General features: G+C 39.0%; 54 protein-coding genes. 34 read left to right on the top strand and 20 right to left on the bottom strand.

Features of this window, described 5'->3' with window-relative positions; translation table 11 throughout:
• Positions 1-103 precede the first annotated feature (103 nt).
• Entirely contained in the window at positions 104-1,528 is a 1,425-nt protein-coding gene (locus AC04Q1_RS25130) for a sugar MFS transporter (protein ID WP_478367291.1), read from the top strand.
• 472 nt (positions 1,529-2,000) lie between these two features.
• Here AC04Q1_RS25130 and thrC read toward each other — a convergent pair whose 3' ends face one another.
• The 5 genes from thrC to thrA all read right to left on the bottom strand — a co-directional run bounded on the left by thrC (position 2,001) and on the right by thrA (position 7,972).
• Positions 2,001-3,308, bottom strand: coding sequence for a threonine synthase (gene thrC, locus AC04Q1_RS25125; RefSeq protein ID WP_478367290.1), 1,308 nt, complete (start codon positions 3,306-3,308; stop codon positions 2,001-2,003).
• Between the two features lie 87 nt (positions 3,309-3,395).
• Positions 3,396-4,376, bottom strand: coding sequence for a homoserine kinase (locus tag AC04Q1_RS25120; protein ID WP_478367289.1), 981 nt, complete (start codon positions 4,374-4,376; stop codon positions 3,396-3,398).
• Positions 4,377-4,423: 47 nt separating this feature from the next.
• Entirely contained in the window at positions 4,424-5,062 is a 639-nt protein-coding gene (locus AC04Q1_RS25115; RefSeq protein WP_478367288.1) for a LysE family translocator, read from the bottom strand.
• Entirely contained in the window at positions 5,062-5,460 is a 399-nt protein-coding gene (locus tag AC04Q1_RS25110; RefSeq protein WP_478367287.1) for a DinB family protein, read from the bottom strand. Before AC04Q1_RS25110 ends, AC04Q1_RS25115 begins: the two co-directional genes overlap by 1 nt.
• A 58-nt stretch (positions 5,461-5,518) precedes the next feature.
• Positions 5,519-7,972, bottom strand: a complete 2,454-nt coding sequence (gene thrA / locus AC04Q1_RS25105) for a bifunctional aspartate kinase/homoserine dehydrogenase I (RefSeq protein WP_478367286.1) — start codon at positions 7,970-7,972, stop codon at positions 5,519-5,521.
• A 959-nt stretch (positions 7,973-8,931) separates the two neighbouring features.
• On the opposite strand from thrA, the gene pckA reads away from it, so the two are divergent.
• The 27 genes from pckA (at position 8,932) to AC04Q1_RS24970 (ending at position 34,601) form a co-directional block, all read left to right on the top strand.
• Positions 8,932-10,527, top strand: coding sequence for a phosphoenolpyruvate carboxykinase (ATP) (pckA, locus tag AC04Q1_RS25100; RefSeq protein WP_478367285.1), 1,596 nt, complete (start codon positions 8,932-8,934; stop codon positions 10,525-10,527).
• A 298-nt stretch (positions 10,528-10,825) separates the two neighbouring features.
• Entirely contained in the window at positions 10,826-11,656 is an 831-nt protein-coding gene (locus AC04Q1_RS25095; RefSeq protein ID WP_316843207.1) for a MotA/TolQ/ExbB proton channel family protein, read from the top strand.
• 78 nt (positions 11,657-11,734) lie between these two features.
• Positions 11,735-12,349, top strand: a complete 615-nt coding sequence (locus AC04Q1_RS25090; protein ID WP_478367284.1) for a biopolymer transporter ExbD — start codon at positions 11,735-11,737, stop codon at positions 12,347-12,349.
• Between the two features lie 3 nt (positions 12,350-12,352).
• Complete coding sequence (locus tag AC04Q1_RS25085) at positions 12,353-12,859, top strand: ExbD/TolR family protein (protein WP_478367283.1); 507 nt, start codon at positions 12,353-12,355, stop codon at positions 12,857-12,859.
• An 18-nt stretch (positions 12,860-12,877) separates the two neighbouring features.
• On the top strand, positions 12,878-13,696 hold the full coding sequence (locus AC04Q1_RS25080; RefSeq protein WP_316843210.1) for an energy transducer TonB: 819 nt from the start codon (positions 12,878-12,880) through the stop codon (positions 13,694-13,696).
• Between the two features lie 237 nt (positions 13,697-13,933).
• Positions 13,934-14,836 carry a PstS family phosphate ABC transporter substrate-binding protein gene (locus AC04Q1_RS25075; RefSeq protein WP_478367282.1) on the top strand — a complete coding sequence of 301 codons (903 nt, stop codon included), beginning with the start codon at positions 13,934-13,936 and terminating at the stop codon, positions 14,834-14,836.
• 78 nt (positions 14,837-14,914) lie between these two features.
• Positions 14,915-16,636: a tetratricopeptide repeat protein gene (locus tag AC04Q1_RS25070; RefSeq protein WP_478367281.1), complete on the top strand. Its 1,722-nt coding sequence runs from the start codon at positions 14,915-14,917 to the stop codon at positions 16,634-16,636.
• A gap of 82 nt (positions 16,637-16,718) precedes the next feature.
• Positions 16,719-17,090 (top strand): NADH-quinone oxidoreductase subunit A, encoded by a 372-nt coding sequence (locus AC04Q1_RS25065; protein ID WP_478367280.1) that lies wholly within the window; start codon positions 16,719-16,721, stop codon positions 17,088-17,090.
• A gap of 230 nt (positions 17,091-17,320) precedes the next feature.
• A complete protein-coding gene (locus tag AC04Q1_RS25060) occupies positions 17,321-17,863 on the top strand; it encodes an NADH-quinone oxidoreductase subunit B (RefSeq protein ID WP_478367279.1) in 543 nt (180 codons plus the stop codon).
• Positions 17,863-18,363 (top strand): NADH-quinone oxidoreductase subunit C, encoded by a 501-nt coding sequence (locus AC04Q1_RS25055; RefSeq protein ID WP_316843214.1) that lies wholly within the window; start codon positions 17,863-17,865, stop codon positions 18,361-18,363. Before AC04Q1_RS25060 ends, AC04Q1_RS25055 begins: the two co-directional genes overlap by 1 nt.
• Before the next feature lie 3 nt (positions 18,364-18,366).
• On the top strand, positions 18,367-19,581 hold the full coding sequence (locus AC04Q1_RS25050) for an NADH-quinone oxidoreductase subunit D (protein ID WP_478367278.1): 1,215 nt from the start codon (positions 18,367-18,369) through the stop codon (positions 19,579-19,581).
• On the top strand, positions 19,574-20,089 hold the full coding sequence (locus AC04Q1_RS25045; protein ID WP_478367277.1) for an NADH-quinone oxidoreductase subunit NuoE family protein: 516 nt from the start codon (positions 19,574-19,576) through the stop codon (positions 20,087-20,089). Before AC04Q1_RS25050 ends, AC04Q1_RS25045 begins: the two co-directional genes overlap by 8 nt.
• A 72-nt stretch (positions 20,090-20,161) precedes the next feature.
• Positions 20,162-21,529 (top strand): NADH-quinone oxidoreductase subunit NuoF, encoded by a 1,368-nt coding sequence (nuoF, locus tag AC04Q1_RS25040; RefSeq protein WP_478367276.1) that lies wholly within the window; start codon positions 20,162-20,164, stop codon positions 21,527-21,529.
• A gap of 177 nt (positions 21,530-21,706) precedes the next feature.
• Positions 21,707-22,717: an NADH-quinone oxidoreductase subunit G gene (locus AC04Q1_RS25035; protein WP_025146330.1), complete on the top strand. Its 1,011-nt coding sequence runs from the start codon at positions 21,707-21,709 to the stop codon at positions 22,715-22,717.
• Positions 22,717-23,754 (top strand): NADH-quinone oxidoreductase subunit NuoH, encoded by a 1,038-nt coding sequence (nuoH, locus tag AC04Q1_RS25030; RefSeq protein ID WP_478367275.1) that lies wholly within the window; start codon positions 22,717-22,719, stop codon positions 23,752-23,754. Before AC04Q1_RS25035 ends, nuoH begins: the two co-directional genes overlap by 1 nt.
• Positions 23,755-23,756: 2 nt before the next feature.
• Positions 23,757-24,260, top strand: coding sequence for a NuoI/complex I 23 kDa subunit family protein (locus AC04Q1_RS25025; RefSeq protein ID WP_188416075.1), 504 nt, complete (start codon positions 23,757-23,759; stop codon positions 24,258-24,260).
• A gap of 123 nt (positions 24,261-24,383) precedes the next feature.
• Complete coding sequence (locus AC04Q1_RS25020) at positions 24,384-24,887, top strand: NADH-quinone oxidoreductase subunit J family protein (protein ID WP_478367274.1); 504 nt, start codon at positions 24,384-24,386, stop codon at positions 24,885-24,887.
• The gene (nuoK, locus tag AC04Q1_RS25015) at positions 24,887-25,216 is read left to right on the top strand and encodes an NADH-quinone oxidoreductase subunit NuoK (RefSeq protein WP_478367273.1); all 330 of its coding nucleotides are present in this window, start codon (positions 24,887-24,889) and stop codon (positions 25,214-25,216) included. The genes AC04Q1_RS25020 and nuoK overlap by 1 nt, the downstream gene beginning before the upstream one ends.
• Before the next feature lie 13 nt (positions 25,217-25,229).
• Positions 25,230-27,131 (top strand): NADH-quinone oxidoreductase subunit L, encoded by a 1,902-nt coding sequence (gene nuoL, locus AC04Q1_RS25010; RefSeq protein ID WP_478367272.1) that lies wholly within the window; start codon positions 25,230-25,232, stop codon positions 27,129-27,131.
• A 20-nt stretch (positions 27,132-27,151) separates the two neighbouring features.
• Positions 27,152-28,615: a complex I subunit 4 family protein gene (locus tag AC04Q1_RS25005; RefSeq protein ID WP_478367271.1), complete on the top strand. Its 1,464-nt coding sequence runs from the start codon at positions 27,152-27,154 to the stop codon at positions 28,613-28,615.
• A gap of 3 nt (positions 28,616-28,618) precedes the next feature.
• Entirely contained in the window at positions 28,619-29,992 is a 1,374-nt protein-coding gene (locus AC04Q1_RS25000) for an NADH-quinone oxidoreductase subunit N (RefSeq protein WP_478367270.1), read from the top strand.
• Positions 29,993-30,039: 47 nt separating this feature from the next.
• A complete protein-coding gene (locus tag AC04Q1_RS24995; protein ID WP_478367269.1) occupies positions 30,040-30,699 on the top strand; it encodes a DedA family protein in 660 nt (219 codons plus the stop codon).
• Between the two features lie 2 nt (positions 30,700-30,701).
• On the top strand, positions 30,702-31,253 hold the full coding sequence (locus tag AC04Q1_RS24990) for an inorganic diphosphatase (protein ID WP_055908779.1): 552 nt from the start codon (positions 30,702-30,704) through the stop codon (positions 31,251-31,253).
• On the top strand, positions 31,253-32,677 hold the full coding sequence (locus AC04Q1_RS24985; RefSeq protein WP_478367268.1) for a hemolysin family protein: 1,425 nt from the start codon (positions 31,253-31,255) through the stop codon (positions 32,675-32,677). Before AC04Q1_RS24990 ends, AC04Q1_RS24985 begins: the two co-directional genes overlap by 1 nt.
• An 8-nt stretch (positions 32,678-32,685) precedes the next feature.
• Positions 32,686-33,390: a 16S rRNA (uracil(1498)-N(3))-methyltransferase gene (locus AC04Q1_RS24980; RefSeq protein ID WP_478367267.1), complete on the top strand. Its 705-nt coding sequence runs from the start codon at positions 32,686-32,688 to the stop codon at positions 33,388-33,390.
• Between the two features lie 50 nt (positions 33,391-33,440).
• Positions 33,441-34,097, top strand: coding sequence for a DUF4159 domain-containing protein (locus AC04Q1_RS24975; RefSeq protein WP_478367266.1), 657 nt, complete (start codon positions 33,441-33,443; stop codon positions 34,095-34,097).
• Positions 34,098-34,100: 3 nt separating this feature from the next.
• Positions 34,101-34,601 carry an acyl-CoA carboxylase biotin carboxyl carrier protein subunit gene (locus AC04Q1_RS24970; protein ID WP_478367265.1) on the top strand — a complete coding sequence of 167 codons (501 nt, stop codon included), beginning with the start codon at positions 34,101-34,103 and terminating at the stop codon, positions 34,599-34,601.
• A gap of 90 nt (positions 34,602-34,691) precedes the next feature.
• Here the strand turns inward: AC04Q1_RS24970 and AC04Q1_RS24965 are convergent, their stop codons facing one another.
• Positions 34,692-36,380 (bottom strand): SUMF1/EgtB/PvdO family nonheme iron enzyme, encoded by a 1,689-nt coding sequence (locus AC04Q1_RS24965; protein WP_478367264.1) that lies wholly within the window; start codon positions 36,378-36,380, stop codon positions 34,692-34,694.
• Between the two features lie 659 nt (positions 36,381-37,039).
• On the opposite strand from AC04Q1_RS24965, the gene porV reads away from it, so the two are divergent.
• Both porV and ispF read left to right on the top strand, forming a co-directional pair.
• Positions 37,040-38,227, top strand: a complete 1,188-nt coding sequence (gene porV, locus AC04Q1_RS24960) for a type IX secretion system outer membrane channel protein PorV (protein ID WP_478367263.1) — start codon at positions 37,040-37,042, stop codon at positions 38,225-38,227.
• A gap of 21 nt (positions 38,228-38,248) precedes the next feature.
• Entirely contained in the window at positions 38,249-38,728 is a 480-nt protein-coding gene (gene ispF, locus AC04Q1_RS24955; protein WP_478367262.1) for a 2-C-methyl-D-erythritol 2,4-cyclodiphosphate synthase, read from the top strand.
• Positions 38,729-38,735: 7 nt separating this feature from the next.
• On the opposite strand, the gene AC04Q1_RS24950 is transcribed toward ispF, so the two are convergent.
• The 12 genes from AC04Q1_RS24950 to AC04Q1_RS24895 form a co-directional block, all read right to left on the bottom strand.
• Positions 38,736-39,194, bottom strand: coding sequence for a hypothetical protein (locus AC04Q1_RS24950; protein WP_478367261.1), 459 nt, complete (start codon positions 39,192-39,194; stop codon positions 38,736-38,738).
• Positions 39,195-39,321: 127 nt separating this feature from the next.
• Positions 39,322-42,726, bottom strand: coding sequence for a trifunctional glycoside hydrolase family 18/polysaccharide deacetylase/glycosyltransferase family 2 protein (locus tag AC04Q1_RS24945; RefSeq protein ID WP_478367260.1), 3,405 nt, complete (start codon positions 42,724-42,726; stop codon positions 39,322-39,324).
• A gap of 293 nt (positions 42,727-43,019) precedes the next feature.
• Complete coding sequence (locus AC04Q1_RS24940; RefSeq protein WP_478367259.1) at positions 43,020-43,889, bottom strand: pirin family protein; 870 nt, start codon at positions 43,887-43,889, stop codon at positions 43,020-43,022.
• A gap of 68 nt (positions 43,890-43,957) precedes the next feature.
• The gene (locus AC04Q1_RS24935; protein WP_478367258.1) at positions 43,958-44,488 is read right to left on the bottom strand and encodes a YceI family protein; all 531 of its coding nucleotides are present in this window, start codon (positions 44,486-44,488) and stop codon (positions 43,958-43,960) included.
• A gap of 182 nt (positions 44,489-44,670) precedes the next feature.
• The gene (locus tag AC04Q1_RS24930; RefSeq protein ID WP_478367257.1) at positions 44,671-45,258 is read right to left on the bottom strand and encodes a Crp/Fnr family transcriptional regulator; all 588 of its coding nucleotides are present in this window, start codon (positions 45,256-45,258) and stop codon (positions 44,671-44,673) included.
• Positions 45,259-45,270: 12 nt separating this feature from the next.
• On the bottom strand, positions 45,271-45,495 hold the full coding sequence (locus tag AC04Q1_RS24925) for a FeoB-associated Cys-rich membrane protein (RefSeq protein ID WP_478367256.1): 225 nt from the start codon (positions 45,493-45,495) through the stop codon (positions 45,271-45,273).
• A gap of 180 nt (positions 45,496-45,675) precedes the next feature.
• The gene (locus AC04Q1_RS24920; RefSeq protein WP_478367255.1) at positions 45,676-46,863 is read right to left on the bottom strand and encodes a hypothetical protein; all 1,188 of its coding nucleotides are present in this window, start codon (positions 46,861-46,863) and stop codon (positions 45,676-45,678) included.
• A gap of 15 nt (positions 46,864-46,878) precedes the next feature.
• Positions 46,879-47,565, bottom strand: a complete 687-nt coding sequence (locus tag AC04Q1_RS24915; RefSeq protein ID WP_478367254.1) for a hypothetical protein — start codon at positions 47,563-47,565, stop codon at positions 46,879-46,881.
• A gap of 8 nt (positions 47,566-47,573) precedes the next feature.
• The gene (locus AC04Q1_RS24910; protein WP_478367253.1) at positions 47,574-48,401 is read right to left on the bottom strand and encodes a type 1 glutamine amidotransferase; all 828 of its coding nucleotides are present in this window, start codon (positions 48,399-48,401) and stop codon (positions 47,574-47,576) included.
• A 7-nt stretch (positions 48,402-48,408) separates the two neighbouring features.
• A complete protein-coding gene (locus AC04Q1_RS24905) occupies positions 48,409-49,509 on the bottom strand; it encodes a carboxylate-amine ligase (RefSeq protein WP_138819678.1) in 1,101 nt (366 codons plus the stop codon).
• A 29-nt stretch (positions 49,510-49,538) separates the two neighbouring features.
• Complete coding sequence (locus tag AC04Q1_RS24900; RefSeq protein ID WP_478367252.1) at positions 49,539-50,594, bottom strand: ATP-grasp domain-containing protein; 1,056 nt, start codon at positions 50,592-50,594, stop codon at positions 49,539-49,541.
• 111 nt (positions 50,595-50,705) lie between these two features.
• Positions 50,706-51,413: an esterase family protein gene (locus tag AC04Q1_RS24895; protein ID WP_478367251.1), complete on the bottom strand. Its 708-nt coding sequence runs from the start codon at positions 51,411-51,413 to the stop codon at positions 50,706-50,708.
• A 180-nt stretch (positions 51,414-51,593) separates the two neighbouring features.
• On the opposite strand from AC04Q1_RS24895, the gene AC04Q1_RS24890 reads away from it, so the two are divergent.
• A complete protein-coding gene (locus AC04Q1_RS24890) occupies positions 51,594-52,406 on the top strand; it encodes an alpha/beta hydrolase (protein WP_478367250.1) in 813 nt (270 codons plus the stop codon).
• A gap of 279 nt (positions 52,407-52,685) precedes the next feature.
• On the opposite strand, the gene AC04Q1_RS24885 is transcribed toward AC04Q1_RS24890, so the two are convergent.
• Both AC04Q1_RS24885 and AC04Q1_RS24880 read right to left on the bottom strand, forming a co-directional pair.
• Positions 52,686-53,363 (bottom strand): TIGR02117 family protein, encoded by a 678-nt coding sequence (locus AC04Q1_RS24885; protein ID WP_478367249.1) that lies wholly within the window; start codon positions 53,361-53,363, stop codon positions 52,686-52,688.
• A gap of 164 nt (positions 53,364-53,527) precedes the next feature.
• A complete protein-coding gene (locus AC04Q1_RS24880) occupies positions 53,528-53,827 on the bottom strand; it encodes a DUF4180 domain-containing protein (RefSeq protein WP_478367248.1) in 300 nt (99 codons plus the stop codon).
• A 236-nt stretch (positions 53,828-54,063) separates the two neighbouring features.
• On the opposite strand from AC04Q1_RS24880, the gene AC04Q1_RS24875 reads away from it, so the two are divergent.
• The 3 genes from AC04Q1_RS24875 to typA all read left to right on the top strand — a co-directional run bounded on the left by AC04Q1_RS24875 (position 54,064) and on the right by typA (position 57,505).
• Positions 54,064-54,651: a Crp/Fnr family transcriptional regulator gene (locus AC04Q1_RS24875; RefSeq protein WP_478367247.1), complete on the top strand. Its 588-nt coding sequence runs from the start codon at positions 54,064-54,066 to the stop codon at positions 54,649-54,651.
• A 76-nt stretch (positions 54,652-54,727) separates the two neighbouring features.
• Positions 54,728-55,501 carry an alpha/beta hydrolase gene (locus AC04Q1_RS24870; RefSeq protein WP_478367246.1) on the top strand — a complete coding sequence of 258 codons (774 nt, stop codon included), beginning with the start codon at positions 54,728-54,730 and terminating at the stop codon, positions 55,499-55,501.
• Positions 55,502-55,699: 198 nt separating this feature from the next.
• Entirely contained in the window at positions 55,700-57,505 is a 1,806-nt protein-coding gene (gene typA / locus AC04Q1_RS24865; protein WP_478367245.1) for a translational GTPase TypA, read from the top strand.
• Positions 57,506-57,550: the final 45 nt, after the last annotated feature.

The following is a 57,550-nucleotide window of genomic DNA, read 5'->3' as shown; positions in this document are numbered from 1 at the left end:
ATATTAATTACTGAAAGTAAAAAAACGGTAACTAATCTGTGGTTAAAGCCAGCCAGTGCAATTATTGGACTAGCTTTAGCCCATTAAATAATAAAAAATATAAATGAATAACAAAATTGCCGCAAGCCAGTCTAGACCAAATTACGCCGTTCCCTTAGTTACCATTACCCTTTTATTTTTCATGTGGGGATTCATCACCTGTATGAACGATATTTTGATCCCATATTTGAAGCAGCTTTTTAAATTGAGCTTTTTTGAATCTATGCTGGTGCAATTTTGTTTCTTTGGCGCCTATTTCGTTGGCTCGCTGATTTACTTCTTAATTTCTTATACCAAAGGCGATCCGATTAATCAGGTTGGTTATAAAAAAGGAATTCTTTTTGGGATTGTATTGGCGGCTATCGGTTGTGCCTTGTTTTTCCCTGCGGCAACTTATTCGGTTTATCCGCTATTTTTAGCTGCATTGTTTGTACTTGGATTGGGTTTTACCGTTTTGCAGATTACCGCCAATGCCTATGTTTCCTTATTGGGGCCTGAAGACAGTGCCTCCAGCCGTTTAAATTTAACACAAGCTTTTAATGCTTTTGGAACCACCATTGCACCGATTTTAGGTGGTCATTTGATTTTCGAATTCTTTTCAGAAGCCGATGGGAGTTTTAGCGCATCAGCAACCCGTATTCCATATCTGATTTTTGCAGGAATATTACTTCTTGTAGGTTTGCTTATCTTTTATGTAAAACTACCTTCCTTTCAACCTGAAGAAGAAGAGCAGGTAAAAGGACTTGGGGTCTTAAAATTTCCGCATTTAACCCGGGGAATTATTGCCTTATTCTGTTATGTAGGCGCTGAGGTAGCCGTGGGTAGCTTTATTATCAGCTTTTTAAGGTTGCCAGAAATAACCGGATTGGATGAAGTGGTAAGTAAAAATTACTTGTCGCTTTATTGGGGAGGAGCAATGATCGGCCGTTTTGTGGGATCAATTTCCCTTAGTCATACGTTAAGTCAATCGAAAAAGATTATCTATATGTTAGGCACGGCCATATTGGTTTTCGCTTTAATTTATGGGATTGTTGATCTGACTTTTGCACAGATCAGCTTCTTCCTCATATTTATCGCATTAAATTTCCTTGGATTTTTGGTCGGCAAATCGGCACCAGCCAGAACGCTGGCCATTTTCTCGGCCATTAATGTGTTGTTGTTAATCTCAGCAATGGTGAATAAAGGCGAACTGGCGATGTACAGCGTTTTGGGGATCGGGATTTTCAATTCGATCATGTTCTCGAATATTTATACACTTTCGATTGCCAAACTGGGCGCTTATACCAGTCAGGGATCTTCTCTTCTGGTAATGGCCATTTTAGGTGGGGCCATTATGCCCCTTATTCAGGGTGCAGTTGCAGATAAAATTGGGGTTCATCATTCGTTTATACTGCCATTGATATGTTACCTGTTTATCTTATACTTTGGTATTTATTGCTCGAAAAGGTTAAAGGGCATTGAGCAAACGGGTATGAAATCGGGACATTAATAATCGTTGATACGGATTTGCACTCCGGATCTATTGTACTTCAGATTTGTAATCTGGCTTAAAGAAGTTTGATAGATTTTTAAGGATTAAAAATCCTTAGTTCAGAAGACGGGATTACAAATCCCGACTAGCGTATCGTGTTGGTACGGATTTGCACTCCGGACCTATTGCACTTCAGATTTGTAATCTGGCTTAAAGAGTTTGATATAGTGAATATAAGGATTAAAAATCCTTAGTTCAGAAGACGGGATTACAAATCCCGACTAACATATCGTGTTGGTGTGGATTTGCAATCCGGACCTATAGCACTTCAGATTTGTAATCTGGTTTAAAGAAGTTTGATATAGTGATATAAGGATTACAGATCCTTAGTTCAGAAGACGGGATTACAAATCCCGACTAACGTATCGTGTTGGTCCGGATTTGCAATCCGGACCTATTGTGCTTCAGATTTGCAATCTGGATTATTTTACTACCCCTTCAACAAATAATTCTTAAAACCTTCAAAATCCACGCCCAGCTGATCGGCATGTTTTGGTTTGCTTTCCAGGGCTTTTACCTGTTCAGGGATTTCGATTTTAGCCGCAATATCTACAGGGAAAATATCCGGGAATTTACAGGCATGTGCGGTAGATAAGAAAACTGCAGCACTTTCGTCTGTTGGGTTTTCACTTCTATATTTTTCGATGGCCAGATAAGCTATCGCGGTATGTGGACAGGCCACATAATTGAGTTTGTTATCGAGTACTTTGATGCCTTCTAATGTTTCATCATCCGTAAAGCGATAAGAAGTAACTACCTTTTTAATGGCTTCTACATCCTGATCAAACAAGTCCATAATACGTACCCAATTGCTGGGAGCACCTACATCCATTGCATTAGAGTAGGTTTGTGTTGATGGTTTGGTTTCGTAAACACCACTTTCTAAAAAGCGTGGCACGGTATCATTCACATTCGTAGCGGCGATAAACTGTTTAACAGGCAGGCCTAGTTTATAGGCCAATAAGCCAGCGCCAATATTCCCGAAGTTTCCGCTTGGTACCGAAAATACAACATCATGTAAACCTTGTTTTTTCAGTTGGGCATAGGTGTTGAAATAATAAAATGTTTGCGGGATCAACCTGGAGATGTTAATCGAATTGGCAGAAGTCAACCTGAATTTTGCATTCAGTTCATCATCTGCAAAAGCCTGTTTTACCAGTGCCTGACAATCGTCAAAAGTACCTTTCACTTCAACAGCCCTGATGTTTTCGCCATTGGTGGTTAGCTGTAACTCCTGTATCGGACTTACTTTCCCTTCCGGATAAAGGATGGTTACCCTGGTATTCGGTACACCTAAGAAGCCTAAAGCCACAGCGCCACCGGTATCGCCAGAAGTCGCTACCAGAACATCCAAAAGCTGTTCGCCATCTTTTAGAAAATAAGCCATCACACGGCTCATAAAGCGGGCACCGAAATCTTTAAATGCTAAAGATGGACCATGGAACAACTCGAGCACAAAGGTTTTGTCATCGAGTTTAACTGCTGGAGCTTCAAAATTAATCGCATCGTCAATTAAAGCTTTTAGATCTTCAGCCGGAATTTCATCTTTCAATAATGTTGAAGCGACTTGATAAGCAATTTCAGGTAAAGAATACTGTTGAATATTCTGGATGAATTCGGGATCAAGCTGCGGGATTTCTACAGGCATATACAAACCTTTATCCTGCGGCATGCTGTTAAAAACGGCTTCTTTAAAGGAAACACGTAGGTCTTTATTGTTGGTTGAGTATAGTTTCATTTTGAGGTATAGGGTTTAGGGGTGTAAGGTTTAGGGTTATGGCGCCGAGTACGACCCTATGCCTAAACCTTCTACCTTAGGCCTTATTTACATCACCTTTGGTCCTTCGGCGTTAACCGGAGAAACAAAAGCTTTGCTGTTAATATTAATTTTATGTAAATGTTGTTGTTGCGATTTGGTGATTTTTCTTGCTGTTTCCTCATCTTTGGTTAAAGCAAATACAGATGGTCCGGAACCTGAAATCCCGAAACCGATTGCACCGTTTTCCATGGCCAGTTTCCTCATTTCTTCGAAACCAGGGATCAGGATCGAACGTGTGGGCTCTACCAGCACATCTTTCATGCTTCTTCCAATCAGATCAAAATCATTCATGAACAATCCGCTTACCAAGCCCGCAACGTTTCCCCATTGGGTAACGGCATCTTTTAAGGCCACCTTGCTGCGGATCATCTGACGTGCATCTTTGGTGGGTACAGCCACTTCCGGATATACAATCGCGGCATAGATTCCAGCTGGTGTTGGCAAAGAAATCACGTCTAGTGGTTCGTAACTTCTCACCAGTACAAAACCGCCCAATAGAGCAGGGGCAACATTGTCAGCATGACCGTAACCACAGGCAAGCTCTTCGCCCTTCATTGCAAAAGGAACCAGTTCTTTAGCGGTTAATAAATCGCCCATGAGTTTGTTAATGGCAAATAAACCAGCAACGGTACTGGCTGAGCTCGAGCCCAATCCACTGCCAATGGGCATTTTCTTGTGCAGTTCAATTTCTACACCTACATCTAAGCGGTTAATGTGCTGCAAATAATGCTGAACACTGGCACTCACCGTGTTTTTAGCCGCGTCTAAAGGCAAACGGCCGTCATCACCTGTTATTCTTTTGATCACCACGCCGGGTGTATCGGTAAACCGCATGTCAACCTCATCGCCAGGTTCGTTTACGGCGAAACCCAGTACATCGAAACCGCAAACTACGTTTGCAACGGTTGCAGGGGCGAAGACCCGAATAGAAGTGCCGACTTCGGGATGTGCTGAAGCCACCTCATTATCATTTATATTCTTTTGCATTTTTTTAATACTGATTGCCTTATCGGCTATTTTGTAAAACTTAAATATTATTTTTTGGTTAAGGCAATTTTTAGTCCCAATAGAATAAAAACTACTCCAGAGGTTTTGTTCATCCAGGTTTCGATATTCTTATTTTTGTTAAAAAGCCTAGCCACATTGCTTCCTGTTAATGCTAAAAATGAACACCAGATTAGCGTGATGAAAAAGATAATTAGGCCAAGCAAAAAATAGGGGATGGGGTTATTAATCTCTTTGCTACTGATAAACTGGGGTAGAAATGCAAGAAAGAAAAGTGCTATTTTAGGATTTAAAATATCACTTAACAATGCTGTGAAAAACATTTGCTTAATTCCCAATACCTTGGTATCAGTGATTTTTATTTCAACCTGTTCACTTTTATCTGCAAAGGATCTGTAACCCAAATAAATGAGATAGGCAGCACCAATATACTTCACTATACTAAACGCAATGGCCGATTTGGACAGAATTTGAGAAAGCCCAAACGTGGCGGCACAAGTATGAACCAGCAAACCTAAACTCACCCCTAAAGCAGAATATAGGCCAGAGCCTTTTCCTTTGGAAATGCTTCGCGTTAAAACCATTATCGTGTCTACTCCAGGGGTAATGACCACTATAATCGCAGCTAATATAAATGCACTTAAATTCTCGATTCCTAACATTTCCATTATCCGGTTATTTGGTTTAAGTGATGTTTTAAATGCACAACATAATCTTCAATAAAATAAGAAAGTGTGTGCAGCGCTGTATTTCCTTTTCCAGTATCACAGGTATTTTGGAGCTTTTCTTCAGGGATATTTTCAATTACCCGGCTAATCTGGTAGTTTAATAACTTCCAAAGTGTTTTAACCTCAGTAGTATCAGTGCCTTGATAATTTTGATAAAGTACCCATTCATCTTGTTGATAAACAATTTTGACTCCTTGCTCGTATTGTCCAACAATTAACCTGCGAATGTTATTACTTGCGCTATCGATCAAATGGCCTAACAATTCTTTTTTAGACCACTTCGAAGGTTGAGGTTTATTGTTCCACACCGCTTCCGTAATACTTTCAAAATCAATCATGGCCTGATTAACCAGGCTGATGATTTCATTTTTTTGACTCAAAACCGAATTCACCGCATTATTTATTTAAAGTACCTACATTGATAATATCGGCAAAAACACCGGCAGCGGTAACTTCTGCGCCTGCACCAGGGCCTTTTACCACTAATGGACGCGATTTATAACGATCTGTAGTGAAAGAGATGATGTTGTCACTTCCTGATAACATATAAAAAGGATGATTGTCATCCACCATTTGAAGGCTGATTTCTACATTACCATCCTCTAACTTGCCGATGTAACGTAAAACTTTTCCATCATTGGCCGCTGTTTGTTTCAGGTGCTCAAAATAAGCGGCATTAGCCTGTAATTCTGAATAGAAATCTTCCACAGATGTGGCATTTAAACAGGCATCTGGCAAAATGTTATCGATTTTTACATCGCTGGCTTCTAAAGGATAACCTGCATCGCGGGCAAGGATCAGCATTTTACGCATGAAATCTTTTCCATTTAAGTCGTCGCGTGGATCTGGTTCGGTATAACCCAGTTCCTGCGCTTCCTTCACGGTTTCGTAAAAACCAGCATCACCTTTAAAATTATTGAAGATATAAGAGATGGTCCCTGATAAAATGGCTTCAATACGTGCTACCTTATCACCGCTCATCATCAGTTCGCGCAGCGTACGGATAATCGGTAAACCTGCACCTACATTGGTTTCGTAATAAAAATCTACCCCGAATTTACGTGCCGTATCTTTAAATGACCTATACTGTGCGTAATCAGCGGAGTTTCCTTTTTTATTACAGGTAACCACCGAAATGCTGCTTTCGAATATGCCCTGGTATAATTCTATCGGCGATTCAGCAGCGGTATTGTCTACAAAAACACAGTTTGGTAAGTTTAAGGCTTTCATTTTAGCGACAAAACCTGCTAAATCTGCTTTTTCACCTTTCGTATCCAATTCGCTTTCCCAATTGTCGAGCGATAAACCATCGGCACTAAAAATCATTTTTCGGGTATTGCTGATTCCTGCTACCTTCACCTGTAAATCGTTATTGGCGGCCAAGAAAGGCATCTGCTCTTTCAATTGGTTAAATAAAGTTTTACCGATGTTTCCGGTACCTAAACAGAAAACATTTAATGTTCTTTTCAGGTCGGTAAAGAAAGCGTCGTGCACAGCATTAACTGCTTTTGACAGATCATCCTTGCTGATAATTACCGAGATGTTATATTCAGAAGAACCTTGTGCAATAGCCCTTACATTAATGCCGTTACGGCCTAAGGCGTTGAACAAACGTCCACTCATACCGGGTGTACGTTTCATGTTTTCGCCTACAATGGCCAATACAGCTAAATTATTTTCAACTTCAGGCAGTTCTAGTTTCTTTGCATCTAATTCTAGTTCAAACTCTTTTTTGATCAGGGTAATTGCCTGTGCGGCGTCAGTAGGTTTAACCGCAAAGGTAATGCTATGCTCTGATGAAGATTGGGTAATCAATACCACATTGATCTGCTCGCGCGAAAGCAAAGAGAATAACCTTCCGCTAAACCCTGCCTTGCCCACCATGCCGCTTCCGGTGAGGTTGATGATGCTGATGTGATCGATAGACGAAATTCCTTTTATCGGTAGGCTCGATGCTTTCACATCGCTTTTAATATAGGTTCCGGCAAAGTCAGGCTCAAAGGTGTTTTTGATCACAATTGGGATTTTCTTCATAAAGGCTGGGATCATTGTTGGCGGATAAATCACTTTCGCCCCAAAATAACTCAGCTCCATGGCTTCGGTGTAGCTTAGCTCTGGTAACGAGAAAGCCTTTTTCACGATGCGTGGATCAGCGGTCATCATGCCATTTACATCTGTCCAGATTTCTATTTCTTCCGCATTCAAAGCTGCACCCCAAACGGCGGCGGTATAATCAGAGCCACCGCGACCCAGGGTAGTTACCCTACCAGCCGCATTACTGGCGATAAAGCCAGTTACAAAAAGTACTTTGCCTTTGTTTTCCTTGTGAAAATTGCTGATCAGCATTTCTGTTAAGGCTGTATCCACCTTTGCCTGGCCAAAATTGCTGTCGGTTTTAATCAGCTCAGCACCGTTTACATAAAGTGAGTCGCCAACATTTTGCGAAGCAATATGGCTGATCATAAAGGTAGAGCAGCGCTCGCCATAACTTAGAATCTGATCTTTGGTTTGTAAGCTCAGTTCGCGCAAGTTGGTTACAGCCTGCAATAAATCTTCTAATTCATTAAAAAAGATCTTTAAACGCGTAAACACCGGGTTTTGTGCTGCCGCGGGTAAAAGCGCGCGGATTACAGCAAAGTGTTTTGCTTCAATTTCTTTTAAATGGGTGTCGTAATCTTCACCACGCTCGGCCATTTCGGCCATATCGGTAAGCAGATTGGTTACGCCACTCATTGCCGATAATACAACTACCGGGCTATTCTTCTGTTTTTCTTCGCCAACCAGGCGCAAGAGTGTTTTAATGTTCTCGGCCGAACCTACGGATGTGCCGCCGAATTTGAGTACTTTCATTAGTTTATATTGGTTTTAACTGATTGATGCTGTGCAATTGTTTCATCGTTTATTAGGTTGCTCGTGCAGCTTTCATTCAGCATGGGTTTAAAAAAAAAGCGTCCCGACTTTCATCGGGACGCTTTCTGTGTTTTATGTTTTTTCAATTTACAACAAATTAGCCCCGCTGGTTTATACCGGTGGTAATAATAATCGTTGTAATAATCGAAGTGCTAAAATTCATCTTGTCTTGGTGTACTTTGTACACCGTAAAGTAGGAGATTATTTTTTTAAAATGCAAATGTTTTTTGAATTTTATTTCGAGATTGTTATTAAAACGTTTAAGTAGATGAAATAGCCGCATTTTTTGAACCCGAAACCAAATCATTCCCTTCATTGTGGAGGTATCCAAAGGAAAGAATGTTTTGATGTGACCTATGTGGTAAAGCCTGGACAGAGGGTGAGGAAGTTAACATGCAGCTTTAAAAATATTTGAAAAGGTTCTGTATGGTTCTTCGGGTACTGCAGCCCTGCTAACCGCTATAGTCCCGATGGAAGTGCGGTTTGGTTGTTGCTGAGATCGGGAGCTGCCGCTTTTATCAGTTTTAATTAAATTTGGGTTGTGGTACTATTGAAGTTGTTTACCGTTCAGGCGTCTGATTCCCTTCCTCTGGAGAGCCTGCTCCGATTCTTCGGAAGGTACCCTCAGGGCGGGGTGGTTAATAATTTGTGAAATAGCAAACCCGCCATTGATTTTCAGAACCCTATCTTACAAAAATTTTAGTAGCTAAAACCATTTACCAAATTTTGCTTAGTGTATTTTTTTAATTTTTTTTATGTTTAAAAAATAGCATTAATATTCTGTTTATGAGGTGTTTGTGTGATAGTGTATTTGCTACAATATGTAAAAAATTACGTTTTAAAACTCGTTTTTGTAGCAGATAAGTCTTTACCTTTGCTCCACTAACTAACTTATTGTTATGAGCAAAAAGAAACTGCAAACACCAGATTTAAGCTATTTAAATCTTGGTGGAAACATTGCTGTAAAGTACCAGTTATCCCCAACGGAGTTAATTGATGAGGCCTTATTAAATAAAGAAGGTACGCAGGCAAGTTCGGGAGCGCTGGCAGTTGATACCGGAAAATTTACCGGGCGTTCGCCTAAAGACAGGTTTATTGTATGCGATGAAGTAACCGAAGATCAGGTTTGGTGGGGTGATGTCAACATTAAAATCAGCCCGGATAAATTTGATCAGTTATTTTATAAGCTGACCAATTATCTTGAGGATAAAAAAATCTATGTCCGCGATTCTTCGGCATGCGCCGATCCGGATTATTCGATATCCATCAGGGTAATTACAGAAACCGCTTATCAGAATCTTTTTGCACATCATTTATTTATCCGCCCTGGAGAGGAAGGTTTGGGGATAACCCCAGAATGGACCATAATTGCTGCCCCGGGTTTTTTGGCCGATCCAGCTATTGACGGAACCCGGCAGGAAAATTTTTCCATCCTTAATTTTACCAGGAAAATGATCCTGATTGGGGGAACGGGTTATACGGGAGAAATTAAAAAAGGAATTTTTTCTGTTTTAAATTTTATCCTGCCTATATATAGGAATACACTTTCAATGCACTGCTCCGCCAATGTAGGTAAGGATGGGGATACGGCTATATTTTTTGGTTTATCAGGTACAGGAAAAACAACCTTATCTGCCGATCCCGAAAGAGGTCTAATAGGCGATGATGAACATGGCTGGGGTACAGACTCTGTATTTAACTTCGAAGGGGGCTGTTATGCCAAATGTATCGATCTCACGGAAGAGAAAGAACCTCAGATCTTTAAGGCTATCAAAGTTGGTTCATTATTGGAAAATATCAGTTTTTTTCCGGGAACAAAGGATGTTGATTATACTAACATCAATAAAACAGAGAATACCCGGGTAGCCTATCCAATAGATTATATTGACAATGCCATTTTACCTTCGATAGCCTCAGTACCAAAAAATATCTTTTTTCTAACTGCAGATGCGTTTGGCGTATTGCCCCCTATTTCTAAATTAAATGTAGAACAGGCGATGTTCCACTTTATGAGTGGTTACACGGCAAAGGTTGCCGGAACTGAAACCGGTGTTACTGAGCCACAGTTGACATTTTCGGCCTGTTTTGGTAAGGCATTCCTTCCATTGCATCCTTCAAGATACGCCACTTTATTGGGCGAGAAGATGAAAAAACATGAAGTAAACGTGTGGTTGGTAAATACTGGCTGGAGCGGTGGCGCTTATGGTATAGGCAAAAGAATGAAACTCAGTTATACCAGAGCAATGATCGCTGCTGCCTTAAACGGAGATCTTGATCATCATCATTATAAACAGCACCATGTGTTTAAATTAATGATGCCTTTAAATTGTCCGGGTGTTCCGAACGATATTTTAGATCCGGCCAAAACGTGGGATAATCAGGAAGAATATTTTTTAAAAGCTTATCAGCTGGCAGATGCCTTTTCAGAAAATTTTAAGCAGTTCGAACTGACAAAAGTACCAAAAAGCAGACACGAAGCGTTAAAATTATGTTAAATGTACTTTAAAATGCATTTTTTGCACGAAAAATTTGCAATTCGATTTTTTTTTAGTTTTTATTGTGAAAGAATTGCCTCGGCTGGGGCAATTTTTTTGTTATACACCCTTGGTGGTTTACCGAAACTAAATTCTAAGTAACGATTTAATTGCTTATTGATTTATTAATTTGTAATTTAAAATCAATTTATAAATTTGTTTTTCGCAACAATTTCGGATAAGAAACGTTGTGTGTAGTACAAAAGAAAAAAACAGCTAAAAATTAAAAACAAGAACTAAAACTAAAATTTCAAAAAAAATGGCAAACGCACCAAAACCAACAACTGTTAAAAAAGAGAGCTCTTCTAGTGCTTCAAATGTATTTGCAACATTCGTTATTCCAATCTGTATTGTTATTGGATTCTGTGTTTGGAGATTCGTATTCGGAGAAGGAAGTAACTTTATCGATGGCGACAGAGAGAAATTACCATTACCTGGTAACTATCTTGGAACAGCATACAAAGGAGGTCCTATCGTGGCAATCTTAGTTGGATTACTATTAGTGGTAATTGTATTCTCTATCGAACGTTTCATCGTTATTGGTAAAGCAAGTGGAAAATCTAGCTTAGATACTTTCATTCGCAAAGTACAAGGTTTATTAAGCGCAGGTAACATCGAAGCTGCAAAAGCTGAGTGTGATAAACAAGAAGGTTCAGTTGCTAACGTAATTAAATCAGGCTTGAAAAAATACAGCGAAGTTGAAGCAGATACCAACATGGATGTTGAGCAATCAATCGTTGCAATCCAGAAAGAGGTTGAAGAAGCTACAGCTTTAGAAATGCCAATGTTAGAGCAAAACTTAACTGTAATTGCAACTTTGGTATCAATCGGTACATTGGTAGGTTTATTGGGTACAGTAACAGGTATGATCCGTGCATTCGCCGGTTTAGCAAACTCTGGTGCTCCAGATCAGTCGGCATTAGCAGTAGGTATCTCTGAGGCGTTGATCAACACTGCAACAGGTATCTTGGTATCAACTGTAGCAATTATCATGTACAACGTATTAACTTCTAAAATCGACAAGTTAACTTACGCTATCGATGAGGCTGGTTTCAGCATCGTTCAAACATACGCTAGTTCGCATAAATAAAAATTTTGAAAAAATTTTTACCGGCTTTATGGAAAACCGGAAAAAAGATCATCATTATTAAAACTAGTAAAAAATATTATGCCTAGAATTAAAGTTAAAAGAACAAGTACAGTAACAGATATGACCGCCATGTGTGATGTGGCATCATTGTTACTTACTTTCTTCATCTTAACTGCTACAGCAAGGCAACCAGAACCACTAGCCGTTTCTACACCCTCATCTACGTATGAGTTTAAAGTGCCGGCAGAAAACAACGCGATTTTAACAATCGGACAAGGTAAGGTTTTCTTTGAAGTAGCAGGAAATAACGTAAGAAGAAGAACATTAGAACTAATGGGCGAGCAATACAGTGTAAAGTTTACACCTGATGAACTTCAACGTTTCTCAGTAATTTCAACTTTCGGTGTACCGTTTGCAAATTTAAAAGGATTTATTGCCATGAACGGATCTGACCGTATGAAACCAGGAGTACAAACTGGTATACCTACCGATTCTACCGATAACCAATTAAATTCATGGGTTCTGAATGCGCGTAAAGCAACAAAAGAGATCAACAACGTAGACATGCGCGTTAGTATCAAAGGTGATGCTAAAGAAGAATATCCAGTTGTGAAAAAGATTATTGATGTGCTTCAGAAGCAGAGTGTAAACAAATTTTTATTGGTTACTAACTCTGAAGCTAAAAAGAAATAAGAAATGGCAGAATTAAATACAGGCGGGAAGAAAGCCACACCGAGGGTTGATATGACTCCAATGGTGGATCTAATGTTTCTTTTGGTAACTTTCTTTATCTTAACAACATCAATATCTACTCCGCAGGCGATGGATATTGCAAAACCAGATAAGAACGAGAAGTTACCTGAAAACAGATTAGAACTGAAAGCGAGTAAAACCATGACCATCTTATTGGGTAAAAAAGATAAGGTAGCTTGGTACATGGGCGTTGCGGGTGCAACTCCACCAACAATCGAATCAGGATCACAAGTAGAAGCTGCTATTGTTAAAAATAGAAAAACAGCCGATGCATCAGGTGTTCCGGGAGATTTTGTGGTGTTGGTTAAACCAACAACAGGATCAACTTTCCAGAACTTTGTTGATATCATGGACGAACTGGAAATTCTTAAAATTAAGGTTCGTCAGATTGATGATGATAATATCCTTGATAGCGAGAAAAATTTCATGAAAGAGCAAGGAATTTTATAATCAATAAACCCAATAGTTATGTCGAAGTTAGATATATTCAGAAAAGAATGGCTTGAAGTGGTTTTTGCAGATAAAAACAAAACCTATGGTGCGTACCAGTTACGTAAAACCAATGGTGCAAATACTTCAAAAGCGTTAATTATTGGCTCTATTATATTTCTAGTGTTATTTTTCTCTCCTAAAATCTATAGCCTTATTAAAGGTTCTATGGATCATGAAGATGAGCAATTAAAAGCACAGGAAGTTATTTTAGCGCCGCCACCACCAGTGGATCCTAAAACACCACCTCCACCACCGGTAGAGCCACCGCCACCAAAAGTGGACCAGGTGAAAATGCCACCTCCAATTGTAAAACCGGATATCGAGGTTCGTGATGAACCACCTACGGTAGAAAAATTGAAGGAAGCTGACCCAGGTCAGAGGGATATCAAAGGTGATCCAACAGCTGATATTGTTATCGCTGAACCAGTAGGTGAAGGACCAAAAAGAGAAGCTGCTGTTGCGGTTGATGATAATAAAGTTTATGACTTTGTGAGTATCGAGAAACAACCAGAATATCCGGGAGGTATTGCTAAATTCTATAAGTACTTAGGAGGAGCAATTAAATATCCACCAATGGCACAAGAAAACAACGTACAGGGTAAAGTATTTTTATCTTTCGTTGTTGAAAAAGATGGTAAATTAACAGATATCCAGGTTACCCGTGGTTTGGGTAGCGGAACTGATGAAGAAGCTATCCGTGTATTGAAAGCAAGTCCACGCTGGAACCCAGGTATCCAGAATGGTAAGCCGGTAAGGGTAAAATACAACATCAACGTAAACTTTACATTGAACTAATAGTAAATGTTAAATTTTGATATTTTTAAGCAAAAATCGCCTAAACAGCGGTTTTTGCTCATTTTAGGCCTTGTCATGTTTGTCTTTTATGTGGTATTGGGCCTTGCATTTATGTTTTGGGAACCCATAGCACTGCGTTTACCAGCAATTCCGCACTGGGGTAGGATCGCGATTGGGATCTTCTTAATTATTTATGCTTTTGTTCGACTATTAAGCCTAAGCAGGCGAGACTAATCAATGAGAAACTTCCTTTTTATATTTTTAATTCTGGCACTTGTATCCTGCAAACGCAAAAGCAAGACCGAAGCAGTTAAAGAAACCCGCACAAGTGGTACACTTAAAATGCTGGTTGATGAAAGTGTTGGGCCAATTGTACAAGACCAGATTGACATATTCAGTCTTGATTATCCACAGGCAAAATTTGAAACCACGGTAAAGCCAGAACAAAAACTTTTACCTGCCTTTTTAAACGATAGTGTAAGGGTAATTGTGTTGCCAAGATTATTAACCAAGGCTGAAGAGAAATATTATAACCAGCGGAATATCAAAATAAACACATCAAGATTTGCTGTAGACGGTATTGCTTTAATTACAAATCAGGGCAATATTGATAGTACAATTAACGTTAAAGATGTGATTGATATATTACAGGGGAAGAAATCAGATAAAAAATTGGTCTTTGATAACGCTTATTCAAGTACCTTTCAGTATTTTAAAGATTTGGCTAAAATCAGCCAATTTCCCACCACAGGTGTTTACTCTAAAAATTCTAGCAACGAAGTGATCAAACTTATTGCAGAAGATAAAAATTTTATTGGTATTTTAGGCGTGAATTGGATTACCAATAAGAATACCGAAGGGAGTGCGTATCTTTCACAGGTAAAAGTGCTGGGTGTAAAGAATGTAAAGGGGAGCCCGGGAGATGACCAGTTTTATAAACCAACCCAAGACAATCTAATTAATGGCGTTTATCCTTTCTTAAGAAATATAAATATCATAGATTGCGAAGGAAGAGACGGTTTAGGCACAGGATTTGCAACATGGTTAAGAAGTCAGAGGGGGCAGTTGATTGTACTTAAATCTGGACTTGGTCCGCATAAGTTAATGCCAAGGCAAATTAACCTGACAAAAGGAAATTAAATTAGAAAATTATAAATTGAACCACGAAGTAAATCTAAAGAGACACTTCATTTTTATTAAAAAAAAACAGAATATCCGATGAAAATTTTAAAGAAAGCAATAACCTTAAATGTAGGTTTGGTGTTGATGGGTTCTGCAGTTTTTGCTCAAGATTTAAATGACGCGAAAAAAGCCATTGACGCTGAACAGTACCAAAAAGCATCATCACTGCTTAAATCGTTGGTGAGCTCAAAAGCATCAGATGGTAATAACTATTACAATCTGGGTTTGGTTTATTTGAAAACCGGTTATATCGACTCAGCCAGAGCGGTATTTACCAAAGGTGTTACCGCTGATCCTAAAAACAATTTAAACTTAATTGGTTTAGGGGAAGCTGATATGTTATCTAATAATCCAACATCTGCAAAAACCAACTTCGACAAAGCTGTAGCTTTAGCTGCAAAAGATTACAAAACCTATTTGTATATCGGTAAAGCTTATTTGGCGCAAGATAAACCGAGTGATGATGTCTCTAAACCTGATTTTACCAATGCTTTGGCTAACATTACCAAAGCTGACGAATTAGATTCGAAAGATAAAGACGCAGAGGTTTTCCTGGCTTTAGGTGATGCCTATGCTTTACAAAAGAAAAACTCTGAGGCATTAGGCCCTTATATGCGTGTTGGTGATATTGATCCAACAAACAGAAGAGCAAAAACGCAGATCGGCAAAATGTACAAAGAGTCTAGAGCTTTTCCTGAAGGAGAAAAGGAATTACAGGAAGTAATAGCTGCTGACGCCAATTACGGTCCGGCATATCGCGAATTAGGAGAATTATACTTACAGTGGAGTAGTTTTGGTGTAGATAAAGAAAAAGCCGCAAAAGGTATTGAGAATTATAAAAAATATCTTGATTTAACAGATAAATCTTTGGAATCTCAATTGCGTTATGCACAATTCTTGTTTTATGCAAAAGATTTCAAAACTTTAGAGCAAGTAGCTACTTCATTACAAGTTCCTGCTAATGATCCTAAAGGAATTGTTGTTTCGAGATTGAAAGGTTGGGCAGCTTACGAGAATAAAAATTATCCTCAAGCTTTAACTTATATGACAGAATTTTTTGCTAAAGAAAAAGATAAGTCTAAAATTTTAGGTAACGATTATCTTTATTTAGGTAAATCTCAATTGCAAGCTGGGCAAGATAGTTTAGCGGTAATGAATATTATTGAGGCTGCTAAAATTGATTCTACGAATGCAGATGCTTTAGCTGAAGCTGGTTTGTCGTTGATGAAAGCTAAGAAATATGCTAAATCTGCTGAAATTTTCCAAATGGCTATTAAATATAATCCTAATGGAAAAGGATCACTTACCAACTATTATTATTTAGGTCAAACTAGATTCTACGAAGCTTATATTGCTCAAAAAGAGAAGAAACCATTTAATACGGCAGCATTAGTTGAGGCAGATTCAGCTCTAAGTCATTTAGCTAAAGTTTCACCAGATTTTGCTTTAGGCTATTTTACAAGAGGAAGAATTGCAAATTTAATTGATGATAAAACGAATCCAAAAGGAACTGGTATACCTTATTTTGAAAAATATGTTAGCTTAGTAAAACCAGAAGAAGTTGCAGCGAATAAAACTAACTTATCTGAGTCATACAATAATATTGGTGCTTGGTATTCAGATAAAGATAAGGCAAAAGCAATAGATGCTTTTACAAAAAGTCTTGCATTAGATCCTGCTGATACTTATGCTGCGGCTAGATTAAAAGAATTACAATCACCGGCACCTGCTGCTAAGGCAAAAGGTAAAGGCAAATAATTAAAAAGTTAAATAATTTAGAAAAGGCAGAGTTTGGTTACTCTGCCTTTTTCTTTTACTTTTGCATCATAAAATAAATAATATGCAAGCGCAAAGTTCGGCTATAGATTTTTTACCAATTATATTTCAGGTAATTGTTGCTTTAGGTTTTGTGGTGACTACTTTGGTAGCTACCCACGTTTTAGGTCCAAAACGTAAAACGCTCGATAAATTAGAGACCTTTGAGGCCGGTGTTAAATCTGTTGGTAATGCCCGTCAGCCTTTTTCGATCAAGTATTTCGTTGTAGCTATCTTATTCGTGCTGTTCGATGTAGAGGTAATCTTTATGTATCCCTGGGCCGTTAATTTCCGTGCATTAAAAATGGATGGGATGATCGAGATGTTTATCTTCATGGGTACCTTATTGCTGGGTTTCATCTACGTGATTAAGAAAAAAGTTTTAGACTGGAACTAATTCAGTTGGCCGTTTCCGGTTCGCCATTGGCAGTTAATGCACCGTGGTTTATAAACTGTAGTCTGCAAATTGCTATCTGAAAATTGGGCGTGTATCCCTTACACTAACTATATCTACTTTCGAGTTATTTAGAAAGGTTCTAAATCTGGTAAAGCTAGTTTAATTGCCTTTAAAATATTGTAAATTTGTTGCTCATTCTGCAAAGGGATGAGCATTTTTTGTTTATAAACATGAGTGATATTAATATAGTTGATGCGCCTCCAGGAATAGAAGGATCTGGCTTTTTTGCCACATCTCTTGATAAAGTGATCGGTTTGGCCCGCTCAAATTCATTATGGCCATTACCTTTCGCAACCTCTTGTTGCGGAATCGAGTTTATGGCAACCATGGGTTCTCACTACGATCTTGGTCGTTTCGGTGCCGAGAGATTAAGTTTTTCTCCCCGTCAGGCTGATGTTTTAATGGTTATGGGTACTATCGCCAAAAAGATGGCTCCGGTATTAAAACAGGTTTATATCCAAATGGCAGAGCCCCGTTGGGTAATGGCGGTTGGTGCCTGCGCGAGCAGTGGTGGCATTTTCGATACCTATTCTGTTTTGCAGGGTATTGATGAGGTTATTCCGGTGGATGTTTACGTTCCAGGTTGCCCGCCAAGACCTGAAGCTATTTTAGATGGTTTTCAGCGTATCCAGGATTTGGTAAAAAGCGAATCAGGCAGAAGAAGAAATTCTGATTATTACAAAGAACTTTTAGGTCAATACGGCATTAAATAATGGAAGAAACCACGCTAAATAACGACATCCACGTTAAGCTGACTGAAAAGTTTGGTGAAAAAGTTACCGCCGTTTCTGAGCCTTATGGTTTATTAACTTTTGTAACCTATAAAGATGTGATCATCAATGTGCTTTCGCACCTAAAAGACGAATTAAAATTCAATTTCCTAACCGATATTACTGCAGTTCATTATCCTGGCAAGGATCATGGTATTGCTGTAGTTTACCATTTGCACAACATGGTGGAAAAAGTAAGGATCAGGATCAAGGTTTTTATTTCCGAGCAAAATCCTACTATCCCAACGGCAACAACGGTTTGGAAAGGTGCCAACTGGATGGAGCGCGAAACTTACGATCTGTTCGGGGTTAAATTTGAAGGACATCCTGATCTCCGCCGTATTTTAAATATGGACGATTTAGGTGTTCACCCAATGTTGAAGCAATATCCATTGGAAGATCCGAACAGAGTAGATAAAAAAGACGAATTTTTTGGAAGGTAAACTATGAATCATAACCATCCGGTATTTACAGATAACGACCCGCAAAGTGAGCTGGTAACCCTAAACCTGGGTCCAACGCACCCTGCAACACACGGCGTTTTTCAAAACGTTTTGCAATTAGATGGCGAACGTATTGTGAGCGGCGTTTCTACTATAGGGTATATCCACCGTGCTTTCGAAAAGATTGCCGAGCATCGCCCGTTTTATCAGATTACACCACTTACCGACCGTTTAAATTACTGTTCTTCCCCTATTAATAATATGGGCTGGCACATGACAGTTGAAAAGCTGTTAAATATTCAGATGCCGAAACGTGTAGATTATCTTCGGGTAATCGTTATGGAGCTTTCGCGTATTGCCGATCACATCATCTGTAACACGATTATTGGTCAGGATACCGGAGCAACCACCACTTTCTTATACCTCTTCCAGTTTCGTGAACACATTTACGAGATCTTCGAAGAAGTTTGTGGCGCACGTTTAACTACAAATATCGGTCGTATTGGTGGTTTTGAAAGAGATTTCAATGAAATCGCCTTTGCTAAAATCGATAAGTTTTTAAAGGAATTTCCTAAAGCATTAAAAGAGTTCGAAAACCTGTTAAGCCGTAACCGTATCTTCATTGATAGAACGGCTGGTGTTGCCGAAGTAACCAAAGAAACCGCTTTAGAATACAGCTGGACAGGTCCGCTTTTGCGTGCAACCGGTGTAGATTATGATGTTCGTGTAAGCGATCCGTATTCTTCTTACCAGGATTTTGATTTCGAAGTACCTGTAGGAACAAGTGGCGATATTTACGACAGATATTTAGTGCGTAATGAAGAAATGTGGCAAAGTGTACGCATTATCGAGCAAGCGCTTGTTAAAATAAAAACGGAACCAAAGGGTATTTTTCATGCCGATGTTCCTGAGTTTTACCTTCCCCCAAAACAAGAAGTTTACAACAATATGGAAGCATTGATCTATCACTTTAAAATTGTGATGGGTGAGATTGATGCACCAAAAGCAGAAGTTTATCACGCCGTAGAAGGTGGAAATGGTGAATTGGGTTTCTATCTGATTAATGATGGCGGCCGTACACCATATCGTTTACACTTCCGCAGACCAAGTTTTATAAACTACCAGATGTTTGCACCAATGAGCGAGGGCATGTTATTGTCAGATGCCATTATCAACATGAGTAGTATGAATATTATTGCAGGAGAATTAGATGCTTAAAGTAGAAGAACAAACACCTGTAGTGTTTTCATCAGAATTGCTGGCCAAATTTGATGAGGTAAAAAGCCGTTATCCGGCAGATAAGAGCAAATCAGCTTTGCTACCACTTTTACATTTGGTACAGGCTGAATTCCTTTGGGTACCAACATCGGCTATGGATAAAGTTGCCGAATATTTGAATATTCAGCCAATTGAAGTTTACGAGGTAGCAACATTTTATACCATGTACTTTTTAAAACCACAAGGTAAATATGCTTTGGAAGTTTGTCGTACTGGCCCTTGCTGCCTGGTTGGTGCTGAAAAAATATTAAGCCACTTGGAAAACAAGTTGGGTGTTAAAGAAGGTGAAGTTACTGCCGATGGATTATTCAGCTTTAGAGGAGTTGAATGTTTAGCTGCCTGTGGTTTTGGTCCGGTATTGCAGATCAGCCCGGAATACACTTTCTACGAAAACCTGACCGAGGCAAGTGTAGATCAATTGATTGAAGATTTAAAGAATAAGATTTGAGAAACCAGATTTGAAATATGAGATCAGGCATTTGTCTAACATCTTATATCTCACATCTCATATCTATAAATAATGAGCCGTAAATTATTACTTGAGCATATAAACGTACCGGGCATCAACACACTTGAAGTCTATCGCCAAAAAGGCGGGTACCGTGCTGTGGAAAAAGCCCTTAAAACTTTAACACCTGAAGAGATTGTTGAAGAAGTTAAGAAATCAGGCTTACGCGGTCGCGGAGGTGCGGGTTTCCCAACCGGGATGAAATGGAGTTTTTTGGCCAAACCAGAAGGTGTTGCGCGTTATTTGGTGTGTAATGCTGACGAATCGGAGCCTGGAACTTTCAAAGACCGTTACTTAATGACTTATATTCCGCATGCTTTAATTGAGGGAATGATTGTATCGAGTTTCGCATTAGGTGCTAAGGTTTCATACATCTATGTACGGGGCGAAATGATGCCTCAGATCCGCATTTTAGAAAAAGCAATTGCTGAAGCTAAAGCTGCCGGATGGTTGGGTAAGAACATTTTGGGATCAGGTTACGATTTAGAATTATATGTTCAGCCTGGTGGTGGCGCTTACATTTGTGGTGAAGAAACTGCTTTATTAGAGTCGCTGGAAGGCAAAAGAGGTAACCCGCGTATCAAGCCACCATTTCCGGCAATTGCGGGTTTATACGGTTGCCCCACAGTAGTAAACAATGTTGAATCGATTGCTGCAGTTGTCCCTATTATCAATGACGGTGGTGATGAATATGCAAAAATTGGTATCGGTAGAAGTACGGGTACAAAATTAATATCAGCATCTGGTAATTTAGTAAAACCAGGTGTTTACGAAATCGAACTGGGTTTGCCGGTAGAAGAGTTTATCTATTCTGATGAATATTGTGGTGGTATTGCCAACGGCAAACGCTTAAAAGCAACGGTTGCAGGTGGATCGTCAGTGCCTATTTTACCAGCTAATTTAACTTTAAAATATGCTAATGGTGAGCCCCGTTTAATGAGTTACGAATCTTTATCAGAAGGTGGATTTGCTACCGGGACCATGATGGGATCGGGTGGTTTTATCGCTTTTGATGAGGATCAGTGTATCGTGAGAAATACCTGGAATTTCGCCCGTTTTTATCACCACGAGAGTTGTGGACAATGTTCGCCTTGCCGTGAAGGTACCGGATGGATGGAGAAAGTGCTTCATAAAATCGAACACGGCCATGGTAAAATGGAAGATGTTGATTTATTATGGGACATTCAACGTAAAATTGAAGGAAATACAATCTGCCCATTGGGTGATGCTGCAGCCTGGCCAGTTGCCAGTGCGATCCGTCATTTCAGGGATGAATTTGAATGGCACATTAAAGAGCCAATTAAGAGCCAGAGCCAGAATTATGGTCTTGCAAATTATGCAACACCGATTGAAAAGGCACCGGTAACGGAAGAGAAATAGATATTTAGGTGTTACGGTTTGTGATACTGAATCTTAAAGTCACAAATTGTGGCCTTAGAAAATAGAACTTAAAAAAAGAGCCTCGATTCGTGTCTCCACGGAACGAAAGCGAAAAGAATTGGTTTGTGATAACACGAACCAGGGCGAGATAAAGAAATAACAAGAATATCATTAACCATGAGTGAAAAAGTTAAGGTTACGATAGATGGGATAACAGTAGAGGTGGATAATGGAACAACCATTCTGAATGCTGCAAGGCAAATCGGAGGGGATATTGTGCCGCCAGCCATGTGCTATTATTCTAAATTACAAGGCAGTGGTGGTAAATGCCGTACCTGTATTGTAAAAGTGACTAAAGGTTCGGAGAAAGATCCTCGTCCTATGCCAAAATTGGTGGCTTCTTGCCGTACAACGGTAATGGATGGGATGGAAGTACTCAACATTACTTCACCAGAAGTTTTGGAAGCACGTGCCGGAGTGGTAGAAATCTTATTGATCAATCACCCATTAGACTGCCCGGTTTGCGATCAGGCTGGAGAATGTGATTTACAAAACTTAGGTTACGAACACGGTTTGCAAAAAACACGTTATGAGTTTGAGCGCCGTACTTTCGAGCGTATCGACATAGGTGATAAAATCCAGTTGCACATGAACCGTTGTATCCTGTGCTACCGTTGTGTTTTCACGGCCGATCAGATTACCAACAAACGTGTTCACGGAATCTTAAACCGTGGCGATCATTCTGAAATTTCCACTTACATCCAACAGGCTGTTGATAACGATTTCTCAGGAAATGTAATCGATGTTTGTCCGGTTGGTGCTTTAACCGATAAAACCTTCCGTTTTAAAAACCGTGTTTGGTTTACTAAACCGGTTGATGCACACCGCGATTGTGATCACGAAAAATGCAATGGTAAAGTAACCCTTTGGTACAAAGGAGCAGATGTTTTGCGCGTTACAGCACGTAAAGATCAGTTTGGGGAAGTAGAAGAATTTATCTGTAATACTTGCCGCTTCGATAAAAAAGCTACAGCTGATTGGGTAATCGAACATCCTACACATATTGATGATACTTCGGTAATTGCATCAAACCACTACGAAACATTAAAACCTTTGCATGTTATTCAGCCAAATGAGGCATTACAAGCTGCAAATGAAATTGAATTACATAAAACAGTTAAATACTAATGGATAGCGCTTTTGTTATAGAAAAATTTATCCTGGTAGCTGTAATTTTCGGCATCAGTTTAGTTATTGCCATGTATTCTACTTATGCCGAACGTAAAGTTGCAGCATATTTACAAGATCGTTTGGGGCCAGATAGAGCCGGGCCCTTCGGGATTTTACAACCATTGGCTGATGGGTTAAAAATGTTTATGAAAGAGGAGATTATTCCGACATCATCAAACAGATTTTTATTTATCGCTGGCCCTGGTTTGGCACTGCTTTGTGCCTGTATAGGTACAGCGGTTATTCCATGGGGAAGTCCTGTTTTAATTGCGGGTAAGACGGTTTCATTGCAGGTTGCAGATATCAATGTTGGTGTTTTATATATCTTCGGCGTGGTTTCTTTAGGTGTTTATGGCGTAATGATCGGTGGATGGGCATCCAACAATAAATATTCTTTATTAAGTGCCATCCGTGCGGCTTCACAGAACATCAGTTATGAAATTGCGATGGGATTATCGATCATCGCCTTGCTATTAATGACCAACACTTTAAGCTTAAAGGAAATTGTTGATCAGCAACATGGCTGGCGATGGAATGTTTTATATCAGCCACTTGGGTTTTTAATCTTCATGGTTTGTTCTTTCGCCGAAACCAATCGTGCACCATTCGATTTACCCGAGTGTGAAACGGAGCTGATTGGTGGTTATCATACCGAATATTCGTCAATGAAATTAGGTTTTTACCTATTTGCTGAATATATCAACATGTTCGTATCATCTGCTGTAATGGCGGCTTTATATTGGGGTGGTTACAATTACCCGGGTATGGATTCGATGGCAGTATGGTTGGGTCCAACATGGGCACCACTTTTTGGTACAGCAGTATTCTTTGCTAAAATATGTATTTTCATCTTTTTCTTTATGTGGGTACGTTGGACAATCCCTCGTTTCCGCTATGATCAATTGATGAATTTAGGTTGGAAAGGTTTGATACCTTTGGCCATTGCCAATATTATAATAACAGGTGTTGTGATTGCGATTATTGAGAAGTTTTAATTATGGAATCATTAAGTAATAAGAAAAAAGTACTGGAACAAAAGCCGTTAAGCTTTATGGAACGGATGTACCTGCCAGCAATTGCTAAAGGTATGGGCATCACCATCAGTCACTTATTTAAGAAAGAGGCTACAATAAGATATCCTGAAGTAGAACGCGAATTTTCTGCTAACTTCAGGGGAATGCACTCGCTTAAACGCGATGAGAATGGTAAAGAGCGATGTACCGCTTGCGGTTTGTGTGCTTTATCTTGTCCGGCCGAAGCCATCACGATGATTGCCGCGGAACGTAAGCCTGAAGAGAAAGATTTATACCGTGAAGAAAAATATGCGGCAACATATGAAATTAACATGTTGCGTTGCATTTTCTGTGGCTTATGTGAAGAAGCTTGCCCAAAAGAGGCCATTTACTTAGATGGACCAATTGTTCCGGCTGATTATTTACGTAAAGATTTTATTTACGGAAAAGATAAGTTGGTCGAGGCGCCATTAGAAATGAAAAAGTAATTATTGTTATCCTAAGCTTGTAGAAGGATTAAACAATAAGCCCCGGTTCGTGTGTTCACGGAGCAAAAGATAATTAATGGTTGTGGAGACACAAACCATGGAACATAAATAAATAAACAATTAATGAGTACACAAGTATTCTATTTCGTAGCCACATTAAGTATCATCTTTTCGCTGCTGGTGATTTTTGCAAAAAATCCAATCCATAGCGTTTTGTACTTAATCCTTACCTTTTTCACTTTCACTGTTCACTATGTGCTTTTAAACGCGCAGTTTTTGGCAGTAGTAAACTTTATCGTTTACATGGGCGCAATTATGGTACTCTTCCTTTTTGTACTAATGTTGCTTAACCTGAACAAAGAAACTGAACCGAGTAAATCACCCTTGATTAAAATTGTAGGTGTTATTGCCGGTGGCTGTTTGGTCGTAACCTTGATCGGTTCTTTAAAATCAGCAAGCATCACAAGCCCGTTGATCTTAAAAAAACCAGGATTGGGATTAGTTGAAAATTTAGGTAAGGAGCTTTTTGGCCCATTCTTATTACCATTCGAATTATCATCCCTGTTACTGTTGGCAGCAATGGTTGGAGCCGTTTTATTATCTAAAAGAGATGAGGTAGAAGCATAATGGAAAATTTAACATCACAACTTCAGGGCGTTCCGCTAAACCACTACATTTATTTAAGTGCCATCATCTTCTCTATTGGCGTAATAGGTGTACTAACCCGCAGAAATGCCATCGTAATTTTTATGTCGGTTGAGCTGATGCTTAACGCAGTTAATTTACTTTTAACGGCGTTCTCTGTTCATAACAATGATCCATCAGGACAGGTTTTCGTATTCTTTATTATGGCTTTGGCAGCTGCAGAGGTTGCGGTAGGCCTAGCGATTATCGTAATGGTATACAGAAATACGAAATCGATAGATATTAATGTTTTAAATCGCCTTAAGTGGTAAATATATAATAAGAATGACAATAGAACAATTGATTTGGTTGGTTCCTTTACTTCCTTTTTTAGGGTTTGTAATTAATGGACTGGGCAGAAACTCTTTATCTAAAGGACTTGTTGGTATCATAGGAAGTGGGGTAATCCTGGCATCCTTTATCATCAGCGTAGTTATTTTCTTTAGCTTACAAGGCGACACACAAAAATCACACGAAGTATTTTTATTTGATTGGATCAGTGCAGGTACATTACACATTCCTTTATCTTTTCTGGTTGATCCTTTAAGTTCGATCATGCTTTTGATCATAACCGGAATTGGATTCCTGATCCATTTATATTCCACTAGTTATATGCACGATGATGCCGGATTTGGTAAGTTTTTCAGTTACCTAAACCTATTTGTATTCTTCATGCTTTTATTGGTACTGGGTTCAAACTACATTGTGATGTTTATCGGTTGGGAGGGCGTAGGTTTATGCTCGTACCTGTTAATCGGTTTCTGGTACACCAATACGGCTTATGCATCAGCAGCTAAAAAAGCCTTCGTGATGAACCGTATTGGCGACTTAGGTTTTTTACTGGGCGTATTCTTAATTTTCAATTTCTTTGGAAGTGTTGAATTTTCTAAAATTTTCCCACAGGCAGCGAATATGTTGCCGGGAAAAGATACTTTGGTTTTAATCACCATTTTATTGTTTATTGGAGCCTGCGGTAAATCGGCTCAGTTGCCATTGTTTACCTGGTTACCTGATGCGATGGCCGGGCCAACGCCGGTTTCTGCGTTAATTCACGCGGCTACGATGGTAACTGCTGGTATCTATATGATTGCCCGTTCGAGTGTATTGTTCGATCTGGCCCCGCTTACACAACATATCATTGCAATTGTTGGCGCAGCAACAGCGCTTGTGGCTGCAATTATTGCCTTAACCCAAACAGATATTAAAAAAGTATTGGCTTATTCAACTGTATCGCAATTGGGATATATGTTTTTAGGTCTTGGCGTTGGTGCTTATACAGGTTCATTTTTCCATGTATTAACCCATGCATTCTTTAAAGCATTATTATTCCTGGGCGCTGGTTCGGTTATTCACGCCATGCACCACGAGCAGGATATGCGCCATATGGGTGGATTGAGGAAGAAACTTCCGGTTACTTTTTTAACGATGATGATTGGTACCATTGCTATTTCAGGTTTACCGCCATTTTCGGGTTTCTTTTCCAAGGATGAAATCTTGGCACATGCTTTTCAGGCAAGTCCGATTTTATGGGGAGTTGGAGTATTAACCGCATTCTTAACGGCATTTTATATGTTCAGGATGATGTTTCTAACTTTCTCTGGAAAATACCGCGGAACGCACCACGAAGAAAGCCATGTACACGAATCGCCTACAGCAATGACTGTACCCTTAATCATATTGGCTATCCTTGCGGCGATTGGTGGAGCAATTAATTTCCCACATATTTTTGGTGGAAACGAATGGCTGGCTCACTGGTTATCTGGGGCGGGTGTTGCACAGCACGAATTGGATTTAAGCCATCCAACTGAAATAGGTTTAATGGGGATATCGGTAACAGCTGCTGTAGCAGCCTTATTTTATGCTTATGGCCGATATGTAAGGGGCGCCCGTGTTCCTGTTGCTGATGAAGCACCACGTTCTGTACTGGCAAAATTATCGTACAATAAATTTTACTTGGATGAAATTTATGATTTCATCATCACCAAACCATTAGATGCACTTTCGAAATTCTTTTACAGGATTATCGATAACAAATTTATCGATGGTATTGTGAACGGCTTGGGATGGAGCACAAACGAAGCCAGTAAAGGTATTCGTTTGTTACAGAGTGGAAACGTAGGTTTCTATATATTTATGATGGTATTCGGTATCGTCGCATTGCTATTATATACATTTTTATACATATAAAAAGGGTTCAAAATTAAATAATGGAACAACTTTTACTACTTATATTTCTTCCGCTTGCAGGTGCAATTATCACAGCATTTGCGGGTAAGTCGGCTAAAATAGTTTCAACCGTATTTTCGGTTGTTTCTTTGGTGTTGACTTTGGTTATCGCCAGTAACTTCATTCCAGATGCAAGTACTCAGTTTGAGGTAAACTTACCATGGATTGCAGATTTGGGGATCAATTTCCACGCGGGCATCGATGGCATCAGCATGCTCGTGGTATTGCTGACCAATTTATTGGTGCCGATTATCATTTTATCAAGTTACAACCATGAGTATAAAAATCCTGCTGCATTTTATGCCCTGATTTTGTTTATGCAATGTGGCTTATTGCTGGTATTTACGGCATTAGATGCCTTCTTGTTCTATATTGGATGGGAAGCCGCATTAATCCCAATTTATTTTATCTGTGCGATTTGGGGTGGAAAAGACCGCATCCGGATCAACATGAAGTTTTTTGTGTATACCATTGCGGGTTCGTTATTTATGTTGATGGGGATCATTTATCTCTATCTTCAAAATCCGGCACACAACTTTGACATTCAGTCTTTTTATGCTTTAAACTTAGATAGTGCGCAACAGGGATGGATCTTTTGGGCTTTCTTTATTGCTTTTGCGATTAAGATGCCGATTTTCCCTTTCCATACCTGGCAACCCGATACTTACACTGCGGCACCTACACAAGGAACCATGTTGTTATCAGGTATTATGTTAAAAATGGGTATTTACGGTGTGATCAGATGGTTATTGCCAATCGTTCCTGCTGGAGTTCATGATTGGGGTCAGCTAGCCATCGTTTTATCGATCATCGGTATTGTTTATGCGTCGGTAATTGCTTTTACACAAAAAGATGCAAAACGTTTGGTTGCTTATTCGTCAATTGCCCACGTTGGATTAATTTCTGCGGGTATTTTTGCATTTAACCAGCAAGGCATGCAAGGTGCAATGGTGCAGATGTTGAGTCATGGTATTAATGTAGTAGGTTTATTCTTCGTATTAGATATCATCTTCTCTCGTGTTAAAACCAATAAAATTGAGGAATTGGGTGGGATTGCTAAAGTAGCACCACAATTGGCGATTACTTTCCTGATCATTGTTTTAGGAACAGTAGCTTTACCCGGAACGAATGGCTTTATTGGTGAGTTTTTATTGCTGATGGGTGTTTACAACTATGGCATTTGGGCGGCCGCAATTGCAGGATTGACTATTATTTTTGGAGCCGTTTACATGTTGCGCATGTACCAGAATGTAATGCTTGGTGAAACCAATAGTTTAACCATCACTTTCACCGATATTAAAGGAACCGAAAAATTGGTTCTTTATACCATTTGTGCACTGATTATTGTTTTGGGGGTTTATCCGAAACCAATCTTGCACTTAACAGAGGCATCTGTACAACATTTATTAGAACAGGTAAATCAAAAATTAAACACAGTAAATTAAGCAATGAATATTATCATAACCATTAGTATAACAGCTTTTATAGTGCTTTATGCAGGTTTGTTTAAGGCAAATAAAGCATTACTACCACTTACCGTTGTTGGCTTACTTACTGCACTAGGATTTACCTTCTGCGCATGGAATGGCAATGCCGTTCATTTTGGAATGATGCAGACTGATAACTTCGCTCTTGCATTTTCAGGGGTTTGTATTATCGGTACCTTATTGATCTTTTTATTAACACAGAATTATTTTCACGCCAAGAGCGATAACATAGCCGAATATTATACTTTGATCCTTTTCGCACTGGCCGGGATGATCATGATGGTATCGTACAAAAATATGGCGATGCTGTTTGTGGGACTGGAAATCATGTCGGTAAGTTTATATATACTCGCCGGTATCCGTAAAAAGGATTTTGCTTCTAATGAAGCTTCATTAAAATATTTTTTAATGGGGGCTTTCTCAACAGGGTTCTTGTTGTTCGGTATCACGTTAATTTATGGTGCAACAGGATCATTTGATTTGGACAAAATCCAGGAGTATTTAGTGAACAACACCGCTTCAGTTTCTCCGATATTTTATCCTGGGGTAATTTTAATGATGATCGGCCTAAGTTTTAAAGTTGGTGCTGCCCCTTTCCATTTCTGGACTCCGGATGTATATGAAGGTTCGCCAACCTTAATTACTACTTTTATGAGTACAGTGGTTAAAACTGCTGGTTTTGCTGCTTTTTTAAGATTATTTGCCGGTTCACTTGCACCACTTCACGATTTTTGGGTAGCTCCATTAATGGTCATTGTTTGTTTAACGCTTTTTATAGGAAACGTAACGGCGCTGTTCCAAAAGCATTTCAAACGCATGTTGGCTTACTCAAGTATCTCTCATGCAGGTTACCTGTTGTTTTCGCTTATCGTATTAACCAAAAACTCAGGCAACAATGTTCTGGTTTATGCGGCGGCTTATACTTTCGCATCCATTATCGCATTTGCGGTATTGATTCTGGTTAAGCAAAAAACAGGTAGCGATAGCTTCGAAAGTTTTAATGGTTTGGGCAAGAAAAACCCGCTAGTTGCTTTGTGTTTAACCGTTGCCATGCTTTCGTTAGCCGGTATTCCTTTAACTGCAGGATTCATCGGTAAATATTTAATGTTCCTGAATGCAATGACAGAATATAATACCTTACTGGTTGCTTTTGCAGTTTTAAACGCATTAGTTGGTTTCTATTATTATTTTAAGGTAATTGTGGCCATGTGGTTTAAGGATGGTGCTGAAATAGAACTTTCTACACCTGCGCAATATAAAGTTGTGTTATTGGTATCAGTAGTTATCACAATTATCTTGGGTATTTATCCTGCAATTATTTTAAACCTGATATAGGTATGCTGTTGTTTAATAATTATTTGTAGTTTTACGAATAATTGAATATGCACGATTTTTGGAATAACCTGCATCAACTACTGGATCCCGAGAAATTATTGAGGGAGGGCGGTTTCTATCTCGTCATATTCGTAATCTATGCAGAAACTGGCCTGTTCTTCGGTTTTTTTCTTCCCGGTGATTATTTATTGTTTTTGGCCGGGATGTTCGTTGCAACGGGCAAGCTCGACGTGAATATTGCCGTACTTTTAGCTGGTTTATGCGTAGCTGCAATTTCTGGTAATTTTACGGGCTATTGGTTTGGCCGTAAAACCGGCCCCGTACTGTATACCAGAAAAGACAGTTTCTTCTTTAAGAAAAGATATTTAAAGGCTGCAGAAGATTATTATCATAAACAGGGTGCTTTTGCACTAATTATGGGCAGGTTTGTGCCAATTGTTAGAACTTTTGCACCGATTTTTGCTGGTGTGGTAAAATTGGAGTTTAAAAAGTTTGCACTATACAATATTGTAGGGGGTGTGCTTTGGATCTGTTCCTTAACTTTACTTGGTTACTTTTTGGGCAGAAGATTTGAAAAAGAAATAAACGATTATTTATTATATATTATTATTGGCTTTATCCTTATTACAACTATACCATTATTAATTACCTTTGTAAAAAGTAAAGTAGTGAGTGGTCCTGAAGAGGATAAAACAGATTTAAATTAAAAATGGCAAAAGACGATCATCACGCGTGGCATAGCGTATCTCCTGGTTCAAACCTTCCAGAGGTTGTAAACGCAATTATTGAAATTCCAAAAGGTTCGAAAGCAAAATACGAAATTGATAAAGAATCAGGTCTGATCAAGTTAGATAGGGTTCTTTTTTCGTCAGTAATGTATCCTGCAAATTATGGCTTTATTCCGCAAACGTATTGTGATGATAAAGATCCGTTAGATATTTTAGTACTTTGTTCTGTGGATGTTTATCCAATGACATTGATCGAGGCAAAAGTGGTAGGTGTGATGCACATGGTAGATAACGGAGAGCAGGATGATAAAATTATCGCTGTGGCTGCGCACGACATGTCGGTAAACTACATCAACGATTTAGATGAGTTACCTCCACATCAAATGAAAGAGATTGTTCGTTTCTTTCAGGATTATAAAGCATTAGAAGATAAAAATGTAACTATCGAACATTTACTTGGTGTTCGTTATGCGCATAAAGTAATTAAAGAAAGCATAGAACTTTATAACACAACATTTAGAGAATTGGCTTAATGGATTTACCCACGGTATGTTTGTTTTTAAATTTTGAGCTAAGTGCAATCCTGCCCACAAACGTAGTTTTGGTTGCTTTACAAGAACCTGATACAGGTTCGGTAGGCTGGCGGTTATTCTTTGCATTATTTTTGGTGTTATTAAACGGATTTTTTGTTGCAGCTGAGTTTGCAATTGTAAAGGTCCGCGCATCACAGATTGAAATTAAGGCAAAATCAGGCAGCCGGGTTGGTAAAATGGCCAAAGGCATCATCCATAATCTGGATGGTTATTTGGCTGCCACACAGCTGGGTATAACGCTTGCATCACTTGGCCTTGGTTGGGTAGGTGAAGGCGTTATGCATACCATCTTTAAAAATCTTTTCGACAGCCTTCAATGGGGACTGAGCGATGCAACTATTCATACCGCATCTACAATTGTTGCCTTCTCGTTAATTACGATTATGCATATTGTTTTTGGCGAATTGGCTCCTAAATCATTTGCAATACAGCGGCCGGTTGCCACCACTTTATTTGTTTCTGTTCCGCTGCAAATCTTTTATGTGGTGTTTAAACCATTTATCTGGACCTTAAATAGCCTGGCAGCGATTATTTTAAAGCCATTTGGAATTGATACTTCCGGCGGGCACGAATCGTTGCACAGTACCGAAGAGCTACAATATTTATTAGACCAGGGTAAAGAAAGTGGTGCATTAGATAATAATGAACACGAACTGATTAAAAACGTATTCGATTTTAATGAGCGTGTGGTTAAAAACATCATGGTGCCTAGAACTAAAATTTCGGGCATCGAATTAACTTCCCCGAAAGAAGAGGTAATTGATACCATTATCAGGGAAGGATATTCGCGTTTACCTGTATATGATGATATTATGGATAAAATCGTTGGGATTATCCATGCAAAAGATATTTTGCCTTTAGTTGCTGCAGGAAATCAACATTGGACATTGAATGATATCATCAGAAAACCATATTTTGTAACAGAAACTAAAAAAATAAACGATTTGATGAGCGAACTGCAAAGTAACCGCATACAGATCGCGATAGTATTGGACGAGTTTGGTGGTACAGCGGGTATGGTTACTTTGGAAGATATCGTAGAAGAATTAGTCGGAGAAATCCAGGATGAATACGATGAAGAAAAGCCATTGGTAGAAAAGGTTTCTGATAATGAATTTATCGTAAATGCGTTTGCAACGGTTTATGATGTGAATGAACACTTACCTCACGATTTACCTGAAGATGAAGATTTCGATACCATAGGTGGATTGGTTTCTCACGTTTTCGAACGTATTCCGGAGGTTGGCGAAAGCAATGAATCTTACGGTTATCTATTCACCATTCTTAAAAAGACAGAGCAGAATATCGAAACAATCAAGTTAGAATTGGTAATCAATAAAGGAGATATGGTTGATAATCATTAATTTGAACCATGCATATTTTTTACACCCCAGATGTTACCCAAAATACGTATACCCTTAACGAAGAAGAAAGTAAACATTGTGTTAGAGTACTTCGCCTGGCCGTTGGTTCAATCGTTAATCTGGTAGATGGGAAAGGTGGTTTTTACACTGCTGAAATTACCTCCGATAATCCAAAAAAAGTTTCGCTGTCTATATTAAAAGTAGAAACCGAGTTTCATAAAAGAAATCACTACCTGCATATTGCTGTTGCGCCAACTAAAAATATAGATCGGGTGGAATGGTTCTTAGAGAAAGCAACAGAATTAGGGATTGATGAAATTACGCCGATTATTACTGATCGATCGGAGCGTAGGGTGGTTAAAGAAGACCGGTTAAACAAAGTAATTACCTCCGCGGTAAAGCAATCGATCAAAGCATACCATCCCAAATTAAACGATGCAGTTTCTTTTGACACTTTTTTAAAAGAACCTTTTGAAGGAGAAAAATTAATTGCCCATTGTATCGATAACGGAGAGAAACAATATATCTCCAATCTTGTAGTTCCACATCAAAAATATTTGATTCTTATCGGTCCTGAAGGAGATTTCACACCAGATGAAGTTAATTTAGCTTTGAATAAAGGCTTTAAAGCACTAACTTTAGGTGATAACAGATTGCGTACGGAAACTGCCGCATTATCCGTTTGTTTTGAAATCAATTACCTTAACCGATAATCAATTTGAAGTTTTCAGTTTTTAATTTTCAGTTTTCCAGATTTCGGATAATGGCTTTCAGCTTTAGTCTTTTGGCCTTTATTAGCTTTACTTTTTTCGCCTTTATTCCGCCTACCTACCGTATGGCCAAGTTAAAGTACAGTGGTGGAGGTGATTGGTACGCAGACAGGACGGCATTGCCCAATTTAATTGCCTATTGCAATGCCAACCTTAAAACTAATTTTTATGCCGAAGAAAGCATAGTAGAGGTTGGTTCTAAAGAGGTTTTTAATTATCCGTTCATTTATATGACAGGCCATGGAAACGTAGTTTTCAGCGATCAGGAAGTGAAAAACTTACGACAGTATCTTACAGGTGGTGGTTTTCTTCACATAGATGATAACTATGGCCTGGATAAATTTATCCGGCCTCAGATGAAGAAAGTATTTCCAGAACTGAATTTTGTAGAATTACCTGCTAACCACGCATTATATAATCAAAAATTTAAGTTTCCAGCAGGTTTGCCAAAAATTCACGAACATGATAATAAACGGCCACAAGGATTTGCATTGATTTATAAAGGTAGGGTAGTGTGTTATTATACCTACGAATGCGATTTAGGGAATGGCTGGGAGGATTTTGGCACCTACCCTGAAGACACACAAGAAACGAGGTCTAAGGCGCTTAAAATGGGCGCAAATTTGGTCCAGTATGCTTTAACACAATAACCCATGTATAAAGTAAAAGTAAACGACCAGTTTTTATTTGAGGTTGAAAATAAGGATTCCACTTTTTTGGTGAATGGGGAGCCTGTTGAGCTTGATATCAGCACCATAGGCAATAATAGTACTCACGTTTTGTATCAAAACAGATCGTTTAATACAGAAATAGTTGAGTTGAACAAAACCGATAAAATCTGTAAGATTAAGGTTAATGGTAATATCTACCAGATCAGTGTTGAAGATCAGTTTGATGTTTTATTGAAACAGCTTGGTCTGGATAATTTAACAGCCAATAAAGTTTCTGAAATTAAGGCCCCGATGCCTGGATTAGTGCTGAAAGTATTGGTAGAGGAAAATGTTGAAATAAAAAAGGGTGATAACCTAGTGATCCTCGAAGCCATGAAAATGGAAAACATCTTGAAATCATCAACAGATGGTGTGGTTAAGAAGATATTGATTAAACAAGGGGATAAGGTAGAGAAAAACCAGATCCTGGTTCAGTTTAAGTGATTTTTTTATAACTAAGGAGGTGATATAGTGTTGCCGTCCCTGACATGGGCATAAAAAAAGTCCCGATTTTAATTTCGGGACTTTTCTTTTTTATTTACCCCGGCTTACGCGGTAAGGTCTTTGTGGAGGATTTTTGAAATTTCTTTTTCCTCCGGTACTAATCTCGGGAGCACCCAGCATGGTCATTGCACAACGGAAGCCAACTTCTGCAGATGATTCATCCTGTTGCATAAAACGGCGTGTTGCAGGGTTTAACCAATAAGCCATATCATTCCAGGAACCGCCTTTATATACTCTAGATTTATCGTTAACCAGGGTTACACCTTCTTCGTTAAGTAAAGTATTTTGTCTGTCGCGATATCCTCGCTGATCGGCTTGATAACTTGTTGAAGCAACAGCTGTTGCGGCCTGTGGATCTGTAGATTTTGAAATCGAATCAGAACGTTTAGCCTGAGCCTGTTTCTCTGCCCATGTTTGTTTTTTACCCGCGTATGCATTTTCTTTAATCGGATTACCATATTTATCCAAAGCAATTTTTCCACTTTGCGAGTCTTCTAATTTTTTATTGGTGAAGTAGTTGCCACGGTATGGATTAAATGCATCAGCATCAGTAAATGTAGCGCTTCTGTAAACATCATTAACCCACTCGTTAACATTACCGGCCATATTGTACAAGCCGAAATCGTTTGGTGCATACTGGATAACCGGAACGGTTAAATCTCCTTTATCATTCAATGAACCGCCAACACCCATATAATCTCCAGGCGCTCTTTTAAAGTTGGCCTGTATCATACCCCTTGTTTTCTTTTTGGCTGAACTCACACCTAATCCGTTCCAGGGGTAAATCTTATTCTGATTGATATTTTCGTATTCTGTATTACCAATTAAACCTAAAGCTGCATATTCCCATTCGGCCTCTGTTGGTAGGCGATATGGTTGCATAATTACACCATCTTCTAATGTAGCGGTTCTTCTGGGTTGACTGTTTCTACCTCCAGATGCTGGAGCTGCTGCTGCTCCTCCGGCAGTTGTAGTTGCAGCACCCGATCTGGTATTATAATCAATAGGTGCATTTTTACCTATGTCCTGATATTGTCCGTTTTGATAGGCTGCGTCGTTATATGGTTTATCAGGCCTAGGGGCAGCTGCCGTAGTAGCTGTGTTTCCTCTACCATTACCAGCAAGTGTCTTATAATCAGTTAAGATTCCTTTTTCACGTAAAATAAATTCGTTTGCCCTGGATGTTCTCCATTCACAATAACGGGAAGCTTGCTCCCATGAAACACCCACAACAGGATAATCACGGTAAGCAGGGTGTCTTAAATAGTTATCTACGTAAGGTTCGTTATATGATAATGCCTGGCGCCATACCAATGTATCTGGTAATTCATTGTAATAAAATTCGCGGTCTTCAGGAAAGTTGTATCTGATCCAGTGTAAGTATTCTAACCAATCGGTATTCGATACTTCAGTTTCATCCATATAAAAAGACGGAACGGTAACCTGTCTTTTATAGTTATAAATATTCGGTTCTACACCTGGTACTTCGATGGCACTACCGCCTACTACCAAAACACCACCTTCAATTGGAATTAAACCAGGTCCCGGCGCTCTTTTATATTTGGTAGCCACAGCAAAAGCACCTGATTGATTGTTTTTGCTTTTCCTGTCGGCATAAGGGATACCTGTTTTACTAGAACTCGCACTTTTTGAGCTACAACTCGAAAGTAAGGCGGCTAATGATAAACAAGTAAAAGAATATAGTAATAGTTTTTTCATATAGTACGTTGGGAATATCGTCCCCTATAGGGATTCAACCGATAAAATTAAACAATTTTAAATGAATATATAAATAATGTGGCAATAAAATATTGATTATTTTTAACCCATAACGTATTATTTTATATCGTATTGCGTCTGTTTATTTTTAAACGGAATTTTTGCTAAATAATTATAAATAAGCGAGATAAATTTTTTTATTGCTAAAATTGTGTATTGTTTTAATTGTCAATTACAATTTGTTTATACAAAATTTACAATATTGTAATTTGAATAAAACGGAAAGCTTGTCTGGCATATTTATATTATCTGCTATTGGGGGCTATCATCTCAGAAAATAAATATCGAGTCCTAATATTTTGAAAAAGATGATCAAGAAATTAACCATATTTGGTTTATTGGTTTATAGCGATTAAATCGGGTAAATCAACCTAATAAATGTATTTAATAAAAAGATATGGATTAAATTATTTGCTAAATGGCTATTAGCTTTATACTTGCATTTTTTGCAGTCACACCCGTATGTAAAAATCGTAGCTTTAATTAGTAAATAATGATAGAATTCGTAATTTGGTGAAATATAAGTTTTGGTTTTACGTTACTGATATATTCTTCAGTATTGCTAAATACCAGGATCTAAAATTACGTACCTTTAAAGGATGAATTTCAAGTACATTAGTAAACTTGCTTTTTCTGCACTCTCAATGGCCTTAGTATTTGGTAAAACAAATGCTCAGGTAACCATAGGCAATACCCAAACAAATGGTAGCGAGTCGAACAACATTGTAACAGCAGTTCCATTCCTGCTCATTACGCCCGATGCCCGTGCCGGTGCAATGGGTGATGCTGGTGTAGCCGTTACAGGAGATGTAAATTCAGCCAGTATCAATGCTTCTAAACTTGCTTTTTTAGATAAGCCTTACGGGTTTTCTGTTTCTTACAGTCCATGGTTAAAAAGTTTGGTGCCTGACATTAATCTCGCTTATTTAAGTGGCTTTTATAAATTAGATAATCGCAATACCATTGGCGCATCATTACGGTATTTTTCTTTGGGCTCGATTCAACTTACCGATATCAATCAACAGGATCTTGGAATTTCTAATCCCAATGAACTTGCTTTTGATGTTTCTTTTGCCCGTAATTTTGGTGAAGAGTTTTCTTTGGGGACCTCGCTAAGGTATATCTACTCCAATTTAGCTTCCGGACAATTTTCATCTTCCGGCCAGGTACATGGTGGAAATGCGCTGGCAGTTGATGTATCGGGATTATATAAAACTACTACAACAATGTTTGGCCGGCAGGCTATTCTTTCTGCAGGCGCTAATATTTCAAACATCGGAACAAAAATGAGCTATTCTGATGGTGGCGAGAGTTTCTTTTTACCCACCAATTTTAAGATAGGTGGTGCGTCTACAATCACTGTAGACGATTTTAGCACTTTAACCTTTGCACTTGATTTTAATAAATTGCTGGTGCCAACGCAACCGATATACGATTCGAACAATAATATTGTGAGTGGAAAAAATCCGAACCGTTCGGTGCCCGCCGGAATTTTTGGCTCGTTTAGCGATGCACCGGGTGGCTTTAGCGAAGAACTGAAAGAAGTTGGAATTTCTACAGGTTTAGAGTACTGGTATAACCAACAGTTTGCCGTTAGAGCAGGTTATAACTACCAAAGCCCAATGAAGGGCGATAGCCGTTACTTTACTTTAGGTTTAGGCTTAAAATACAACGTTTTTAATATAGATTTCTCTTATTTAATTGCAAATGCGCAAACCAGTCCGCTTGCAAATACCTTACGTTTTGGTCTATTGTTTAACTTTGGCGAGAATAAAAGCAAAAGATAAATAAGATTAAAATAAATATACATGAAAATTAGAGTAGGTTTCGGATTCGATGTGCATCAGTTAAAAGATCAGCATCCATTTGTTGTTGGTGGGGTTACCTTGGAACACCATAAAGGTGCTTTCGGACATTCAGATGCCGATGTTTTACTCCATGCCATTTGCGATGCACTTTTAGGTGCGGCCAACCTGCGTGATATCGGTTTCCATTTTAAAAATACCGATGATAGATGGAAAGGTATTAGCAGCCTCATCTTATTGAAAGAAACGGTTAAACTGTTGGCTGAAAAAGGGTGGCAGATTGGCAATATCGATGCGATGCTGTGCTTAGAAGCGCCTAAGATTAATCCCCATATCCCAGCCATGCAACAGCATATTGCTGATGCCATTGGCATCTCTACAGACGACATATCGATAAAAGCAACCACCAACGAGCAAATGGGCTTTATTGGTAGGGAAGAAGGTGTTGTTTCTTATGCGGTTTGTTTGATAGAAAAACCCTAGTTCATATTTACAGCTTACGTGCTGTTAGGTACGAAATCGGTAGGCCAATACAGAAAATCAGAATAACTGCATTTAGAATTGCCCTTTCGTAATTAAATGGAGCCGCCGGTATTTTAGTGAGCGGAACAATCAATAAATTCATGATGCTCCAGACTACAACACCATAAATTATTCCCGATAAGATAATGTTTTGTCTTAACATGGAAGTTTTTGTGGATGCGATAGTAAAAACTAAGGTAAAGCTAAAAGCTATAAAATAGTGTAAAGCTAAGCCGATAAGTGCCGTTTCAATGCCTCCCGCAAATGCTTCCTTTCCGAAGATGGCACTGGCGATATATTGAAATACCCCCATAAAATTCATCTTTCCTAAGAATATAACCGCTGCAAGTCCATCTAATGTTCCGGCAACCAGTGCAGTGAATAAAAGCTTTTTAATAGAAAATGGAGTTTGGTTAGATTTTTCCATTAACAATAATAATGTTTTTTTTTAAATAGCTTGTTATGAATTGTTTACGTTTTTTGTCGAGGGAGAAAAGGATATCGAAAGAAGGCAGGTTTCTAAAAAAAACTGCCTTCTTTTTTATAAACTAATATTATGCTACCTGCTCTTTCACGTTACCTGTTCTTTTCATTGTTCCCCAGGTTTCCAATTCCCCTTTAATGGCTTTTCTGAAGGAGCGGAATAATACCACATACATGAGTTGTCTCCAGAAAAAGCGCTGTGGGAAAATGTAGAGTAAATTGCCATACTTTTCTTTTTCCATCCGGAAGGCGATAGCGGCAAAGATCATATCCACGATAATGAAGATGATATAATAGAAAAGTACCTGACCAAAACCATTATGCAGACTTAGAATCCCTGAAAAACCGGTTAAGGTTAAGTTATTGATTGCACTCAAAGAAAACAAGCCACTAATTAAAGAAATAAGCATAAAGAGATCGGCAAGGGGTGAAAATAAGGGTAAAATGATCTGATAGATCAGAATATTAGGCATCCCTACCATTCCGAAATAACCATATTTTTTGTTGAGCAGTGTTTTTCTGTTTTTCCAGAAACTCTGCATTACACCAAAACTCCAGCGGAAACGTTGTTTTAAGAGCATGTTTACCGTTTCTGGCGCCTCGGTGTAAGCAATTGCATTATCACAATTTTTCACCTTATAACCTGCCCTTAAAATGCGCATGGTTAAATCACAATCTTCGGCAAGGGTATCGATAGTAAATCCGCCTACCTCAAGAATCACCTTTTTTCTAAAAGCACCAATTGCCCCTGGTACAACGGTAATCGTATTTAATAAATCGAAGGCTCTTCTATCCATATTCTGAGCGGTGATATATTCAATAGATTGCCATTTGGTGATGATGTTATTGGCATTTCCAACTTTTACAGTTCCTGCTACGGCAGCAATTTTATCGCTATAGAAATAGCGCATCAATTCAGTAACCGCATCATCCTTTAACTGGGTATCTGCATCTATACATATTACAAATTCGGCACTGGCTTTTGAGATACCATAATTTAAAGCAGATGCCTTACCTCCATTTTCTTTTCTGAAAACCTTTACCTGAGGATGGTTACCAAAATGTTGGTCAATGATCTCAAAGGTTTTGTCTTTTGAACCATCATCTACAAAAATCAGTTCAAAATCAGGGTAGGTAGTTTTTAAAAGACTGTTAATGGTTTGCACCGCCGTAACCTCTTCATTGTAAGCCGGGATGATAATACTCACTTTCTCTGACGGGTTTGTGATCAGTTTACCCACATTACGTTTTGCTCTTTTTCGCTGTCTGAAGGCGAGATAGGCAATAAATATCGTCCTCAAAATAGCCAATACGATAGCAACAGAAAATATGATATTCAGGATCATGTTTCCGTAGTAAAAGAAATTGATGAAAAAATAATCACCAGATCCTGAAAAACCACTGTTTGCGGTTGATTTAACCGCTGGCATCAGTTCTGACCTTTTTTTGCCCATTAAATCGCCAACCGTTGTAAAGGTATATCCCTTTGCCTTAAAGAATTTGATGATCCGCGGCAAAGCAGCAACGGTAGCTTCGCGGTTTCCGCCGGCATCATGCAATAAGAGAATATTGCCATTGTCTTGCTGTTTCACCACCTCATTAAAAATCTGATCAGCGGTTTTGCCGGGTTCCCAATCTTCGGGATCGATATATTCGCCGATATTGATGTAGTTCTCTTTACGGCTTTGGGCAACAGGTAAAATTTCAGAAATGTTCTGCGGCTCTGCATCGGCGTTAAACGGTGCGCGGAATAAAATGGTACTGTGTCCGGTAACGGCTTCAATTAGCCTCCGGGTTGCATTCAGCTCGAACTTCACGCGTCTTGGTCCGATGGCCGACATATCTGGATGGAAGAAGGTATGGTTTCCGATTTCATAACCATCATTATATTCCTGCCGAAGCAATTCCATGTTCTTTTCGGCCATTATGCCAACCACGAAAAAACAGGCAGGTACTTTTTCCTGTTTCAGAATATTGAGTACCTGCGGGGTATAAACAGGGTCGGGACCATCATCGAATGTCAAGGCAATTTTCTTGTCTGCCTCGCCGAACCGTTTAATTACATATTGTTCAGGGAGCCTGGTGTATTTTTGATCGGCGATTGAAAAATTGTCTTTGTTTAAAGTGAATTTAACACTTCCAGGCGTTGGTGTAGAAATTAAATCTAATATCTCACCATCGCCGATATAAGAGATGCCACCCATGTTTAACGAAGCAATTTTACGCAGATCGAATGGCTTTTTCTTTAAGGTATCCAAACTAAGGTCATTCGAAATAAAAGACCATAAACGCTTGTCTTCTGAGCCTAAACGCCATAACGCAATACCTGCGATATCCCAATCATCTGCCTTGCGGATTAAATTAAAATAGGTTGCCGCATCGGTAAAATAAACCTCATGTTTAATTCCACTTCCATCGTTATACGTATAGTTTAAATTGGCTGAGGCAGGACTGTAGTTTATTTTACTTTTGTAATTAACAGCCATAGTCATCGCTTCTTCATAGGTAACGGATTTACCGAAACTATTCTCTGGCCAATCATAACCATAACAAGCTAAAGCCAGAATCACTTTATTGGCATCTACCTTGCTGCAAATGTCATCAAGTTTCTCTTCAACCCATTCCTGATGGGAAATGTCGCCTGCATTACTTTGTTCTGTATGCTGGTCGTAAGCCATCAGTATAATATAATCATTGTATTTTTGAAGGATTTCTGGTTTATAATCGTCGTTTTCGGGTGAAATATCTTGCGAAACGATCAATTTTTCGGCATGGAACTGACTGTAAAGATTTTTCATGAAAGCGTGAAAACTGTCGCTGTTTTCAAGATTCAGCTCTTCAAAATCAATATTAATGCCACTGTAACCATATTTTTTTGTGATGGCGATGAGATCGTAGATTAATTTCTGCTGTGCAGGTTGATCGTTCAATAAGCGCCTTACTGCTGCACCGTCCCAATGATCTTTATTGTAATTGGAAACTACTGCAATAGCTGATTTTTTGGCAGTATGGATTACTTTTAACGCGGCAGTATCCGCTTTATCCACAATAGAGTCGCCGTTTAAAAAGAAGGATTCGGTAGCGACCATATCCAGATGGCCAATGTTCCTTTTGAGATCTGGTAAAGATTTTCCAACGGTTGATGCCCAACTTACATAAAAAGCCATATTGATCCGTTTGCTATTGCCTCGATGGGTTAAGATGCGGTGCTCACGGTCTTTTCTAATTTTTTGGAGCTGTGATTTTTCGATTGTGAAGTCCTTGTACTGTTGCGATTTCTTTAACTTCTCTAACTGCTTCTGTGTTAGTGGAGAATTGGTATTGATGAAGGGCAAATTGGGTTCCTGTACAGATGAAAGGGTATACACCACGCAGATGATTGCGCCTATGAAAACTAAAAAAAATGTGCGGCTTACCCATGTGAAGGTGTGCCAGCGTCTTTTAGTCTCAGTTTGAAATATTTGTTTTCCGGACATTTTTCTGTTCTGATTGATGATCAAATGTCACTAACGAATATGAAGATTGGATGAATGATTTAAAAAGAAAGGATGGAGATGGTGATCGTTAGTTCTACCCTAAGATACTATTTTTATCTTGCTATTGATCAGTTTCATAAAGCGCTGAATAAAAAGAATAAACAGATTTTAAATATATAAAAGCCGACAAATTTCACAAAAATGCCGGCTTTTTAACCTATTCTAAAATAGGATTTTATGTAAAAGATGCTGAAACAAATCCGTAGCTATCGGATCAGCACGACGATATCAGTTTACTCTTCTAAATAACCAAATCTTCCCTGGTTGTAATCTTCGATGGCCTGATTGATTTCGGCCTCTGTGTTCATTAGAAACGGGCCATATTGAACAATTGGTTCATCTATAGGCTCGCCGCTTAAAATCAGCACTACAGAATTTTCAAGGGCTTCGATCTGAATTTCTTGCCCTTTGTTTTTGAAGTAAACAAAATTATCTACGGATGCGGTTTCGGACCCATTGATTTTGATAGAACCCTCAATCACCATAAATCCGGTGTTGAAATTTTCGGCGAAGTTGAAAATAGCCTCACCACCTTTATTTAACCTGGCGTTATACAGCTCGATGGGGGTAAAGGTATTTGCATTGCCATTAATGCCCTGATAATTACCTGCGATGATTTCGATTTTGCCTCCATTTTCTGGCACATCAAAATGGGCCATATCTGCCTGTTTAATTGCCTGATATCTTGGTTTACCCAATTTATCCTTGGCAGGAAGATTAACCCAAAGCTGGACCATTTGAAAAGGACCTCCAGTAAGGCTATATTGTTCCTCGTGATATTCTTTATGTAATACACCACTTGCTGCAGTCATCCATTGTACATCGCCGGGATAAATCACACCGCTGTTTCCAGAGCTATCGTGATGCGCAACCGCGCCATGGTAGGCGATCGTTACGGTTTCAAAACCCCGGTGCGGATGTACACCAACGCCCCTCGGTTCTTTCCTTGCGGAAAACTCGATCTTTGAGCCATAATCCATTAAAAAAAACGGACTCATATTGATCTCGTAACCGCTGGGGAAAAAGTTGTGTACCCTAAAGCCATCGCCAACCATGTGCGGGGCGGGGGCTTTCAGTACTTTTTCTATTTGTTTTGTTTCCATTACCGGAACCTTTCTGTTATGCGTTTGGCGATAAGCGATACATTACGCTTATCGCAAACACCTATTGCTTATACACTTTTTACAAACTGCAATTCACCTAAAAGGCGAACTTCTTCGCTTACCATTACGCCACCGGTTTCTAAGGCAGCATTCCAGGTTAAACCAAAGTCAGAACGGTTAATTTTTCCACTTAAGGTAAAACCTGCTTTGGTATTTCCCCATGGATCGGTCGCAATACCACCAAATTCTGCGATTAATTTTACAGGTTTAGTTTCGCCTTTAATGGTTAAATCACCTTTAACGATATAATCGCCACCATCTTTTTCTACTGAATTGGATTTGAATTCGATGTGCGCAAATTTTTCTGCGTCAAAGAAATCGCCGCTTTTTAAGTGGTTATCACGGTCGGTATTTCCGGTATCAATCGAATCGATATCACCCTTGAAAGAAATTTCTGCATTTTCAAATTCATCACCTTCAGATGTTAGTTCTGCTGAAAAGGCTTTTAAGCTACCGGTTACGGTAGTAATCATTAAGTGTTTTACTTTAAATTGTAATTCGCTGTGGGTTGGATCTAATGTCCATTTTGTAGTTGCCATATCTTTTGTTTTTTGAGATGTTTAATATTTACAACACAAAAGTACAACACAGGTTTCAGCTCAAGATTGATGTATGGTAAGAAAGGAAGTGATTGAGTTGCAGAATGATTGAATGTTGCAATATTGAAAGATTAGATTGAATTAAGTCATTCACTTATTCAAAACTCAACATTCAAAATTACCTAAGGCCTGAAATGTTTATTGGCCAGTTCTTTTCTTACCCTGCTTAGCGATTCGGGTGTGATGCCCAGGTATGATGCAATCATCCACTGTGGTACGCGGAGGGTAAGGTTGGGGTAAAGCTTAATGAAATCGAGGTACCGCTCTTCGGCCGTGGCACTTAACAACATGTTGATCCTTTTTTGCATAAAACGGATCGAATTGTGAAGCATGGTTACATTTAAGGCCAACAAACATGGAACTTTACGCGAAGCTTCACTCATAAAATTATCAGGAACAATAACGGCTTCTGTAGCCTCTATGGCTTCGATAAAAAAATCGGATGGCTCATCATGCATTTGATTGCGATCAGATACAAACCAGTTTTCAGGCGCAAACTGGATAATATGCTCTTTCCCTTTCGCATCAATAGAATAGGCCCGCAGTAAACCTTTACCCACAAAAAAGCCATATTTTAGGATGTCGCCCTTAAATTGTACTATTTCGTTTTTATCGAACTTTTTAACCTTTAGTGGAGCAGAAATGCTATCGAACTGTTCATCAGTTAAATCTATTTTTGACTGAAAGTAAGTTTTAAACTGATGAATCATAAAGATGGACTGTTATTTTTTTACGGGCTTAATATCGGAAAAATCTACACCACATTTACAATTTCCACCGCAACCATCTTTTTTTACCTGTAAAGATTTAAAAACCAAACGGCCAACATATACCAATGCTACCGCAAAAAGTAAAAAGACTAAAATCGTTTGAATATCCATGATACAAATATAAGGGCTTTTAGTGCTTTGCTGTTCAGTTGAATGTAAATATATTGCTTGTTTCACCACAGAGAACACCGGGTTTTACACAGAGGGCATAGCGCTTGTTTTATGTGAATCCGTGGCCGGATAATATTAATTACGTTGTTATTCACTGTTTTTTGTTTTTGCCACGGATTCACTGAAAACACGGAAATATAATTTCTCTTCAGATTTCTGTGTGCTCTGTGGTTAATAAAACGAGAATTATTCCTCCATAAAGCCAACCGTACCGCCAACCCAGTCGAAATTGGCATTGTAACGCACCCCGATCATTTTGCCTTTGCTCAATCGGGCCAGATTAATACACAACTGAGGCTCGCTGCCATCCGGCCATAAATACATCATCCTGATTTCGGCTTTTACACCACCATCAGGGGCCTGAACAGCTGGTTCATAGTTTACCTTCCGTTGTAAAATCCAGTTTTCGGGATCTTTTATTTGAGTAATGTCTGTTTCAGTTACATCGATAATTACACCCATGCCGGCAAAAGAAAACAGTGGTTTTAATACATAATTTTCTAAATCGGGTGGAATGACTGTTAATTCGTTAAGGAAACGTGTTTCAGGTACAAATTCACTTTTTAAAAAGGGCATGGTGTACTTGCTGATGCGGTAGAACCAGTTGGGGTGTGTAACCCATTCGATATCCAGTTCTTCGCGGGGATCGAAGCTGTTTTTAAAAATGGCAATATTATCGGCAACTTCATCAAAAATAAGGCGGTTGTAAATTCTCTTTAGCTGAACCTGTTTGCCATTTTCTTCGTAAAAGAGTTGTTTGCCTGCTTTTTTAATGTCTTCCAGTGCCAAAATTTTAATACCCAGCAGTTTCTGTGTGACGAAGAAATCGATAGCGGTTTTTTGATTGGGTGCGTCTACATCCATCAGAGCTACTTCTTCTGCCTGATGTTTACCGATGATCACTTCTTTAAGCAATTGGATATACTTTTCTTCGCTATAGCCGTTTAAAAAATAGTTAACCGAGCTATCTACTTCGAAATTGCTTTGAAAGGTTTTGGCCAGATGGTGCTGAAAGCCATATAACGATGGGAAACCCTGCATTTCGATCAGCATAGGGATAAGCTCCCCTGCATCATTTTTACAGATCCCAAAATCGAAAGTTAAAAAATGGGGCTGCTCATTTTCGTTGGGTACGTTCCACTCAGCAGGAATCGACTTTTGCGTAAGTGTTTTAAAGTTAGGCTGTTTAATCAGGTTGATGATTTCCTCTCCCGCAGCAATTAATTTTTCCTTTAACGCTTTTGGGACAAAAACCGGAGTTTCTGCAACCCTAAAAGGAATTTGAGGATAGCCGTTTTGCAATTCAGTAAGAAAGTTTTGGTACTTCTCTTCGGTAAACTGCTGGTTGAAATTTTTGCGTTGGGCAGGTATCATAGGTTTGTAATTTGGTCAACACTTAGAAAGTAACGCATCTTGATATAAATCTGTCGGTTTTAAATCGTGGTCGGCTATAAAATTACATTGAATAACCTTTGTGATTTCTCTTTTATTTATAGTATCCTGATTTCGTCTCGCCTGCAAATAATGTTCTCTGGCTATTTTTTTAGCAAGATTTCCAATTGAAATTAATTCAATTTCCTGTTGAAGTTTTGTTGCGATCCAATTAAAAATCAAGCAGCTCAAAACTCCTGTTAAAGCAAATTTCCAATTAAAGAAAAAAGCTACCAATGAGATTAGGAAACCAGCAATAATGGAAAGCACAAGCCATGTTTTCATAGTTAAAAAATTAACAGGTATAGCTAGTTCTTTTTGAAATTTTTTTATTTTCTTTCTACGCCCAATTCTGGGGAAAATTTCATCTAAGCGAGTGCCGGGGCTAATATTTTTCCTGTCTATTTTTTGTGAAATAGCAATGGCGTTACGGATTTTATAAAAGGCCTGTTGAGTAGTGCAGCTTTCTTCGTGTTGGTATTTAATGTTCTTTTGAAAAACTTCACAGATGTCTCCAAATGTTTTTACTTCTAAAAATGCATCTGATGGCAGTGTAATTTTTAAAGATGTAATTATCTTAGCAATAGTGTGTTCAATATCCTCTAAATCGATATTTTCAAGTTTATAATCTTCCTCTATTTCCATAAATAAAACTATACCTCTTGCAAATTCCCAATTGCTTTTTGTAAGAAATTAGGTAGAATAACACTTTGTGTAAGTACAATCCTTGCAGGATCGTCCAAACTGTTCAGCATATCGAGGTATTTCTGTTCCCCATGCATATCCACAATCGCTTTTTTCTTTTCCTCCTGTAATAAATACATTTTCATGCCTACCGGATCGGCCTCCGGATGAAACTGTGTACCGATAATTTCATCGGAAAAACGGATCGACATCATGCAGCGTTCTAAATCTACATGTTTACGTTCTTTCTCAATGGCCAGAAGTGTTGCGCCTTTTCGCTCGAAAGCCGCAAAATCGGGTTCGATAACCTGCCAATCCCTGCTGTCAACAGAAAAGAAAGGATTGGTGATGCCATTAAAAATTTCGTCTTTTTCACCATCGTCGGTCAATGTAATAGGGAAGATCCCAAAAGCATTCGACCGCCTTTCGGTTACATTGCCCAATTCATATTTTCTACAAGCCAATTGAAAGGAATGACAAATTAAGAAGGCATATTTTTTTCTCTCCTCATTTTGATGATTAAAAGCTTCAATCTGATCCAAAAGATTAAAGAAATCATTTTCCCATTGTTCCCCTTTACTTTCAATGGGGCTGCCTGGGCCACCACTCGATATATAGGCATCATATCCAATGCCTGGTATCTCACCTTTTTGCCTTAAATCAAAAATATCAAAGCTTAAATCGATATTGTTTTCATTTCTAAAACGGGATAAAATTTCCTGGATTCCCCGCATACCCTGATTAGGTGCACCGTTATTCAAGTCGATAACAGCCACCTTTAAGCTCCTTTTATCCATTATAAAATTACTTTGCGCCTATAAGTGTTTGAGTAGTAATGTAATCTACTACCGCCTCAAAGTTACCAGTTTGCTGGTAAACCGCCAACTGTCTGTCTGCGCCTGTACCATGTTCCAGGATTTTATGCACATAACTGATATCCTCACGGCAACCTAAATCATCCACCACATCGTCTACAAAATCCAGTAATTCTAAAACCAGGTTTCGGCAGTTTACTTCCATTTCTTTACCGAAATCGATAAGATTCCCATCAATTCCGTAACGCGCGGCCCGCCATTTGTTTTCGTTGATCAGCGCTCTCGAATAACTGATAAATTCCATGTTCTGCAAACGCAGTTTATACAATTTGGCACATAAGGCCTGAAATAAGGCTGTAAAAGCCATGGTTTCATCAATTAACATCGGGCAATCGCAAATGCGGAACTCAACGGTATCGAAGAAAGGATGTACACGGATATCCCACCAAATCTTTTTTGCATTATCCATGCAATTGGTTTTGATCAGGAGTTTTACATAATTATCGTAATCTTCGATGCTGTTAAAAATATCCGGAATACCGGTACGCGGAAATTTATCGAAGATTTTAGTCCGGAATGATTTGTAACCTGTATTCCGTGATTCCCAAAAAGGCGAATTGGTTGATAAGGCAAAAACATGGGGTAAGAAATAGCGGACCTGGTTGGCAATATGAATAGCCAGTTCGCGCGATTGAAAGCCTACGTGTACATGCAGACCAAAAATAAGGTTGGAGCGGGCAGCTTCCTGGAGCTCATTTACAATCTCATTGTATCTGGGGTGCTCGGTAATCAGCTGTTTTTCCCAGTGTGAAAATGGGTGGGTACCAGCCGCACCAATTCTCAGCCCCTGCTCTCCGGCAAGCTGCGATACGGTATAACGCAGCTGCGAAATTTCTTTGCGGGCTTCGGTAGTGGTTTTACAGATGCCGGTACCCACTTCTACTACTGCCTGGTGCATTTCTGCTTTCACCTGGTCTTTATGTATTTTTTGTGCAGCCTCTACAATTTTTTGGTCGTGAGAAGTAAGTTCTCTGGTAACGGGATCAATTACCATGTACTCTTCTTCTATGCCCAGCGTAAACTCGTTCATGTTAATATTGATTAGAATATAAATCCCAATTATTTTTTTGATGCAGCTTTTTTAGGTTTTACGGGTGCCTTTTCGGCCGTGGCAGCTTTTTTCGGTGCAGCTGCTTTTGCGGCTTTTGGTGCAGCCTTCGCGATTAATGGTTTGCCACCAACCGACGATTTGATGTACTCGCCCCAGGTTAAATTATCCTGACCGTCTTTTTGCGCTTTCGTCCTTTCTATGGCATAATTGGCAGTGGTTTCTACTACCCAGTCGAAGTTTTCCTGACCAACACTTTTGATATCGGCATCGGGTGCAGGGTTACAGAAATCGATCGCGATTGGCACGCCATCGCGTACTGCAAATTCTACAGTATTAAAGTCGTAGCCTAAATATCTGCATAATTTCAAGGTATATTCCTCAACGGTTTTAAGCAATTTCGGATCTGGCGATTTGCCTTCAGTTGCATAACGCAGGTGATGTGGATTACGCGGATCGTACTGCATAATGCGAACATGTTTACCGCCAATGCAATAACACCTGAAATATTCTTCAAAAATGATTTCTTCCTGCAAAAGCATCACCAGTTGTTGGGTGCCACTGTGTTTATCAAAAAAATCTTCTTTATCATGTAGTTTGTAAACGTCTCTCCAGCCACCACCATCATAAGGTTTCATGTAGGCTGGGAAACCGGTATATTCGAAAATAGCATCCCAATCTAAAGGCATGGTTAAGTTAGAGAAAGATTCGCCAGTAGTTCCTGTTGGATGTTCTCTGGATGGGATTAGAGCCGTTTTCGGTACCGGGACACCAATTTGTTCGGCCAGTGCATTGTTGAAAAATTTCTCATCAGCACTCCACCAAAATGGATTGTTGATGACGGCAGTTCCGGTAATTGCCGCGTTTTTTAAAGAGGCACGGTAAAATGGTACATCCTGCGAAATACGGTCGATGATTACCGAATAACCCAGAGGTGCATTCTGAAATATTTTGTCGATTTTAACAGCTTCGGCAGTAATGCCTTTTTCTGCTTTTTGATTGATCCTTTCGATTACGGCTTCAGGAAAAGAACGTTCCTGTCCAAATAAAATCCCTATTTTTTTCATTGGTACTATTGTAGTTTAATTTAACCAATAGGTTAACTGGTAAAATGGTTAATTGTTTGATTATTATAGTTTAATCGACTCAGGACTTCATACTGCCGACTTTGGACTAGACTAAAGCTGTGCAATGTAATTTGGGAACATTTCTCTCCAGATGGGCCAGTCGTGATCTGCATTTTGCCTGATATCCAGCCAATGGTCGATCCCTTTTTTAATTAAAATACCCGATAAACGCTCATTATCCGGTCTGCACATGTCACGATCGGTTGTACCGAGTACTATTTTCATGTAATGCAGTTCCGGGTTGCTGTTGTTGAGCAGATTATCTACAGGATTGTTAAAATAAACATCATCATTGTAAAAACCGTCCAGCTGACCGGAGATATCAAAAGCCCCGCTCATGCTAAACATATGGCTCACCAACCAGGGGTGGCGGAACGCGAAATTTGCAGCATGGTAGCCACCAAAACTACAGCCAGCAGTAATAATTTTACTGTGCCCGGTTTCGTGCCGTGCCAGGGGGGCAACTTCTTCCAATAAATACTTGTCGTACCAGATGTGGTTTTTAACGCGCTCTGCAGGATGGATACTCTTGTTGTACCAGCTCAATTTGTCAACACCATCAGGGCAATAGATCTTAATTTTTCCTTCATTGATAAATCCCTCAACAGAATCGATCAGTTTGAAATCCTTATTTTCAAAGTATCGCCCCATGCTTGTCGGGAACAGTAGGATAGGGATGCCACCGTGACCAAAGATGAGCATGTCGATTTCGCCACTTAAATTCGGGCTGTACCATTTCTTATGTTCTTCTTTAACCATAATAAAAATTGAATGACTTAAGGTATAAATTAAAATCTACAAAAAGAATAGTTTAAGTGCTAAAAATGATCGAAATAAAAGCCTATTGTAAAAATTAACCTATGATAATTAATAGTTTACGGAGATTTGTACCTTTGCCCCGAATTCTGAGGCGATAGCCATGTGATAGGGGATTTGAATATGATGTACACAACAATTTTATCGGTAAAAGTTAACAAAAGCAATTTTAAAATACCTTCTGCTTATTTAAAGCACGAGGTAGAAATAGATATTTATACACCCGAAGGGATTTTGGGGAATGAAAAAATAGAGCTTCTTTTATTGAACGATGGGCAGGATGTTGCCAAAATGGATTTCAGACGGATTTTGGAAGATGCCCACCACGGCAAAAGAAACCACAGGTTAATTGTGGTGGCGATTAAAGCCTCAGACGACCGTTTAATGGAATATGGTGTGGCAGGTACCCCTGATTTTAAAGGGCGTGGTGCAAAAGCCAACTTATATGGTGATTTTGTAATTAAAGAACTTTTGCCTTTCGTTAAAAAGAAAATTGCTATGCCGATTACTGGTAAAGTGGGTTTTGCGGGATTTTCGTTAGGTGGTTTATCTGCCTTTGATATTGCCTGGAATAATCCTTCCGCTTTTGATGTCATCGGTGTTTTTTCGGGGGCATTTTGGTGGCGGAAAAAGGACCTGGCAGAAGGTTATACTGATGCCGATCGCATTATGCATACCCAGCTGAACAGTAGCACTACTAAGCCTGATATGAAATTCTGGTTAATGACCGGAACGGAAGATGAAAAGGCCGATCGGAATAAAAATATGATCATCGATTCTATCGATGATACGATTGATGTTGTGAAAATCCTCCTGAATAAGGGGTATAAACGGCCTGACAATGTTTTTTACTACGAAAAAGTTGGTGGTAAACATGATGTTCCAACCTGGGAAAGCGTAATGCCTGCCTTTTTAGATTGGGCATTTGAGGTTTAATTGATTAAACCGCTTAACCCCAAGCCTGCAGCTCAAGAAATCGACTCAAGACCTCGGACTTCCGGCTCCTGACTAATTTCTATCTTTTGTAGGTACCAGGTTAACCCCTGGTTTACCCTTTGCTTACCTGTTCTCTACCCTTTCTTTACCTATTGGTTACCTATTCCTTACCTTTTGCTTACCTAAAAGGTAAAGCCAAAGGCTGTTTTTGGTCTTTTTAGGGTGAGCCGGGGTCAAGGTAGGCCATCTGCTGGTACGAAGAATACTTGTTTTAATTATCTACTCATATTTTAAAAAAATACCGGTATCAAAGATGGTCCACAAACAGCTTCTCTGACCACACGATTTTAAAGCCGCATTGGCCCAGGTATTACAGGTTTTAAAAATGCTGTAACTGCCTTTTGCTTCATAAAAAGCATCGCCAATATCATAGTGTAGGTTTGATTTGACGCTGATCAAATGCCCTGCCTCATCTTTTTGAAAACTATTTAAGATATAACAGATCAGCTGCAGGTATTGCGTTTTGCTGATCATGATTTTTCGGCAGTTCGCATCTTCTTGTATATTTTGGTAATAGGTAGTGTGCATGGCCGATGTGCTTAATCCAGAAATTGCCCTTAGCCCATTACTCAATTTAAGGTCTGAAAATTCGGGAGTTTCGAGGTAGAATTTTTTATCGCCCCAACCCAGGGCCAGGTACTGATAAGTACTGTCCGCTTCTAAAGTATTTTTATAGCTGATCTCCTTTGTCCAGTTTATTTCGGCACTTACTGCCGGAACCACAATGTCGGTATGTACACCATTCGTCATAATGTAGATGGCAAGCTCCTTTGGGTTTGAAGGCTGTGCGTTTATGGTAATGCGCGAACAACAAAAAGCGGTGATAAAGTAAATGCCAATCAATGCAATAAAAACAATGCAGCATTTGCCGGTAATCTTTAAAAACCTTTTGTTCATTTTTTGGTTGGATTATTTAACCTTAATACAGCATTGGCATTTTTGGTAACCCATTTCAACGATCCGGACGGACACGCATAAGAATTTTTAGCCATTTTAGAGGGAGAAGCAAAACCAGCGTTTGAGGTGATTTCTTATGGATTTTGGTTAAATCTATAGATTGCTCAATTGCCTAGCTTGGTTAATGCTTCAGCCGTCGAACCCAAAAAATTGATGTGTTTGCCCTTATTGCTTTCGTAAATAAAGTCTTTAATGCTTTTGTTCTGGTATGGGCTAAAATCACCAATAATGGCCAGGCTTACCCGATAATTTGAAAACTTCTGAAGGATTTCTCCGGCTATTCCGTTTTTTAGATCAAAGAAGGCAGGTGTAATGTTCTGTTCGTGTATGATGATTTTATCAAAACCCTGATAATACAGGTTTCCCAATAAGTCTAATCCGTCTTCAGCGTGATTGATAATCACTTCTTCCGAAATACTTCAGCAATTTGGGTATCGTTTACGGTATGTGGTTCAATTTTCATCGGTTCAATAAATAGGCGCTTCAAAGTAAATATTTTAGTTTCCTTGCTGCTAATATAAAAATAATGCGCTGATTAAAATTTATTCGTTTCTTTAGTTAAGGATTATTACACAAGTCCTTATGTTTTAGAATTAATAGCGATATTAGCCTTTAAACCCCATTAACCTCTTCAATGTATATGCAAGAAATTGATATTGTTGCTTACGCGTTCGCCCAATTCGCTAAAATGGATACTGAAGCATTTGAATCCTCAAAACCGCACTGGAAAATAAAACAATATAAAAAAGGCGACTTTTATAACCAGCACAGAACTGTTTGTAAGTTTTTGGGATTCATCATCGAAGGTGTATTCCGCTCTTATGTGGTTGACGAGAAAAGTGGTGAAGAGAAAAATGTCTTTCTATATTCAGGGAATCAGTTTGTCGTTACATTTAAAAGTTTTGTCAATCAGCTGCCATGCGATTACCATACCCAGGCCATGACGGATGCTAAAGTGGTTTATATTCACATTGATGATCTGTTGCAACTGTACCGGCAATCGCATCAATGGGAAACTTTTGGACGCCTTCTGGCGCAGGAAGCCTTTAATATTGCCATGGATAGGGCTGAGAGTTTTGTTTTTAAAACACCCGAACAACGTTATCTCGACCTGATTAAATACCATCCGCAGATTTTCAATAACATTCCGCTCTATCATATTTCCTCTTATCTGGGCATCCAGGGGCCATCGTTAAGCAGGATCAGAAAAAGATTAACAGGGAAGTAACGATTTTAACCTGGGTTAAAATTATTGCTGTTTTTAAGCTGGAGATTTGAGGTATCAAATTAAAACAAAAAACAACATGAAAAATCTAAAATCAAAAACAATCGTATTGGTACATGGCCTATTTGTCAACAACAAAAGCTGGGCCGCCTGGAAAACTTTCTTCGAAACCAAAGGCTATACTGTTTATACCCCTGCAAATCCATCTCACGAAGGCGACCCAAAAACTTTAAGAACAAACATTGACCCAAATTTAACCCAGGTAAATTTTGTTGATGTGGTGAACAACCTGGTGAAATTTATTGATGCATTGCCGGAAAAACCCATCCTGATCGGACACTCATTAGGCGGACTGACCGTTCAAAAATTAATGGACCTTGGTAAGGGCGAAGCGGGGGTGATGATTGATGGTGCTCCTCCAATGGGCGTTATTCCATACGAATGGAGTTTCTGGAAATCTAATTTCACCGTTGTTAATCCATTTAAGGGCAATTCTGTTTTTATGCCAACCAAATCATGGTTTCATTATACCTTTGGGAATACTTTGCTAAGAACCGAATCCGATCAGGTATTTGATGAATTTGTGGTGCCAGAAAGTAGGGCAATTGCCTGGGGCACTTTGAAAAGTTATGCAAAGATCAATTTTAAAAAAGTGCATCAGCCCTTATTGTTCATTGCTGGTGAGAAAGACCATATTATGCCAGCAAGTTTGAACAAAAGAAACTTTGAGGCCTATAAAAATCCAGAAAGTGTAACCGATTTCAAAATGTTTGAAGGCAGGAGCCATTTCATTGCCGGAGAAAAAAACTGGGAAGAAGTGGCGACTTACATCTACAACTGGATCAAAAACTAGATTTAGTTGATGTTCGTCAAAGATTTTCTAGTGGTTTAAGGGAAAGGCGAGTACATGATCGGCCTGCAAAAAAAGTGCATTCGCTTTTCCAGTTAAAAATGAGATAATTACAACATTATCATCGTATTAAATAGTAAGGGATATAGTAGAAAATCCATTTCAAAACACTATCTTTGCGCCAAATTTGAGGCGCATTTTATGCAAAAGATTAGAAATATAGCTATTATAGCACACGTTGACCACGGCAAAACTACTTTGGTTGATAAGATTTTACATTCTTGTTCTATTTTTCGTGACAACGAACAAACAGGAGATTTGATATTGGATAACAACGATTTAGAGCGCGAGCGTGGTATCACGATTGTATCTAAAAACGTGTCGGTTCAGTACAAAGACGTAAAAATTAACATTATTGACACTCCTGGTCACGCGGATTTCGGCGGTGAGGTAGAGCGTGTTCTGAAAATGGCAGATGGTGTACTTTTACTTTGCGATGCTTTTGAAGGTGCAATGCCTCAAACGCGTTTCGTAACACAAAAAGCATTAGCCCTTGGTTTAAAACCGATTGTGGTGGTAAACAAAGTGGATAAGGAAAACTGTCGCCCGGAAGAGGTTTATGAGCAGATTTTCGAATTGTTCTTTAACCTTGAAGCAACTGAAGAGCAGTTGGATTTTCCGGTAATTTATGGTTCATCTAAACAAGGATGGATGAGTACCGACTGGAAAGTGCCAACAACGGATATTTTCGCTTTATTAGATGCGGTTGTGGCCAACATTCCACCTGCACCAATTAACGAGGGTACTTTACAGATGCAGATCACTTCGTTAGATTATTCTTCTTTCGTAGGCCGTATCGCTATCGGTCGTGTTCACCGCGGTACAATTAAAGAAAACCAGCCGGTTACTTTAATCAAACGTGATGGTAAAATCGTAAAATCAAGAGTAAAAGAACTTTATACTTTCGAAGGTTTAGGGAAAATCCGTACCACAGAAGTAAGTTCAGGTGATATTTGTGCGGTTGTAGGTATTGATGGTTTCGATATTGGTGACACCATCTCTGATTTTGAAACACCTGAACAATTACCTGTTATCAGTATTGATGAGCCTACAATGAACATGTTGTTTACCATTAACAACTCTCCATTTTTTGGTAAAGAAGGTAAATTAGTTACTTCTCAACGTATAAAAGAACGTTTATTCAAAGAAATGGAGAAAAACTTAGCATTGAAAGTTGTTGAAACAGCTTCTCCAGATGCTTGGTTGGTTTATGGCCGGGGTATCCTCCATTTATCGGTACTAATCGAAACGATGCGTCGTGAAGGTTATGAGATTCAGGTAGGTCAACCTCAGGTAATCATCAAAGAAATTGATGGTAAAAAACATGAACCGGTTGAAACCTTAATCGTTGATGTTCCGGGAGAAGTTTCGGGTAAAGTGATCGAATTGGTAACACAACGTAAAGGTGAGTTGTTGATCATGGAGCCAAAAGGCGATTTACAACACTTAGAATTTGAAATCCCAGCTCGTGGTATCATTGGTTTACGTAACAACGTTTTAACTGCTACAGCTGGTGAAGCGATTATGGCACACCGTTTCAAAGCTTATGAGCCTTGGAAAGGTACAATCCCTGGTCGTTTGAATGGTGTATTGGTTTCAATGGAAAAAGGCCAGACTACCGCTTATTCAATTGATAAATTACAAGATAGAGGCCGTTTCTTTATTGACCCGGGAACAGATGTTTATGAAGGTCAGATTATGGGTGAGCACATCCGTGACAACGATCTAGTAGTAAACGTGGTAAAAGGTAAAGCATTAACCAACATGCGTGCTTCTGGTACCGATGATAATACACGTATTGCACCTGCAATAAAATTCTCTTTAGAAGAGGCTATGGAATATATTCAGGCTGATGAGTATATCGAGGTTACACCTGCAAGCATGCGTTTACGTAAAATCTTCTTAACAGAACAGGAACGTAAAGTTAAAGGAAAACAATTCGCTTAATTTCTTAAGCACATACATATTAAAGCCCCGATGTAAATCGGGGCT

It is taken from the genome of Pedobacter humicola, from assembly GCF_056490705.1.
The sequence above is the reverse complement of the archived record's forward strand: the minus strand, read 5'-3'. Positions and strand labels throughout refer to the sequence as shown.

Excerpts from the sequence above, each read along its gene's own strand:
- AC04Q1_RS25065 (WP_478367280.1), top strand. The coding sequence starts at position 16,719 with ATGCAAGCGCAAAGTTCGGCTATAGATTTTTTACCAATTATATTTCAG.
- AC04Q1_RS24875 (WP_478367247.1), top strand. The coding sequence starts at position 54,064 with ATGCAAGAAATTGATATTGTTGCTTACGCGTTCGCCCAATTCGCTAAA.
- nuoL (WP_478367272.1), top strand. The coding sequence starts at position 25,230 with ATGACAATAGAACAATTGATTTGGTTGGTTCCTTTACTTCCTTTTTTA.
- AC04Q1_RS24900 (WP_478367252.1), bottom strand. The coding sequence starts at position 50,594 with ATGAAAAAAATAGGGATTTTATTTGGACAGGAACGTTCTTTTCCTGAA.
- AC04Q1_RS25000 (WP_478367270.1), top strand. The coding sequence starts at position 28,619 with ATGAATATTATCATAACCATTAGTATAACAGCTTTTATAGTGCTTTAT.
- AC04Q1_RS24990 (WP_055908779.1), top strand. The coding sequence starts at position 30,702 with ATGGCAAAAGACGATCATCACGCGTGGCATAGCGTATCTCCTGGTTCA.
- AC04Q1_RS24885 (WP_478367249.1), bottom strand. The coding sequence starts at position 53,363 with ATGAACAAAAGGTTTTTAAAGATTACCGGCAAATGCTGCATTGTTTTT.
- AC04Q1_RS25110 (WP_478367287.1), bottom strand. The coding sequence starts at position 5,460 with ATGATTGATTTTGAAAGTATTACGGAAGCGGTGTGGAACAATAAACCT.
- AC04Q1_RS25050 (WP_478367278.1), top strand. The coding sequence starts at position 18,367 with ATGAATCATAACCATCCGGTATTTACAGATAACGACCCGCAAAGTGAG.
- AC04Q1_RS24905 (WP_138819678.1), bottom strand. The coding sequence starts at position 49,509 with ATGAACGAGTTTACGCTGGGCATAGAAGAAGAGTACATGGTAATTGAT.
- AC04Q1_RS25115 (WP_478367288.1), bottom strand. The coding sequence starts at position 5,062 with ATGGAAATGTTAGGAATCGAGAATTTAAGTGCATTTATATTAGCTGCG.
- AC04Q1_RS25005 (WP_478367271.1), top strand. The coding sequence starts at position 27,152 with ATGGAACAACTTTTACTACTTATATTTCTTCCGCTTGCAGGTGCAATT.
- nuoK (WP_478367273.1), top strand. The coding sequence starts at position 24,887 with ATGGAAAATTTAACATCACAACTTCAGGGCGTTCCGCTAAACCACTAC.
- porV (WP_478367263.1), top strand. The coding sequence starts at position 37,040 with ATGAATTTCAAGTACATTAGTAAACTTGCTTTTTCTGCACTCTCAATG.
- nuoF (WP_478367276.1), top strand. The coding sequence starts at position 20,162 with ATGAGCCGTAAATTATTACTTGAGCATATAAACGTACCGGGCATCAAC.
- pckA (WP_478367285.1), top strand. The coding sequence starts at position 8,932 with ATGAGCAAAAAGAAACTGCAAACACCAGATTTAAGCTATTTAAATCTT.
- AC04Q1_RS24975 (WP_478367266.1), top strand. The coding sequence starts at position 33,441 with ATGGCTTTCAGCTTTAGTCTTTTGGCCTTTATTAGCTTTACTTTTTTC.
- AC04Q1_RS24945 (WP_478367260.1), bottom strand. The coding sequence starts at position 42,726 with ATGTCCGGAAAACAAATATTTCAAACTGAGACTAAAAGACGCTGGCAC.
- AC04Q1_RS24940 (WP_478367259.1), bottom strand. The coding sequence starts at position 43,889 with ATGGAAACAAAACAAATAGAAAAAGTACTGAAAGCCCCCGCCCCGCAC.
- AC04Q1_RS25060 (WP_478367279.1), top strand. The coding sequence starts at position 17,321 with ATGAGTGATATTAATATAGTTGATGCGCCTCCAGGAATAGAAGGATCT.
- AC04Q1_RS24895 (WP_478367251.1), bottom strand. The coding sequence starts at position 51,413 with ATGGTTAAAGAAGAACATAAGAAATGGTACAGCCCGAATTTAAGTGGC.
- AC04Q1_RS24995 (WP_478367269.1), top strand. The coding sequence starts at position 30,040 with ATGCACGATTTTTGGAATAACCTGCATCAACTACTGGATCCCGAGAAA.
- AC04Q1_RS25130 (WP_478367291.1), top strand. The coding sequence starts at position 104 with ATGAATAACAAAATTGCCGCAAGCCAGTCTAGACCAAATTACGCCGTT.
- AC04Q1_RS25090 (WP_478367284.1), top strand. The coding sequence starts at position 11,735 with ATGCCTAGAATTAAAGTTAAAAGAACAAGTACAGTAACAGATATGACC.
- AC04Q1_RS24890 (WP_478367250.1), top strand. The coding sequence starts at position 51,594 with ATGATGTACACAACAATTTTATCGGTAAAAGTTAACAAAAGCAATTTT.
- AC04Q1_RS24920 (WP_478367255.1), bottom strand. The coding sequence starts at position 46,863 with ATGATACCTGCCCAACGCAAAAATTTCAACCAGCAGTTTACCGAAGAG.
- AC04Q1_RS24980 (WP_478367267.1), top strand. The coding sequence starts at position 32,686 with ATGCATATTTTTTACACCCCAGATGTTACCCAAAATACGTATACCCTT.
- AC04Q1_RS24935 (WP_478367258.1), bottom strand. The coding sequence starts at position 44,488 with ATGGCAACTACAAAATGGACATTAGATCCAACCCACAGCGAATTACAA.
- AC04Q1_RS25120 (WP_478367289.1), bottom strand. The coding sequence starts at position 4,376 with ATGCAAAAGAATATAAATGATAATGAGGTGGCTTCAGCACATCCCGAA.
- AC04Q1_RS25025 (WP_188416075.1), top strand. The coding sequence starts at position 23,757 with ATGGAATCATTAAGTAATAAGAAAAAAGTACTGGAACAAAAGCCGTTA.
- AC04Q1_RS25080 (WP_316843210.1), top strand. The coding sequence starts at position 12,878 with ATGTCGAAGTTAGATATATTCAGAAAAGAATGGCTTGAAGTGGTTTTT.
- AC04Q1_RS24910 (WP_478367253.1), bottom strand. The coding sequence starts at position 48,401 with ATGGATAAAAGGAGCTTAAAGGTGGCTGTTATCGACTTGAATAACGGT.
- AC04Q1_RS24965 (WP_478367264.1), bottom strand. The coding sequence starts at position 36,380 with ATGAAAAAACTATTACTATATTCTTTTACTTGTTTATCATTAGCCGCC.
- AC04Q1_RS25095 (WP_316843207.1), top strand. The coding sequence starts at position 10,826 with ATGGCAAACGCACCAAAACCAACAACTGTTAAAAAAGAGAGCTCTTCT.
- AC04Q1_RS25020 (WP_478367274.1), top strand. The coding sequence starts at position 24,384 with ATGAGTACACAAGTATTCTATTTCGTAGCCACATTAAGTATCATCTTT.
- ispF (WP_478367262.1), top strand. The coding sequence starts at position 38,249 with ATGAAAATTAGAGTAGGTTTCGGATTCGATGTGCATCAGTTAAAAGAT.
- AC04Q1_RS25085 (WP_478367283.1), top strand. The coding sequence starts at position 12,353 with ATGGCAGAATTAAATACAGGCGGGAAGAAAGCCACACCGAGGGTTGAT.
- AC04Q1_RS24950 (WP_478367261.1), bottom strand. The coding sequence starts at position 39,194 with ATGGAAAAATCTAACCAAACTCCATTTTCTATTAAAAAGCTTTTATTC.
- AC04Q1_RS25045 (WP_478367277.1), top strand. The coding sequence starts at position 19,574 with ATGCTTAAAGTAGAAGAACAAACACCTGTAGTGTTTTCATCAGAATTG.
- AC04Q1_RS25070 (WP_478367281.1), top strand. The coding sequence starts at position 14,915 with ATGAAAATTTTAAAGAAAGCAATAACCTTAAATGTAGGTTTGGTGTTG.
- AC04Q1_RS24915 (WP_478367254.1), bottom strand. The coding sequence starts at position 47,565 with ATGGAAATAGAGGAAGATTATAAACTTGAAAATATCGATTTAGAGGAT.
- AC04Q1_RS24985 (WP_478367268.1), top strand. The coding sequence starts at position 31,253 with ATGGATTTACCCACGGTATGTTTGTTTTTAAATTTTGAGCTAAGTGCA.
- nuoH (WP_478367275.1), top strand. The coding sequence starts at position 22,717 with ATGGATAGCGCTTTTGTTATAGAAAAATTTATCCTGGTAGCTGTAATT.
- thrC (WP_478367290.1), bottom strand. The coding sequence starts at position 3,308 with ATGAAACTATACTCAACCAACAATAAAGACCTACGTGTTTCCTTTAAA.
- AC04Q1_RS24870 (WP_478367246.1), top strand. The coding sequence starts at position 54,728 with ATGAAAAATCTAAAATCAAAAACAATCGTATTGGTACATGGCCTATTT.
- AC04Q1_RS25075 (WP_478367282.1), top strand. The coding sequence starts at position 13,934 with ATGAGAAACTTCCTTTTTATATTTTTAATTCTGGCACTTGTATCCTGC.
- AC04Q1_RS25035 (WP_025146330.1), top strand. The coding sequence starts at position 21,707 with ATGAGTGAAAAAGTTAAGGTTACGATAGATGGGATAACAGTAGAGGTG.
- AC04Q1_RS24930 (WP_478367257.1), bottom strand. The coding sequence starts at position 45,258 with ATGATTCATCAGTTTAAAACTTACTTTCAGTCAAAAATAGATTTAACT.
- AC04Q1_RS24970 (WP_478367265.1), top strand. The coding sequence starts at position 34,101 with ATGTATAAAGTAAAAGTAAACGACCAGTTTTTATTTGAGGTTGAAAAT.
- thrA (WP_478367286.1), bottom strand. The coding sequence starts at position 7,972 with ATGAAAGTACTCAAATTCGGCGGCACATCCGTAGGTTCGGCCGAGAAC.
- AC04Q1_RS25055 (WP_316843214.1), top strand. The coding sequence starts at position 17,863 with ATGGAAGAAACCACGCTAAATAACGACATCCACGTTAAGCTGACTGAA.
- typA (WP_478367245.1), top strand. The coding sequence starts at position 55,700 with ATGCAAAAGATTAGAAATATAGCTATTATAGCACACGTTGACCACGGC.